The sequence below is a fragment of the Burkholderia sp. LMU1-1-1.1 genome (genome assembly GCF_040675865.1).
In the GTDB taxonomy this organism is placed as follows: domain Bacteria; phylum Pseudomonadota; class Gammaproteobacteria; order Burkholderiales; family Burkholderiaceae_D; genus Rugamonas.
Genome location: NZ_JBEGHG010000016.1, coordinates 57,231 through 103,672 on the forward strand (window position 1 = coordinate 57,231; position 46,442 = coordinate 103,672).

The 46,442-nt window shown below is 64.7% G+C and carries 40 protein-coding genes and 1 tRNA gene (1 of these 41 only partly in view); 23 read left to right on the forward strand and 18 right to left on the reverse strand.

Annotated elements, in window-relative coordinates; translation table 11 throughout:
- A protein-coding gene (locus MRBLMU1_RS15980) for a DUF4136 domain-containing protein (RefSeq protein WP_363503054.1) crosses the window boundary here: on the reverse strand, nucleotides 1-256 show its start. The gene continues 431 nt to the left of window position 1, outside the view; only the first 256 of its 687 coding nucleotides appear in the window; the start codon lies at nucleotides 254-256; the stop codon falls past the left edge of the window.
- A gap of 230 nt (nucleotides 257-486) precedes the next feature.
- Here MRBLMU1_RS15980 and pepN point away from each other — a divergent pair, with 230 nt between their 5' ends.
- From pepN to MRBLMU1_RS16000, 4 genes are all read left to right on the forward strand, one after another.
- Nucleotides 487-3,153 (forward strand): aminopeptidase N, encoded by a 2,667-nt coding sequence (gene pepN, locus MRBLMU1_RS15985; RefSeq protein WP_363503057.1) that lies wholly within the window; start codon nucleotides 487-489, stop codon nucleotides 3,151-3,153.
- Nucleotides 3,154-3,194: 41 nt separating this feature from the next.
- A complete protein-coding gene (locus MRBLMU1_RS15990) occupies nucleotides 3,195-4,196 on the forward strand; it encodes a class 1 fructose-bisphosphatase (RefSeq protein WP_363503059.1) in 1,002 nt (333 codons plus the stop codon).
- A 117-nt stretch (nucleotides 4,197-4,313) separates the two neighbouring features.
- Nucleotides 4,314-4,389 (forward strand) — tRNA-Thr (locus MRBLMU1_RS15995).
- A 269-nt stretch (nucleotides 4,390-4,658) separates the two neighbouring features.
- Nucleotides 4,659-5,453 carry a nucleotidyltransferase domain-containing protein gene (locus tag MRBLMU1_RS16000; RefSeq protein WP_363503061.1) on the forward strand — a complete coding sequence of 265 codons (795 nt, stop codon included), beginning with the start codon at nucleotides 4,659-4,661 and terminating at the stop codon, nucleotides 5,451-5,453.
- Nucleotides 5,454-5,501: 48 nt separating this feature from the next.
- Here the strand turns inward: MRBLMU1_RS16000 and MRBLMU1_RS16005 are convergent, their stop codons facing one another.
- The 4 genes from MRBLMU1_RS16005 to MRBLMU1_RS16020 are packed head-to-tail and all read right to left on the reverse strand — an operon-like array spanning nucleotide 5,502 to nucleotide 8,802.
- On the reverse strand, nucleotides 5,502-6,062 hold the full coding sequence (locus MRBLMU1_RS16005; protein WP_363503063.1) for a hypothetical protein: 561 nt from the start codon (nucleotides 6,060-6,062) through the stop codon (nucleotides 5,502-5,504).
- A gap of 15 nt (nucleotides 6,063-6,077) precedes the next feature.
- Nucleotides 6,078-6,842, reverse strand: a complete 765-nt coding sequence (locus MRBLMU1_RS16010; RefSeq protein WP_363503065.1) for a DUF899 domain-containing protein — start codon at nucleotides 6,840-6,842, stop codon at nucleotides 6,078-6,080.
- A 21-nt stretch (nucleotides 6,843-6,863) separates the two neighbouring features.
- A complete protein-coding gene (locus MRBLMU1_RS16015; protein ID WP_363503067.1) occupies nucleotides 6,864-7,535 on the reverse strand; it encodes a DUF5074 domain-containing protein in 672 nt (223 codons plus the stop codon).
- 46 nt (nucleotides 7,536-7,581) lie between these two features.
- Entirely contained in the window at nucleotides 7,582-8,802 is a 1,221-nt protein-coding gene (locus tag MRBLMU1_RS16020) for a helix-turn-helix domain-containing protein (RefSeq protein ID WP_363503069.1), read from the reverse strand.
- 101 nt (nucleotides 8,803-8,903) lie between these two features.
- Between MRBLMU1_RS16020 and MRBLMU1_RS16025 the strand changes: the two genes are divergently transcribed.
- Together MRBLMU1_RS16025 and MRBLMU1_RS16030 are read left to right on the forward strand one after the other, a co-directional pair.
- Complete coding sequence (locus tag MRBLMU1_RS16025; protein ID WP_363503071.1) at nucleotides 8,904-9,296, forward strand: VOC family protein; 393 nt, start codon at nucleotides 8,904-8,906, stop codon at nucleotides 9,294-9,296.
- A gap of 275 nt (nucleotides 9,297-9,571) precedes the next feature.
- Nucleotides 9,572-10,261: a hypothetical protein gene (locus MRBLMU1_RS16030; RefSeq protein ID WP_363503073.1), complete on the forward strand. Its 690-nt coding sequence runs from the start codon at nucleotides 9,572-9,574 to the stop codon at nucleotides 10,259-10,261.
- A 131-nt stretch (nucleotides 10,262-10,392) separates the two neighbouring features.
- Here MRBLMU1_RS16030 and MRBLMU1_RS16035 read toward each other — a convergent pair whose 3' ends face one another.
- A complete protein-coding gene (locus tag MRBLMU1_RS16035) occupies nucleotides 10,393-10,581 on the reverse strand; it encodes a hypothetical protein (protein WP_315214140.1) in 189 nt (62 codons plus the stop codon).
- An 88-nt stretch (nucleotides 10,582-10,669) separates the two neighbouring features.
- A complete protein-coding gene (locus tag MRBLMU1_RS16040; RefSeq protein WP_363503075.1) occupies nucleotides 10,670-11,080 on the reverse strand; it encodes a response regulator in 411 nt (136 codons plus the stop codon).
- 250 nt (nucleotides 11,081-11,330) lie between these two features.
- On the opposite strand from MRBLMU1_RS16040, the gene msrA reads away from it, so the two are divergent.
- The 8 genes from msrA (at nucleotide 11,331) to MRBLMU1_RS16080 (ending at nucleotide 19,506) form a co-directional block, all read left to right on the forward strand.
- Nucleotides 11,331-11,834 (forward strand): peptide-methionine (S)-S-oxide reductase MsrA, encoded by a 504-nt coding sequence (msrA, locus tag MRBLMU1_RS16045; RefSeq protein WP_363503077.1) that lies wholly within the window; start codon nucleotides 11,331-11,333, stop codon nucleotides 11,832-11,834.
- Nucleotides 11,835-11,972: 138 nt separating this feature from the next.
- Entirely contained in the window at nucleotides 11,973-12,368 is a 396-nt protein-coding gene (locus MRBLMU1_RS16050; RefSeq protein WP_363503080.1) for a DUF1842 domain-containing protein, read from the forward strand.
- Nucleotides 12,369-12,678: 310 nt separating this feature from the next.
- On the forward strand, nucleotides 12,679-14,370 hold the full coding sequence (locus MRBLMU1_RS16055) for a glycosyl hydrolase family 18 protein (protein ID WP_363503082.1): 1,692 nt from the start codon (nucleotides 12,679-12,681) through the stop codon (nucleotides 14,368-14,370).
- Between the two features lie 3 nt (nucleotides 14,371-14,373).
- Nucleotides 14,374-15,390, forward strand: a complete 1,017-nt coding sequence (locus MRBLMU1_RS16060) for a cupin-like domain-containing protein (protein ID WP_363503084.1) — start codon at nucleotides 14,374-14,376, stop codon at nucleotides 15,388-15,390.
- Nucleotides 15,391-15,441: 51 nt separating this feature from the next.
- Nucleotides 15,442-16,191, forward strand: coding sequence for a YoaK family protein (locus MRBLMU1_RS16065; protein WP_363503087.1), 750 nt, complete (start codon nucleotides 15,442-15,444; stop codon nucleotides 16,189-16,191).
- A 7-nt stretch (nucleotides 16,192-16,198) separates the two neighbouring features.
- On the forward strand, nucleotides 16,199-16,684 hold the full coding sequence (locus tag MRBLMU1_RS16070) for an arsinothricin resistance N-acetyltransferase ArsN1 family B (protein WP_363503089.1): 486 nt from the start codon (nucleotides 16,199-16,201) through the stop codon (nucleotides 16,682-16,684).
- Between the two features lie 116 nt (nucleotides 16,685-16,800).
- On the forward strand, nucleotides 16,801-19,041 hold the full coding sequence (locus MRBLMU1_RS16075) for an ATP-binding protein (RefSeq protein ID WP_363503091.1): 2,241 nt from the start codon (nucleotides 16,801-16,803) through the stop codon (nucleotides 19,039-19,041).
- Between the two features lie 9 nt (nucleotides 19,042-19,050).
- Nucleotides 19,051-19,506: a response regulator gene (locus tag MRBLMU1_RS16080; RefSeq protein ID WP_363503093.1), complete on the forward strand. Its 456-nt coding sequence runs from the start codon at nucleotides 19,051-19,053 to the stop codon at nucleotides 19,504-19,506.
- Here MRBLMU1_RS16080 and MRBLMU1_RS16085 read toward each other — a convergent pair.
- A complete protein-coding gene (locus tag MRBLMU1_RS16085) occupies nucleotides 19,493-21,112 on the reverse strand; it encodes a response regulator (protein WP_363503095.1) in 1,620 nt (539 codons plus the stop codon). The two genes, MRBLMU1_RS16080 and MRBLMU1_RS16085, sit on opposite strands and share 14 nt — an antisense overlap.
- Nucleotides 21,113-21,240: 128 nt before the next feature.
- On the opposite strand from MRBLMU1_RS16085, the gene MRBLMU1_RS16090 reads away from it, so the two are divergent.
- A complete protein-coding gene (locus MRBLMU1_RS16090; RefSeq protein WP_363503097.1) occupies nucleotides 21,241-21,834 on the forward strand; it encodes a biliverdin-producing heme oxygenase in 594 nt (197 codons plus the stop codon).
- Nucleotides 21,835-21,841: 7 nt separating this feature from the next.
- On the opposite strand, the gene MRBLMU1_RS16095 is transcribed toward MRBLMU1_RS16090, so the two are convergent.
- Nucleotides 21,842-22,975, reverse strand: a complete 1,134-nt coding sequence (locus MRBLMU1_RS16095; protein WP_363503099.1) for a branched-chain amino acid ABC transporter substrate-binding protein — start codon at nucleotides 22,973-22,975, stop codon at nucleotides 21,842-21,844.
- A 223-nt stretch (nucleotides 22,976-23,198) separates the two neighbouring features.
- The gene (locus MRBLMU1_RS16100; protein ID WP_363503101.1) at nucleotides 23,199-25,013 is read right to left on the reverse strand and encodes a hypothetical protein; all 1,815 of its coding nucleotides are present in this window, start codon (nucleotides 25,011-25,013) and stop codon (nucleotides 23,199-23,201) included.
- A 214-nt stretch (nucleotides 25,014-25,227) separates the two neighbouring features.
- Here MRBLMU1_RS16100 and MRBLMU1_RS16105 point away from each other — a divergent pair, with 214 nt between their 5' ends.
- The 6 genes from MRBLMU1_RS16105 (at nucleotide 25,228) to MRBLMU1_RS16130 (ending at nucleotide 32,986) form a co-directional block, all read left to right on the forward strand.
- The gene (locus MRBLMU1_RS16105) at nucleotides 25,228-25,623 is read left to right on the forward strand and encodes a hypothetical protein (protein ID WP_363503103.1); all 396 of its coding nucleotides are present in this window, start codon (nucleotides 25,228-25,230) and stop codon (nucleotides 25,621-25,623) included.
- Between the two features lie 75 nt (nucleotides 25,624-25,698).
- Nucleotides 25,699-28,119: a catalase gene (locus tag MRBLMU1_RS16110; RefSeq protein WP_363503105.1), complete on the forward strand. Its 2,421-nt coding sequence runs from the start codon at nucleotides 25,699-25,701 to the stop codon at nucleotides 28,117-28,119.
- Nucleotides 28,120-28,396: 277 nt separating this feature from the next.
- On the forward strand, nucleotides 28,397-29,977 hold the full coding sequence (locus MRBLMU1_RS16115; protein WP_363503107.1) for an MFS transporter: 1,581 nt from the start codon (nucleotides 28,397-28,399) through the stop codon (nucleotides 29,975-29,977).
- Between the two features lie 5 nt (nucleotides 29,978-29,982).
- Complete coding sequence (locus MRBLMU1_RS16120) at nucleotides 29,983-31,155, forward strand: HlyD family secretion protein (protein ID WP_363503109.1); 1,173 nt, start codon at nucleotides 29,983-29,985, stop codon at nucleotides 31,153-31,155.
- 59 nt (nucleotides 31,156-31,214) lie between these two features.
- Nucleotides 31,215-32,570: an efflux transporter outer membrane subunit gene (locus MRBLMU1_RS16125; RefSeq protein ID WP_363503111.1), complete on the forward strand. Its 1,356-nt coding sequence runs from the start codon at nucleotides 31,215-31,217 to the stop codon at nucleotides 32,568-32,570.
- Between the two features lie 20 nt (nucleotides 32,571-32,590).
- Nucleotides 32,591-32,986 carry a lysozyme inhibitor LprI family protein gene (locus tag MRBLMU1_RS16130; RefSeq protein WP_363503113.1) on the forward strand — a complete coding sequence of 132 codons (396 nt, stop codon included), beginning with the start codon at nucleotides 32,591-32,593 and terminating at the stop codon, nucleotides 32,984-32,986.
- Nucleotides 32,987-33,046: 60 nt separating this feature from the next.
- Here the strand turns inward: MRBLMU1_RS16130 and MRBLMU1_RS16135 are convergent, their stop codons facing one another.
- The 8 genes from MRBLMU1_RS16135 to MRBLMU1_RS16170 all read right to left on the reverse strand — a co-directional run bounded on the left by MRBLMU1_RS16135 (nucleotide 33,047) and on the right by MRBLMU1_RS16170 (nucleotide 43,009).
- Nucleotides 33,047-33,505 (reverse strand): AraC family transcriptional regulator, encoded by a 459-nt coding sequence (locus MRBLMU1_RS16135; RefSeq protein WP_363503115.1) that lies wholly within the window; start codon nucleotides 33,503-33,505, stop codon nucleotides 33,047-33,049.
- 25 nt (nucleotides 33,506-33,530) lie between these two features.
- Entirely contained in the window at nucleotides 33,531-36,659 is a 3,129-nt protein-coding gene (locus MRBLMU1_RS16140; protein ID WP_363503117.1) for an efflux RND transporter permease subunit, read from the reverse strand.
- A gap of 9 nt (nucleotides 36,660-36,668) precedes the next feature.
- Nucleotides 36,669-37,850: an efflux RND transporter periplasmic adaptor subunit gene (locus tag MRBLMU1_RS16145; RefSeq protein WP_363503119.1), complete on the reverse strand. Its 1,182-nt coding sequence runs from the start codon at nucleotides 37,848-37,850 to the stop codon at nucleotides 36,669-36,671.
- Between the two features lie 20 nt (nucleotides 37,851-37,870).
- A complete protein-coding gene (locus MRBLMU1_RS16150; protein WP_363503121.1) occupies nucleotides 37,871-39,352 on the reverse strand; it encodes an efflux transporter outer membrane subunit in 1,482 nt (493 codons plus the stop codon).
- On the reverse strand, nucleotides 39,349-40,056 hold the full coding sequence (locus MRBLMU1_RS16155) for a CerR family C-terminal domain-containing protein (RefSeq protein ID WP_363503123.1): 708 nt from the start codon (nucleotides 40,054-40,056) through the stop codon (nucleotides 39,349-39,351). Before MRBLMU1_RS16155 ends, MRBLMU1_RS16150 begins: the two co-directional genes overlap by 4 nt.
- Before the next feature lie 310 nt (nucleotides 40,057-40,366).
- Nucleotides 40,367-41,719, reverse strand: a complete 1,353-nt coding sequence (locus MRBLMU1_RS16160) for a hybrid sensor histidine kinase/response regulator (protein ID WP_363503125.1) — start codon at nucleotides 41,717-41,719, stop codon at nucleotides 40,367-40,369.
- A gap of 47 nt (nucleotides 41,720-41,766) precedes the next feature.
- Nucleotides 41,767-42,531, reverse strand: a complete 765-nt coding sequence (locus MRBLMU1_RS16165; protein WP_363503127.1) for a 2OG-Fe dioxygenase family protein — start codon at nucleotides 42,529-42,531, stop codon at nucleotides 41,767-41,769.
- Between the two features lie 7 nt (nucleotides 42,532-42,538).
- Nucleotides 42,539-43,009, reverse strand: a complete 471-nt coding sequence (locus tag MRBLMU1_RS16170; protein WP_363503129.1) for a MarR family winged helix-turn-helix transcriptional regulator — start codon at nucleotides 43,007-43,009, stop codon at nucleotides 42,539-42,541.
- A gap of 172 nt (nucleotides 43,010-43,181) precedes the next feature.
- Between MRBLMU1_RS16170 and MRBLMU1_RS16175 the strand changes: the two genes are divergently transcribed.
- Entirely contained in the window at nucleotides 43,182-44,309 is a 1,128-nt protein-coding gene (locus MRBLMU1_RS16175) for an HD-GYP domain-containing protein (RefSeq protein ID WP_363503131.1), read from the forward strand.
- A 13-nt stretch (nucleotides 44,310-44,322) separates the two neighbouring features.
- The gene (locus tag MRBLMU1_RS16180) at nucleotides 44,323-46,242 is read left to right on the forward strand and encodes a CHASE domain-containing protein (RefSeq protein ID WP_363503133.1); all 1,920 of its coding nucleotides are present in this window, start codon (nucleotides 44,323-44,325) and stop codon (nucleotides 46,240-46,242) included.
- Nucleotides 46,243-46,442: the final 200 nt, after the last annotated feature.

Genomic DNA, 46,442 nt, shown 5'->3' on the forward strand with positions numbered 1-46,442 from the left:
TTCCTACCAGCAATTTCGGCTGTTGGCCCTCGGCGGCTTGGCGGAAGCCCAGCTTGCCCAACTCATTGCTCACCAGAACTTGGTAGCTGCGGTATTCCAGCGTGTCGTCGGCCCCTTGCGGCGCTTCGAAGGCATAGGTTTTGTCGGGCAGGTCGGCCGGCCAGTCGTTGAAGGCGGTGACGTCGCTGCGGATGGTGGTGGCGCAGCCGGTTAACAGCATGACGGCGGCAGTCGCCAGAATGGCGAGATATTTCATGGTGTAGCCCTCTCAGGTAAGACGGTATGTTCCAGTGCTAAGTTTATGACGCGCGCCCGGACGTTGCACGATTATTACAGATTGTTACGGCAACGTGGAAACAAGCAACTTATTTAGTGCAACTTATTTGGCGAACCCGGCTCCGACCATGTCCGTCGCGGGCGATTCACACGTCCGCCGGCGCTGGTATTGGTAAAATAGGCTTTTGCCTACGTCCACCCAGAGCCCCCATGCGCACAGATAGCAGCCCCACGACGATATATCGCAAAGATTACACCCCTCCGGCTTTCCTGGTCGATACGGTTGAACTGGGATTCGATCTCGATCCCGACCGCACCGTGGTGGCCAACCGCATCACCATGCGGCACAACCCGGCCAGCCAGAGCGAGGACATCGTTTTGCACGGCGAGGAGATCGAACTGGTGCAGCTGCGCATGAACGGCAAACCGCTGGCGCCGACCGAATACAAGCTCGACGGTTCGACCCTGACGATCAAGAAGGCCCCGGCCAAGGTGGTGCTGGAGATCGAAACGCTGTGCGCGCCGGTGCAAAACACCACGCTGTCGGGCTTGTACGTTTCGAACGGCAACTTCTTCACTCAGTGCGAGGCCGAGGGCTTCCGCCGCATCACCTATTTCCCGGACCGTCCGGACGTGATGGCCAAGTACACCGTCATGCTGCGCGCCGACAAGGCCGCCTACCCGGTGCTGCTGTCGAACGGTAACCTCATCGAAGAGGGCGACCTGGGCGACGGCCGCCATTACGCCAAATGGGAAGATCCTTTCAAGAAGCCGTCCTACCTGTTCGCGCTGGTCGCCGCGCGCCTGGTGTGCCAGGAGGAGAAGTACACGCTCAACTCCGGCCGCGAAGTGCTGCTGCAGGTGTGGGTGGAGGAGGGCAACCTCGACAAAACCGACTACGCGATGCAGTCGCTGAAAAACTCGATCCGCTGGGACGAGGAACGTTTCGGCCTGGAGCTGGACCTGGACCGCTTCATGATCGTCGCCGTCGGCGACTTCAACATGGGCGCGATGGAGAACAAGGGCCTCAACATCTTCAACACCAAGTTCGTGCTGGCCAATCCGCGCGTGGCGACCGACGTCGATTACGCCGGCATCGAGGCGGTGGTGGGCCACGAGTACTTCCACAACTGGACCGGCAACCGGGTCACGTGCCGCGACTGGTTCCAGCTGTCGCTGAAGGAAGGCCTGACCGTGTTCCGCGACCAGGAGTTCAGCGCCGACATGATCGGCACCGACAGCGGCCGCGCCGTCACCCGCATCGACCAGGTGCGCACGCTGCGCCAGGCGCAGTTCCCCGAGGACGCCGGCCCGATGGCGCACCCGGTGCGTCCGGACTCCTTCGTCGAGATCAACAACTTCTACACGGTGACCGTGTACGAAAAGGGCGCCGAAGTGGTGCGCATGTATCAAACCCTGGTGGGCCGCGAAGGCTTCCGCAAGGGCATGGACCTGTACTTCAAGCGGCACGACGGCCAGGCCGTCGAATGCGACGACTTCCGCGCCGCCATGGCCGACGCCAACGGCCGCGACCTGCGCCAGTTCGAGCGCTGGTACAGCCAGGCCGGCACGCCGGTGGTCACCGCGCGCACGCGCTACGACGCCGTCAAGCGCAACTTCGACATCATCCTCAGCCAGCGCTGCGCGCCGTCGGCCGGGCAGCCGGACAAGCTGCCGTTCCACATTCCGGTCGCGGTCGGCCTGCTGTCGGCGAACGGCAAGGACCTGCCTTTGACCTTGGAAGGCGGCAAGCACGCCAAGGGCGCCACCACGGTGGTGCTGGAGTTGACCGAGCAGGAGCAGATTTTCCGCTTCCGCAATGTTGACGAACGTCCGACGCCGTCGATCCTGCGCGACTTCTCGGCGCCGGTGGTGCTGGAATACGACTACACCGATGCCGAGCTGCTGCACCTGTTCAGCCATGACAGCGACCCTGTCAACCGCTGGGAAGCGGGCCAGCGCCTGGCGATGGCGCGCCTGCTCAAGCTGACCGCGCAAGTGGCGGCGGCCGGCGGCAGCGACGCCAACCTGAAACTGGACGCCACCTTCATCACCGCCCAGCGCACCTTGCTGACCGACGACACGCTCGATCCGGCCTTCCGGGAGCTGGCCTTGATCCTGCCGTCGGAAACCATCATCGCCGAGCAGATGGACGTGGTCGACCCGCAGGCGATCCACACCGCGCGCCAGTTCATGCGCCGCACCATCGGCGCCGCGCTCAAGACCGAGCTGCTGGCGCAGTACCACGCCAACCAGACGCCGGGCGACTACAGCCCGGACGCGCTGTCGGCCGGCAAGCGGGCCTTGAAGAACCTGTGCCTGTCGTACCTGATGGTGGCGCCGGACATGGCGGAGCTCAAGCTCGCGCAGCAGCAGTTCGAAAAGGCCGGCAACATGACCGACCGCTCCGCCGCTCTGGTGGCGATGATCCACAGCGGCGCCGAAGCCGGCCCGTATCTGAAGAACTTCTACGAGGACTTCGAAAGCGAAGCGCTGGTCGTCGACAAATGGTTCGCCATGCAGGCGTCCGCGCCGACCACCAACGTCGCCGGCGTGCGCAAATTGATGCAGCACCCGGCCTTCACGCTGAAGAACCCGAACCGCGCGCGCAGCCTGATCTTCAATTTCACCAGCGGCAATCCATCGCAGTTCCACGCCGCCGACGGCAGCGCCTACGAATTCTGGGCCGAGCACGTGATCAAGCTCGACGCCATCAACCCGCAGGTCGCCGCGCGGCTGGCGCGCGGCATGGACCGCTGGCGCCGATACGCCCCGGCGCTGCAGGCCAAGATGAAGCGCGCGCTGGAGAAGGTCGCGGCCCGCGCCAAGCTCTCGAACGACGTGCTTGAAGTGGTGACCAAGGCGCTCGCGAACTAACAAACGATTTAAACGATTTATATTTCACCACAAGGGAAACCATGAAACGCATCAGCCTCACTCAATATCTGGTCGAAGAACAGCGCCAGAACAACACGATCCCGGCCGAACTGCGTCTGCTGATCGAAGTGGTCGCGCGCGCGTGCAAGACCATCAGCCACGCCGTGGGCAAGGGCGCGCTGGGCGAAGTGCTCGGCACCGCCGACACCGAAAACGTCCAGGGCGAAGTGCAGAAAAAGCTCGACATCATCTCCAACGAGATCCTGCTCGAAGCGAATGAATGGGGCGGCCACCTGGCGGCGATGGCGTCGGAAGAGATGGAAACCATCCACCCGATCCCGAACCGCTATCCGAAGGGCGAATACATGCTGACGTTCGACCCGCTGGACGGCTCGTCGAACATCGACGTCAACGTCTCGATCGGCACCATCTTCTCGGTGCTGAAGGCGCCGGAAGGCATGGGCGAGCCGACCGAGGAAGCGTTCATGCAGCCGGGCACCAAGCAGGTCGCCGCCGGCTACGCCGTGTACGGCCCGCAGACCATGCTGGTGCTCACCACCGGCAACGGCGTCAACTGCTTCACGCTGGACCGCGAAATGGGTTCGTGGGTGCTGACGCAGCGCGACATGAAGATCCCGGCCAAGACCAAGGAATTCGCCATCAACATGTCGAACGCGCGCCACTGGCACGCGCCGGTCAAGCGTTACGTCGACGAGCTGCTGGAAGGCGAGACCGGCCCACGCGGCACCAACTTCAACATGCGCTGGGTGGCCTCGATGGTCGCCGACGTGCACCGCATCCTGAACCGTGGCGGCATCTTCATGTACCCGGCCGATACGCGCGACACGTCGATGCCGGGCAAGCTGCGCTTGATGTACGAGGCGAATCCGATGGCGTTCATCGTCGAGCAGGCGGGCGGCTCGGCCACCGATGGCACCCAGCGCATCATGGAGATCCAGCCGCACAAGCTGCACCAGCGCGTGCCGGTGTTCCTGGGATCGCGCGATGAGGTGGCGGTGGTGACGGGCTACCATCAGGGCTGATTAGGCCGTTTCTAGCCTGTTTCGCGCACAAAGCAATGTCATTTTTGCAGCATGGCTAAAATTTATTGGTTTAGGGCTAGCGTGCAGTAAGAAATATTTGTTAGAATGTGCGACTTCGCCGCTTTAGCTCAGTTGGTAGAGCAGTTCATTCGTAATGAAAAGGTCGCCAGTTCGATTCCGGCAAGCGGCACCAGAACACAGCAGTAAAAAGTATCAAGAAGTCGAAAAACCCGCTTCCTCGCTAGGAGAAGCGGGTTTTTTGTTGTTGCACCCGGCGTGGGCGTGCATTTGTTCTTTGGGCAGCATGGTGGGCAAGCATTTGGACACGGCCATATCCGATCGCTATGGCGAAGGTTGTACGTTCCATTTTTTGCTGTATGGTGGGCCGGTGTCATGTTGGCAGACTTCAGCCGCCACTCCTCAAGGTAAAAGTCGAACGATGCTAAATTTATAGGTTATTTCATGATTCCTACTGAAGTTAGGGCCGACATTCTGCGACGGATACGCGATGCCGAAGCCGAGCATGGTGTGCGTGTTTTGTTGGCCGTCGAGTCGGGTAGTCGCGCGTGGGGCTTTGAGTCGCCCAACAGCGATTACGATGCCCGGTTTATTTATGTCCATCCCAAAGATTGGTATGTGTCGGTGGGCCTGGAAGAGCAGCGCGATGTCATTGAGTATCCGATAGTGGATGATATCGACATCAACGGCTGGGATCTGCGTAAGGCGTTGCGCTTATTTTGGAAATCGAATCCCGCGTTTGTGGAATGGATACAATCGCCAATCATTTACACCGAGCAAGGAAATTTCGCCGAAGATGCGCGCAAGTTGCTGCCGGAAGTGTATTCCTGCGAGAGCGGTATATATCACTATCGCAGCATGGCCAAAACCAATTATCGCGGGTACCTGAGGGCGGATATGGTGCCGCTCAAGAAATATTTCTACGTGCTGCGCCCATTGTTGTCGGTGCGCTGGCTGGAACGCTACGGGTGTGCCGCGCCTATCGAGTTCGGTAAGTTGCTACACCTAATCGAAGGCGAACACACTTTGCTCGCTGACATCGATGCTTTGCTGGCAAAAAAGCGTGCGGCTCCGGAAATGGGGCTCGATAGGCCGGTCCCAAGTATAGATGCCTTCATCGAGGCGGAATTGGCCCGGCTGGAGATTGTCAGCCCCGAACGCGTCCAGCGGACTGAGGTATTGCCGCAGCTTAACGGAGTGTTCCATCGGACCCTTGCGCAAGCCTGGCGTGAGGATTGAAACTTAAGTTGACAGCAACGAGCGTTCTGCGTCGGGGCCGGTGATTTGTTATTGCGTCCATCGAACCCGCCACATGGGATTGACGCCGCGACAGGCTATCACGGCGATCGCGCCAGTGACCGCGAGCATGGCGGCGGTGTGGACGCCGACGGCGGCCAGCGCCATGACCATGGAGCCGCTGGCGGTGATCTCCCGCGCCGGCGTGTCGGACAGGCACAGCGGGATCAGCGCCGGCACCAGCATCAGCCCCGAACCATGCGCCGTCGATATCATCAGCGACCATAGCGCAAGTGTGACCGGGCTGCCCGGCGTGCGTCGATGCCGCCGCACGAGGCGCCACAGTTGATGCACAATGATGCCGGCGAACAGCCCGGCCGCCAGCCACCACAGCATGGCGCGATCCATCACCAGCCCCGACGCCACCGCCGCCGCCGCCAGCGTCACCGACGCCGCATGTCCGACCGCGATCGGGACCAGCGCGCGCAGCGCCTGTCCGCTGTCGCGCGCCCGCACGCCGCGCGCGACGGCGAACACCCAGCCAGTCGCAGGGTTTAGTCCGTGCAGGGCCCCGACCCCGGCGATCGCCAGCCATGGAAGCCAGTTGGACATGATCTCGTCTCCGGCTCAGGCGCCCGCCGAGCAGCACGAAGCCGCCGGTGCCGGTGCGGCCTCCGGCGCCGTCTCGTAACGGTCGTGGTGGCGCACCCATTCCATCGGATACGGCAGCCCGTTTTCGTTGCGCCCGAGCGGTGTCAAGTCGAGGAAGTTATAGGTATGCATCATCACCTCCACGCCGCGTCCGTAGGTCGAGTAGGTCAGGTAGACCTGTCCCGTGTCGTCCTTGTAGAACACGCTCACGCCCGGCGCGTCCGGATGCTGGAACGGCTGCTCGACATAGTTGTAGTAGACCGCGCCGCCGGCCATCTTCTCCGGCGTGAAGCTGACATGGAAGTCGTAGTTGAACTCGCTCTCGCCCGACGACACCCACTGGAATTGCCAGCCCATCCGCTTGCGCATGCGCTCCAGATCGGCCAGCGGCGCGCGCGAGACCGCCACCACCGTGGTGTCGCGCTGCGCCAGATGCGCCAGCGCGCCGTCCGTGTGGTCGGCCATGTACGAGCAGCTCTTGCAGCCTTGTTCGGCGCCCGGCGTGAACATGAAGTGTTGCACCACCAGTTGGCGGCGGCCGTCGAAGAGTTCCGCCAAGGTGCGCGGGCCGGATGGCGTGTCGAACACGTAGTGCTTGTCGATGCGCACCCACGGCAGCGCGCGGCGTTCGCGGGCGACCTGGTCCTTCAAGTGCGTCAATTCCTTTTCGCGCGCCAGCAGCGCCTTGCGTTGTGCCAGCCATTGTTCCGCCGATGCGACGGGATGATGTTGGGTGTTCATGATCTGCTCCCTGGAAGTTGCTTAGCGTGGCGATAGCGGACGGCGCACGGCGCGCACCTTGCCGCTGGCGCCGCCGCCAGCGTAAAACAGGTCGCCGCCATCGGATTCGAGCCCGCTGACGCCGGTGCCGGGCGGCATGCCCAGCCGCTCGAGCACGGCGCCGCTGGCCGGATCGATGTGTACCAGTTCGCTCTCGTCGCCTTCCCAGGTACCGTGCCACAGCTGGCCGTCGACCCAGGTCACGCCGGTGACGAAGCGCTTCGATTCGATCGTGCGCAGGATCTTGCCGGTGGCCGGGTCGATCCGGTGAATCTTGCGGTCGCGGTATTGGCCGACCCACAGGCTGCCCTCGGCCCACGCCATGCCGGAGTCCTTGCCGTCTCCGGGCGCGGGGATCGATGCCACCACCTTGCCGCTGGCGGGATCGATCTTGTCGATGCGCCGCTCGGCGATCTGGTACAGGTGGGTGCCGTCGAAGGCGGTGCCGGCGTCACAGGGGCAAGGCAGCGAGTCGGTCGGGGCGCCGCTGGCCGGGTCGAAGGCGATCAGGCGCTTGCCGGTGGCGGCCCAGACGCGCTTGCCGTCGTGGGTGACGCCGGCCACGTTGTCGGTGTCGGGGAAGGGGCCGTATTCGCGCACGATCTCGGCCGGGCGCAGCGCCGGCTCGGCGGGCTTGCTGGTTTTGCTGGTCATTGTCGTCTCCTGTCGATGCGCCGTGGATCGGCGCCGCAAGAGCACTTTATGCCATCGGCGGCGAGGCGGGGAGTAACAAGATTGTCGTGTATCCGGCCAGCGGCGGCGCCAGCCAGCGTTGGGTGCGGGCGCGGCCGACGGAGCGCGCCCGGCCTGCGGCCGCCAGATCGGCCAGCGCGCGCTGCACGGTGCGCTGGCTGGCATTCAGGGCCAACGCCAGGGCCGAGGTGGACCAGGCGGCGCCGTCGGACAGCAGCGCGAGCAGCGCGCCTTGCTCGCCGTCGATGGGGGGCGCCAGCAGTGCCACTTCGCGCCCGTCCAGCGGACGCAGCACGAATCCCCTCGCCGTCGCTTCGATCCGCGCCAGCGGCGCGATCAACGCGCGCAGGCGGCCGATCTCGACCCGCAGGCGGGCGCGGTGGGTCTCGTCCGGTTGGCGGGTGTTGAAGGCGCTGTCGATCAGCGCCTCGCGGTCGACGGCGCCGGGCCAGGCCTCGGCCAGCGCGCGTGCCAGCGCGAACAGCACCGGACGGCGGGCCAGCGACTGCCATTGCGTGCCGGTGCCGATGCCATGGCGGCACGCGTCGACCACCAGCGCCCCGGAGTCGAGCAGGTCGGCTACTTCGTCCAGCCGCAGCGCGCGCGTATGGCCGGCGGACAGGCGCCGCGCCGCCGGATGCACCAGCGCGCCGTGCGCTTCCTCCACTTCGGCCACCAGTGCGGGCAGGCGGGCGCGTTCTGCCGCCGCGTGCGCACGGGCCAAAGCGGCGCGCGCGGGCGCGACGTTCAGCGAACGCAAACCCAGTTCCGCCGACGCCAGTTCGGCGACGGCCGCCAGTGCCGGCGGCAGCGCGCGGCCGTCCAGATGGGACAGTTGCGCTTGCGCCTCGTTGAGCCGGCCCAGCAGCAACAGCTTGCGCACGGCGATGAGCCGCGCCTGCATGGCGTTGGCGTGATCGACGTGGGCTTCCAGCGTGGACAGCGCGGCCGTCAGCGCGCGCGGCGTGCCGCTGAAATCGCGCACGGCCAGCGCCACTTCGGCCTCGGCGACCACACAGCGGGCCCGCTCCAGTTGCTCGTGCGGGCCAAAGCCACGCGCCGCGCGCTTGAGCAGTTCGCGCGCGCGCGGGTGTTCTCCGAGTTGGGCCATGGCGATGCCGCGCAACGCCAGCGCCGGCGGGTCGTCGCGCAAGGCGACATGCTTGAGGGCGCCGAGGGCATCACCGGCGGCGAGGGCCCGCGCGGAGGCGGCGATCAGGGAGTCCATGGCCAGAGCATACACCTGGGGCGATTGATTTCTCGGAATCGGTCGCGTTACACTGACCGGGCGCGGCGCCACATTATTCCAATAAGCTAAAGGAACAGCAAATGTTCAGTCATGTGATGATCGGTTCGAATGATATCGAACGCTCGAAGCGGTTTTACGACGCCGTGCTCGGCGTGCTGGGCGCGGGGGAGCCGTTCCGCAACACGGCCGCTTCCGGCCACGAGCGACTTTTTTACCGGCATGAAGGAAACAGCTTCTGCGTGACGCAGCCGATCAATGGCGAGGCGGCGAGTTGCGCGAACGGCGGCACGATCGGCTTCAAATGCAACTCTCCCGAGCAGGTGCGGGAATTTCACGACGTGGCGGTCGCGCATGGCGGCAAGTCGTGCGAGGGGCCGCCGGGCCTGCGTGATGGAAGCTTGGGGGCGATGCACTTGGCCTATGTTCGCGATCCGGATGGAAACAAGCTGTGTGCGCTGTATCGCGTCAAATAGGTACTGGCACTTAGGGTTTCTACAGTATGTTTGAGTCGGCTGAGCGTGTAGACGAATGGAGGCTACCTAAAAAATCGCAATCCAGCGGCAAGACCAAAGATGCGTTGAACGGCGGGATCATGGCCGTATCCCAAGACGCGATTTTTTCAGTATGGCATAAACATGGCTATCGCCGATAGCTGCGATGCTGCAAGCAGCTAGTGTTAAGTGCGCTCCCAACCTCCCAAATAATGTAAGATCATTTTGATAACTTAACTCACTAGGGAGAATACCGGATGAAACGCAATGCCATCATAGGCGCGGTGATCGTGGCCGCAGTGCTCGCGGCCTGCAAAAAGCATGAGAAGGTCGAGGAGGCGCCGGTCGTCGCCGCGCCCGTTCCCGTCACCGCCCCCGATCCCGCCGCCGCCGGCAAGATACCGGCCGCCGAGCAGACCGATGAACAGCGCGAGATGGCCAAGAAACAGGCGTTGCTGGCCTACGGCGTGATGGAGGATAAATATATCAACGATCCGCGCGCGCAGTGGGCGACGGAGGCCAAGGCCAGTTCCGTCTTCGGCGATCAGGAAGGCAAGACGGCGGCCGATTCGAATCTGGCCAAGAATGCGGTCGGTCCTAGCGATGGCAACACGTGGACCAACAACCATATCGATCAGGGTTTCGATTGGCTGGAGGCCACCTTCGCGACACCGGTCAACGCGACCGAGGTGCGCTTCGTGTTGCCGAGCGGGCAGGGCGTGGAGGCGATCAACAAGGTGGAGCTGCAGGATACCGACGGCAAGTGGAACACCGTGTGGGAAGGTGTCAGCGATGTGAAGAAAGACGAGCGCGGCAACCGCACTTGGTTCGTGAAGACTTTTACCAAGACCGCTTACAAGGCGAAGGGCGTGAAGGTGACTTACGCTAACAATCTGCAGCATGACTACAAGGTCATCGATGCGGTGCAGTTGGTGGGGGATAAGTGATCGTTGATCGTGTGATCGGGCGTGGGGCGTTGGCGGCGCGTGCATGGCGGATTACGCTGCGCTAATCCGCCTTACGTGGTTTGGATTTATTCGTCGGCCAGCAGGCTGATTCGTCGGTCGACGGTCCTGGCTTATAGGTTGTCGGCGGCGCGGCGCTTGTCGGGCTCGTTGAGCACGCGGGCGATGACCGGGAGCGGGACGCCGGCGTCTTCGAGGAAAAGGGCGGCGGCTTCGCGGCCGTCGGTCTCGAGCATGGCAATGCCGGCGTGGACGGCGATGGCCTTGGCGCGGTCGGGTCGGGAACGTCGTTCTATCATCATATGGCCTCCTGTCGTTAAGAAGACAGTATCACAAAAGCAATGGCCTTGCGCGCACCGGCGGGCATGCCGGAACCGCGCCTTGCGGCGGTTACGCCATCTTGCGCGCGAAGCTGGCGCGCAGGTCGCACGCGCTGCCGATGGCGCGCAGGATTTCTTCCATGCCGGCCGGTTTGGTGATGTGCTGGTCGAAGCCGGCACCGTGCGTGCGCTGCCGCGTGCCCTTGTCGCCCCAGGCCGTGAAGGCGACCAGCGCGAGGTTGCAAAATTCCGGCTGGGCGCGCAAGGCGGCGGCGACCTGGAAGCCGTCCATGCCCGGCATGCCCAGGTCCAGCAGGATGACGTCGGGCGCGAAGTCCTTCGCGCTCTGTAATCCCTGGGGGCCGCTATAGGCGACGGCGGTTTGGTAGCCGTACAGGGCGAGCAACTCGGCCGCGACATCGGCGGCCTGGGTGTTGTCGTCTATGATGAGTATACGTTTGGTGGAAGTGGACTGGTCCATGATATCGATCGAAAAAGTGGGCAACTGAAGCGTTGCGTCTTTCGGCTGGGGCCAGGCCGGGTTTGGTTGCGCGTGCGGTCAATCTGGGCACGGCGGTCAGGAAAAGAATTGCCTTCCTGAACTAAATTATAAAGGCAAACCAGTATGCAAAGGCAAGGTATTTAACATTTCTGTGCGAATAATTCCCTCTATTTCTTGAATAATTGCATAGGCGTCACCAACTCGGGTTCAGATCCAATATCGAAAAGGAATGATGATGACGATTGAGAAAGCTATTCTGGCCGGTGGTTGTTTTTGGGGCATGCAGGATTTGATACGCAAAATGCCGGGCGTCGAAAGCACGCGCGTGGGTTATAGCGGCGGCGATGTGCCCAACGCGACTTATCGCAATCACGGCACGCATGCCGAGGCGATCGAGATTAATTTTGATCCGTCGGTCATCAGCTATCGCAAAATCCTGGAGTTCTTTTTCCAGATTCACGATCCCAGCACCGCCAACCGCCAGGGCAACGATGTGGGTATGAGTTATCGCTCGGCTATTTTCTATGTCGACGATCAACAAAAAGCGACGGCAGAGGACACCATCGCGGACGTCAACGCGTCCGGCTTGTGGCCCGGCAAGGTGGTGACGGAGCTGGCGCCGGCCGGCCCGTTCTGGGAGGCGGAACCGGAGCATCAGGATTACCTGGAGCGTATCCCGAACGGCTACACTTGCCATTATGTTCGTCCGGACTGGCGATTGCCGCAGCGCTGACAGCGTCTGAGCTTCGGTTAGGCTTTATAAAAGTACTTTAAAAACAGCGGCTTGGAAATCGGAAGGTATACGGAAGGTGGTGTTCCCGGTTGGTCGATACAGTGCAGCCATGCACTTGCGTCCACCTGGAGAAACATCATGAGTCAATTATTTACCGCCGTTTATGAAGTCAACAGCGCCGTCGATGGCGGGCCGACCCTGCGGCTGAATCTGGTCGTCGATGGGCGCAACGACAGCGTGGTCGGCCACGTTCAGCTGGATGATTTTTCCGGCGCGAGCAAGGCCATCTCGGTGCGCGGCCATCACGTGGAAATCGACGGCGAGCAGCCGATGCAGGCCATCGTGCTTGCCGGCACGCCGACGATCTTTCCATGCAGGGATGAAGATCCAAGCGCTTTCCAATTGCTGATGGTATTGCCGACCGCCTGGAAGGATGGGCAGGTTTGCTACAAAATGAGTTTCGGTAAAAACGCGCCACGCGTTCTGGAAATTCATGACGGTATTGCGCGCGCGGTTATGCAACTCGCGAATTAGCGCGGTTTATATTTATACCCGCTTCAGTACCACTTTTTTATCATGCCCAATTGGTACTCGCTGATTAACAAAATGTTTATTTGCGGGTACCGAATTGCCAGGTTCATTCCCGAATAGAGGAGCACGGCGCCATCGTTAGTGTGTGCTCACTATCCGTGGCCTGATTGCTATGGTTCATTTCTCCTAAGACTGTTCTCTATGCGTAACTGGTATTAGAGTGGATGCAATTAATGAAACCACTTGACTACCAATTCTTTCAGTTCCATCCTGAAAAAACAAGAAAAGCATAGATCACCCACCCGAAGGAGAGATGATGGAACATGCAGTGAAGGGGAATGCGGCCGTGATGGGCCTGATCGCCGGCATGCTGGCGGCTTGCGGCGGGGGCGGCGACACCCCCGCTTCCGATACATCGAACAAGTTGCTGGCGGCGGTGCAAACGGCCGCGGCGGCGGCCGATAGTTGTCCGGCCTGGTCGTCCACGGCGATCTACACGGTCGACATGTGCGTGACTTACAACGGCGCCGTCTACAAGGCCAAGTGGTGGACGCAAAATAACGTCCCCGGCACGGAGGAGTGGGGACCCTGGGCCTTGCAGACCGCCACTCCCACGCCGACACCCACTCCCACGCCGACGCCCACTCCGACACCTACTCCAACGCCCACCCCGACGCCCACCCCGACGCCCACACCCACGCCCATCCCGGGCGGCCGCGAAATCGGTTCCTATTTCGCGCAGTGGGGCGTCTACGGCCGCAATTACGAAGTGGCCGACATCCACACCACCAAAACGCCGGTCAACGGCGTGCAGACCAGCGTGGCCGACCAGCTCACCTTCATCAACTACGCCTTCGCCAACACCTACGCCAAGAACGGCGGTTACGAATGCGACATGGTGACCAAGGCCGAAACCGGCGGATCGAATCCCGGCTCGCCGGACGCCGGGACCGGCGGCGACGCCTATGCCGACTATCAGCGCTCGCCGGCGCGCACCGTCAACGGCCAGGCCGTGCCATGGGATGCGCCGTTGAGTGGCAATTTCCTGCAACTGAAGCTGCTCAAGGCCGCGCATCCGAACCTGAAGGTCTTCATCTCGCTGGGCGGCTGGAGCTGGTCGAAGAACTTCTCGGCGGCCGCCAAGACCGACGCGCTGCGCAAGCAGCTGGCCAAGTCCTGCGTGAAGATGTTCATCGCCGGCGACCTGCCGATCCAGGATGGACGCGGCGGCGCGGGCGCGGCCAAGGGGGTGTTCGACGGTATCGACATCGACTGGGAATACCCGGGCGGCGGCGGCCAGACCTACAACACCGTCGACACGGTCAACGACAAGCGCAACTTCACCTTGCTGATGGCGGAATTCCGCGCGCAGCTCGACGCCCAGGGCGCCGTCGACGGCAAGCGCTATGCGCTGACGGCGGCCATCGGCGCGGGCGGCGAGAAGATCGCGCAGACCGAACCGGCGCTGTACGGCCAGTACATGGACTGGGTCAATCTGATGACCTATGACTTCCATGGCGGATGGGAATCGACCACCAACTTCCACGCGCCGCTGTACCACGATCCGGCCGATCCATCGACCGGCAATCTGGCCAAGTACAACAGCCACGATGCGATCACCGCGCTGGTGGCCGCCGGTATGCCGCGCAATAAGATCCTGCTCGGCGTGCCGTTCTACGGACGCGGTTGGAAAGGCGTGGCAGCCGGACCGAACGGTAATGGTCTGTATCAAAGCGCAAGCGGCGCCGCGACCGGCGCCTACGAGGCCGGCATCGACGACTACAAGGTGTTGATTAACAAAACCGGGTCGCGCTGGTATCATCCCGTGACGAAACAGCTGTACCTCTACACCGGCGGCGGTGAGTGGTGGAGCTACGACGACCCCACCGTGATCGCGACCAAGATGCAGTACGTGCGCGATCAAAACCTGCGCGGCGCCTTCTCCTGGGAATTGGACGGCGACGCCAACGGCGCCCTGACCAACGCCGTCTGGATAGGACGTTAAACGATGATGCGCCATGCCACCGTTACCCCCGTAGCCGTCAACGACGCATGGCGCACCTGGATCGCCGAGAACCTGATGCTGGGCGGCCGGCCGGAAGGCCTGGTCGGTGTTCTGATCCAGTCCGGCATCAGCGAGCAGGATGCGCTGGCGGAGGTCGATGCCGCGCTGCGCAGCCCCTACCTCAAGGGGGCGTCGCGTTTGCACAACCGACTGGCCAAGCGCGACTGGGTGCTCGGAATCCAGTCGCGCTTGAACCGGCTGGCGCCGGCGCAGGTGCCGCGCCGCGAGCGCCTGTCCGGCGATGTCTTCCTCGAAGAGCACTACCGCCGCAACCAGCCTGTGATCATCACCGGCATGCTGGACGACTGCGTCGCGCGCACCAAGTGGACGCTTGATTATTTGAGCGGGCATCTGGGCGAGCGCGAAGTCGAAGTGCAGTTCGGCCGCGACGCCGATCCGAATTACGAATTGAACAGCCGGGCGCACAGGCGCCGCATGCCCTTTGGCGAGTACGTGGAACTGGTGCGCACCAGCGGCCGCACCAACGATTTCTACATGACCGCCAATAACGATGAGAGCAATCGCGAGGCGCTGCGGGAGCTGATGGACGATCTGCCGCCGTTGGCCGAGTATCTGAACGACGAGCGGCGCGGCTTTTTCTGGTTCGGGCCGGCCGGCACGCTCACGCCGTTTCATCACGACCTGACCAACAACTTCATGCTGCAGATCGCGGGCCGCAAGCGCGTTCGGCTGATCGCGCCTTGGGATATTCCCCATCTGTACAACCAGCGGCACTGCTTCACACCGGTCGACGGGCGGGCCATCGATATCCAGCGCTTCCCCATGATGGCGAACGTGCCGGTGATCGACTGCGTGCTGGAGCCGGGAGAGATCCTGTTCCTGCCGGTCGGCTGGTGGCATTTTGTCGAGGCGCTGGATATCACCATCACCGTCTCCACCACCCATTTCAAATGGGATAACGACTTCTATTCGGATTACCCCGGCAATCACGACTTCTGATCGGAGCATCAGATCGATTACAATCGACGGTAGACCGCAAGCGAGGCCGCCATGCCCATGCACTACCTGCGGGCCTTGACCAGCCCGCACCGCACCGATATCAGCAACCGCCGCCTTGGCCGCGCGCTGGCCTTCGTGGCCGGCGGGGTCAACGCCGGCGGTTTTTTCGCTGTGGGACAATACACTTCCCACATGTCGGGCATCGTCTCGGCGCTGGCCGACAACGCCGTGCTGGGCGACGTGGCGCTGCTGGCGGCGGGGACGATATCGCTGTTCTCCTTCTTCCTGGGCGCGGCCACCTCCGCGATCCTGATCAACTGGGGCCGCCGCCGTGGCGCGCATAGCCGCTACGCGCTGCCGCTGATGCTGGAGGCGGCGCTGCTGCTGGTGTTTGGCCTGATGGGCAGCAGACTGGCGGAGCACGGCCATCTCACCGCCATCGTGGCCCTGCTGTGTTTTGTGATGGGACTTCAGAACGCCATCATCACCAAGGTGTCGCGCGCCGAAATCCGCACCACCCACGTCACCGGGCTGGTGACCGATATCGGCATCGAACTGGGCAAGCTGTTTTACTGGAACGTGGGGCAGGGTGGCGCGGATGGCGCGGCGCCGGACAAGGTCGTGGCGGACCGCGACCGTTTATCCTTGCTATGTTCCCTGCTGGGCGCCTTCCTGCTTGGCGGCCTGCTTGGCGCGTTCGGCTTCAAATTATTGGGCTTCATCGCCATCGTCCCGCTGGCCCTGGCGGTGCTGTCGCTCGCCATCATTCCTCTTTTCGACGATTTTTACAACCCGTATTGACCGACCGATGATCAGACCCGCGACACCGGACGATGCTTCCGCCATCGTCGATATCTACAACCATTATGTCGCCACCACGGTGATCAGTTTTGAAGAGCGCCCGGTCACGCCGGACGAAATGGCCGGCCGCATCCGCGACGTGACCGTGGCCTTGCCCTGGCTGGTGTACGAATCCGGGGGCCGCGTGGTCGGTTATGCGTATGCGACCAAATGGCGCGTGCGCAGCGCCTACCGCTATTCGGCGGAGACCAGCGTGTACGTGGCGCCGGGGCAGGGCGGCAAGGGCATCGGCTCGGCGCTGTACAAAACCCTGCTGGAGGAACTGCGCGCGCGCGAAATCCACATGGCCATCGGCGGCATCGCGCAGCCCAATCCCGCCAGCGTGGCCTTGCACGAGCGTCTCGGCTTTGAGAAAGTCGCCCATTTCAAGCAGGTGGGCCGCAAGTTCGACCGCTGGATCGACATGGGGTACTGGGAGCTGCAACTGGGTTAGCAGGAACTCGCCGTTGACCATGGGTTGACCCGTTATCGGCGGCGCATCGTGCGTCGGGGCCGCCGAAAAATTGATATGATGTGGCTTTGTTAACACCGGGTTCGCCCGCAGCCATCATGCCACAGGCCAGCACCGACACCGACTTAACGACATGTGACAGCGAGCCGATACGCACCCCAGGCAGCATTCAGCCGCATGGCTTTTTGCTGGCGCTGTCGCCACAACTCGAGGTGTTGCAGGTCAGCGACAATCTCGCCGATTTCACCGGCATCCCCCCCGAGAAGGCGCTCGGCCGCCCGCTGGCGGACGTCATCGGCGCCCGCAGCGCGCAGGCGCTCGAGCATAACCTGCGCGGCGGCCAGTTGCGCGAGCGGCCGGCCTATATCGCCACGGTCGGCCTGGAAGGCGAACCGTTCGACGTGCTGGCCCACGCTTACGACCATTTGCTGATGCTCGAATTCGAGCGCGCGCGCGGCACCATCGAAGCCGGCATCCAGCAGCTGTATCCACTGGTCGGGGATTTCCTCAACAAGATCAGCGACGCCGACACCATCGTCGAACTGTGCCAGCTGGCCGCCAGCGAGATCCGCGCGCTGACCGGTTTCGGCCGGGTGCTGGTCTACTGCTTCGACGAGGAAGGCCACGGCAACGTGCTGGCCGAATGTCTCGGCGAAGGATACGACGGCTATCTTGGACAGCGTTTCCCCGCCAGCGACATTCCGCGCCAGGCGCGCGAGCTGTATCTGGCCAACCGCATCCGCCTGATCCAGGACGCCGACTACCTGCCCGCGCGGCTGGTGCCGCCCGAGAACCCGCTGACCGGCAAACCCAACGACCTGTCGTTCGCCTCGCTGCGCAGCGTCTCGCCGATCCACCTGCAATACATGCGCAACATGGGCACGATGGCGTCGATGTCGGTGTCGCTGATCGTCAAGGACAAGCTGTGGGGCCTGATCTCCTGCCACCACACGGAGGCGCGCCATCTCAGCTTCCACCAGCGCAGCGTGTGCGAGCAGCTGGGGCAAATCCTGGCGCTGCGCATCCGCAACCGCGCGGACGCGGACCAGATGCAGTTCCGGCTGGAGGTGCGGCGCGTGATGGTCAACCTGCTGGGCGGGTTGACGCAGGGCGCGGACTTTATCGAAAACCTGCGCAGCGTGCTGCCCGAGCTGCTGCGCTTCGCGCGCGCCGGTGGCGTCGCCATCGTGGTCGACGACCGGTTGATCAGCTACGGCCACACGCCGGACGACGACCAGATACGCGGCCTGGTGGACTGGCTCAGCGCCAACGTGCACGAGGACTTGTTCCACAGCGACCGCCTGGGCACCGTCTATCCGGAGGCCGCGGCCTACACCGCCTCCGCCAGCGGCCTGATGGCGATGCAGATCTCGCGCATCCACCAGCACTATCTGCTGTGGTTCCGTCCCGAGGTGGTGTACTCGATCGACTGGGCCGGCCGTCCGGAAAAGATGGAAAAGTCACCCGGCATGCTGTCGCCGCGCACCAGCTTCACCAGCTGGCGCGAGGCGATCCACGGCACCTCCGCGCCCTGGCACGAGGGCGAGCTCGAACTGGCGCTCGAATTCCGCACCGCGCTGCTGGGTATCGCGCTCGAACGCGCCGAGCAGATGGCCGATCTGGCCGAGGAACTGGGCCGGGCCAACAAGGAACTGGAGGCGTTCTCATATTCGGTGTCGCACGATCTGCGCGCGCCGCTGCGCCACATCGTCGGCTTCTCCGACCTGTTGATGGAGACGGCCGGCAGCGACAATCCGGAACGGCGCCAGCGCTTCCTGGTCAACATCAAGGAATCCGCGCGGCTGGCGGGCAAGCTGGTGGACGATCTGCTCAGTTTTTCGCAGATGGGCAGGGCCGCCTTGCGGCCGGTGCGCGTGCGCATGGACGATCTGGTACGCGGTTGCATCGAGAAGCTGGCCCCGGATACGCTGGCGCGCCGCATCGATTGGCAGGTCTCGCCGCTGCCGGTGATCGTCGCCGATCCGTCGTTCCTGCAGCTGGCGTTGTACAATCTGCTTTCCAACGCCGTCAAGTTCACCGCGCAGAGCGATCCGGCCGTCATACGCGTCACCAGCGAGCAGCTGCCCGGGGAAATCGTGTTCCATGTCGCCGACAATGGCGTCGGCTTCAATATGGATTACGCGCACAAGCTGTTTGGCGTTTTCCAGCGGCTGCACCGCATGGAGGACTTCCAGGGCACGGGCATCGGCCTGGCGAATGTGCGGCGGATCGTCGAGCGCCACGGGGGGCGCGTTTGGGCGCGATCGGCGCCTGGCGAGGGAGCGACGTTCTCCTTTGCCTTACCGACCAATATCAATACAAATACCGATAAAGTTTGAGGCACGCCTATGTTAAAGCCTATCCTGCTGGTTGAAGACAACCCTCATGATCTGGAGCTGACGCTGATTGCGCTGGAACGCAGCCAATTGGCCAATGAAGTGATCGTCGTGCGCGATGGCGCCGACGCACTCGATTATCTGCACGCGCGCGGCAGCTTCGCCAACCGGGAACAAGGCAACCCCGCCGTGGTGCTGCTGGACCTGAAACTGCCCAAGGTCGACGGCTTGGAAGTGCTGGCCGAAATCCGCGGCAGCGCCACCCTTAAAAGCATACCCGTGGTGATGTTGACGTCCTCCCGCGAGGAGCAGGACCTGATCCGCAGCTATGAGCTGGGCGTGAACGCCTATGTGGTCAAGCCGGTCGATTTCCAGGAGTTCGTGCGGGCGATCGCCGACCTGGGGATTTTCTGGGCGGTGCTCAACGAGCCGCCGCCGGGCTCGCATCGCTACGTCAAGCCGCAGTGATGGTGCCGCGGTTGCGCAGCAGATGGCGGATGCGCGAGCTGAGGGTTTCGACGGTATAGGGCTTTTGCAGCAGATTGACCCCCGGCGGCAGTTTGCCGTCGTGCGACAACACCCCTTCCGCATAGCCCGAGGTGAACAGGATCTGCGCCAGTGGCAGCTTTTCGCGTACCAGTTCGCTCAATTCCAGGCTGCTCACGCGGCCCGGCATCATCACGTCCGTGAACAGCAGGTCGATATGGACGCCGCCGTCGATCAAGTGCGTCGCCTGTTCGGCATTGGCGCTGCTTAGTACCTTGTAGCCCAGCGTCGACAGCATGTCGACGGTCGCGGCGCGCACCGCTTCCTCGTCCTCCACCACCAATATCGTTTCCACGCCGCCGGTCAACGTCGGCAGTGCCGCGCTGTGTTCGGGCTCCGCCTGCGCCTCGCTGCGGCGCAGGTAGATCTGCACGCAGGTGCCGGCGCCCAGGGTGCTTTGCAGGGCGATCTCGCCGCCCGACTGCTTGACGAAACCGTAGGCCATGCTCAGGCCCAGCCCCGTGCCCTGGCCGGTCGGCTTGGTGGTGAAGAACGGCTCGAACGCCCGTTGCATCACCTCCTGCGACATGCCCGAACCGGTGTCGGCGATCTCGATCAACACGTAGTCGCCCTGGCCGTCGCCGATCTTGGACAACTGTTCCGAGCCGGCGGGCAGGTTGCGGGCGCGGATGGTCAGCGTGCCCTCGCCGCCCATGGCGTCGCGTGCGTTGATGGCCAGGTTCAGGATCACGTTATTGAGCTGGCTGACATCGACGTCGGTGTTCCACAAGCGCGTCGCGATGTCGGCGATGACCACCGCGCGCGGGCCGAGCACACGGCGCAGCATATCGTCCATATCGGCCAGCACCGGCGTCAGGTCGACCACCGCGCTTTGCAGCGGCTGGCGGCGCGCGAACGCGAGCAGGTGCGCGGCCAGCCGCGCGCCGCGTTCGACGCCATTGAGCGCGTTCTCGATGCGCGCCATGCCTTGCGGGTTGACGTCGCCGACCATCTGCAGCAGATGCAGGTTGCCGCTGATGATTTGCAGGACGTTGTTGAAATCGTGGGCGACACCGCCGGTCAGCTGGCCGATCGCTTCCATTTTTTGTGCCTGGTGCAGGGCGGCCTGGCTGACCCGCAGCTCCTCCTCGCGCTGGCGCAACTCCAGGAAGGCGGCGTCGCGCTGCTGGCGCGCCTGGTAGGCGGCGCAGTGGTAGCGGATGCGCGCTTCCAGTTCGCGCGCCTCCGGCCACTTGACCAGGTAGTCGTTGGCGCCGAGCGCGAACGCCTGCGCCTTGATATCGGCATCGTCCTCGGACGACAGCAGTATCACCGGCAGATGCTCGGTGTACGGATCGGCGCGCAGCATGCGGATCACGTCGAAGCCGTCGGCGCCGGGCATGCGCAGGTCGACCAGCAGGACGGTCGCCTCGGTTTCCTTGCACAGCTGGACGGCAAGTTCGGCGCGATTGTCATAGCGCAGCGTGATGCCCTGCTGGCGTGCCATGTGATAGCCGATCAAGTCTTCGGCCATCGCTTCGTCGTCGATCAGCAGTACTGAGCAGTTCTGGGATTGGTTTTGGTTCATAGGCAGTATGCTGGTAGTAATTAAATTTTACCTTAGCTCCATTTTTCCAGAAGTCGCCGGCGTCTACTGTGCGCGCGCTAGCATTGCACTGTGTAAAATCTTGGCATCAATAGGAATCAGGAAATATCTTGGAAGAAATTTCCATCGTGGAACATGACGTGCTGGCCGCCTTGCGGCTGGCCACCGCGCAGCGACACGCCGAGCTCGATTCGAACACACCGTTGGCCGTGGGCGAAGTGGATTTGCGCGCATATCACGATCATTTGCGGCTGCTGGAGCAGTGGCTGGCGCCGATCCAGGATTGGATGGGGCGATTCGACGACGGACCGAGGCTGCCCGCCTATCTGCATGCGGTCAGGGAGGATCTGGCGCATGCGGCACTGGCTGGAATGCCGGCGGCGCACCACGGGACGGCCATGGCCTGGCCCTTACAGCGCGGGGCTGCATGGCGCTGGGGCGTGTGCTATGTGGTCGAAGGGTCGCAGCTGGGCGGGGCGGTGCTGTATAAAAGGCTGGCGGACCGCTTGGCGCCGCATCCGCTCAATTACCTGCGCGGTTCGGGTTCGCCGGGGCCGCGCTGGCAGCAATTCATCGCGGCGCTGCGTGAACATGTCGTGGACGCGCGGCAGATAGCTGAAGCCTGCGAAGGCGCCCGGCAGGCCTTCGACAGCCTGATCGCGTTGAACCGCGCGCGATCGGCCACCGGGTCGCCTTCGAAATAAAGGCGGGTCAGTAGCTGGTCAACGGCACCGGTTGACCGCCTTTGAAGGTGAAGATCGTCACCGGCGACTGCTTCATGTCGCCCCGCTCGTCGAACGCGTAGGTGCCGGCGATGCCCTTGTACGAACCGGAGCCGATGACCGCCGCCACTTTCTGCGGATCGATCGAATTCGCCTTCTGCATCGCTTGCGCGTACATCATGGTCGCATCGTAGTACGACGCCGCGTAGACGTCCGCGTCCTGCTTGTAGCGCGCCTTGTACTTGGCCTTGAAGGCCGGCCCGCTGGAGGCCTTGTCCAGGATCGCGCCGCCCTGCGAGCACAGGACGTTGTCGGCCACCGCGTCGCCTCCCAGCTTGCCCATCTCGCCGGTGCAGATGGTGTCGCCGCCGAGCAGTTTGGCGGTGATGCCCAGCTGCTTCATCTGGCGCACCATCGGCGCCGCCTGCGGCGCGTAGCCGCCGAAGAAGATCGCCTCGACCTTCTTGTTTTTCAGCTTGGTGAGGATGGCGTTGAAGTCGAACGCCTTGTCGGTGGTGAACTCGTGGCCGGCCACGGTCATGCCGGAGGCTTTCGCTTGCTTCTTGAACTCCTCCGCCACGCCTTGGCCGAAGGCGGTGCGGTCGTCGATCACGGCGACGTTTTTGAACTTGAGTTCATTGGCCGCGTACAGCGCCATCTTGGAACCGAGCTGGGAGTCGCTGGCGTTGACGCGGAACAGGCCTTTATAGCCTTGCAGCGTGATCTTCGGATTGGTGGCAATGGTGGCGACCAGCACCCCGGCATCGTTGTAGGCGCGCGAGGCGGGAATCGCCACGCCGGAGTTGTAGGGGCCGACGACGTATTTGACGCCATTGTCGATCAGCTTTTGCGCGGCGGCGACGCCGGCTTTCGGGTCGCCCTGGTCGTCCTCCGACAGCAGTTCGAACTTGAGCTTCTTGCCGGCCACGGTGATCGGCTTGGCGTTGAGTTCCTCCACCGCCAGGCGGGCGCCGTTCTCGTTGTCCTTGCCCGAAAACGCCTGCGCGCCGGAGAGCGGACCGCTATGGCCGATCTTGACCACGGTATCCTGGGCGTAGGCGCCGGCGGCGGCCAGTAACGCCGTGGCGGCGGCGATGTGCTTCACGCTGTGCTTCAAAGTCATGCGAACTCCCGATGTCGATGGTTATGAAATGCAATCCGTGATTATCGCTAAAAACGAATCGTATTATCGTGTGACTTTGGCGCGGGATCGGGAATTATTTGGGGTGATCGGCCTTTAAAGGCCAGGTGATCGAAATTTAATTCGGTAGGAAGGAAGCGGCCATGCGTGGCGATGGCGGAATGGCGCGCCTTCGACGCGCCATTCTTGTGCCGATTTCCGCATGCTACTGGCCCGGCCCGACGCCGCGCGTCCTGGCTGGCGCCGTGACGGCCGACACGCGCGGCGTGGCGCTGACGGCCGCTTGCGTGGCGCGCGCGTTTGCGCCCAGCAGCGCCGGGTCGGTGATGTTGTAGGCGGCGATGGCCGCCGCCAGCGCGGGATTGCCCTGCAGCGGATTGGTTTGCACCGTGGACGCCTGCACGGCGGCCACTTGGGCGGCGCGCGCCTGCTGCTGCGCGTCCGCCGCCGCCGCGTTGGCGGCGGCCAGATTGGTGGCGGTGGTTTGTGCGGCGGCGGCCTGTTGGGCGGCGATGGCGCCGGCGGCATTGGCCGCCTCCGGCGTCGTCGCCGCAGCCAGCGCGGCGCGCGCCTGTGCGGCGGCGGCGCTGGCTGCTGCGCTTTGCGCCGCCAGTGCGTCCGCCGCGCTTTGCGCGGCCTGTGCCTGCGCCAGCGCCGATGCCGCAGCGGCGTTGGCCGCCGCCAGATTGGTCGCCGCGTTTTGCGCCGCGACGGCTTGCTGCTCGGCGGTGGCGTTGGCGGAATTGGCCGCGGCTGCGGCGGACGCCGCGTTCCGCGCGATGTTCGCCTGCGCCGCCGCCTGCGTGCTGGCGGCGGTGGCCGCGCTCAATCCCGACGCGGCCTGCTGCCGTGTCGCCTGTGCGGCCGCCGTGGCCTGCGCGGCGTCGGATGCCGCCTGCGCCGCGCTGCGCTCCGTATTGGCATCGGACGCCGCCTGGTTCTCTTCCGCCGCATCCGCCTCCTGGCTTTGCTCCGCCTGATTGGCCGCTTGCAGCGATTGCGCAGTCTGGGTTTGCTGGGATGGCAGCGCGTTGATATTGGCCTCCCGCGCGTTCGCTTCCCGCGCTTCGGCGTTCTGCGCGGCGATGACTTCGGCGGTGGACGCCTGCAGCGGATTGACGATGGGCGAATCGGGCGCCGTCGCCCGTGGTGTGAGCGGCTGCTCCAGCTCCGCGCGCTGCGCCGCCAGCCTGTCGGCGGCGGTGTCGGGCAACGGAGTCTGCCTGAGAAGATCGAGTTCGGCGCGCGCCATGTCCAGTCGCGCGTTGGCCACCAGGTCTTGCGGCGTCAACGCATCCTGCTGCGCGCTCGTCAGCGCGGGCAGGGCGGCGCTGCCGGCGGCGCTCAACTGCTCCGCAAAGCGTGTCGCCAGCTCGCTAAAGGTATCGAGCGTGTTTTGCAGCGTGTTGGTGGTCGACTGGTTGTCGGTGTTGAAGGAGGCGCGCAAGATTTCGTTGTCGAGCGACAGGCCGGCGCCGGCGTCCAATAGCAGCGGTGGCTGCAAGGTGACCCCGATCCGCGAGAGACTCTGGGCCAGGCTCTGGGCGGCGCTCTGCGGTTGATCGGGCTGGGTCGCCTGGTTCAGCTGCCGCGCTGCCTCCGTACCGAAGGTCTGCCGGTTCAAGCTGTCCACTAGGCTGTTGAGCAGCGACGGGCCTTGCGGCTGGGCCTGGTTGAAGTCCACGCTCGGCAATAAGTTGAACGCATTCACTACATTTTGCGTGGCGTCATTTAATGTGCTAGCACGGGCGGCGGCCTCTTGCGGATCGGCGCCGTTGGCGACAGCCGTTTGCAGCTGGGCGATCTGCTCGCGGGACTGCGACACCGTCAGCAAGAAGTTTGCCACCGGCGACAAATCCACCTGGACCGAGGCTTGCGCGGGAGCATCAATTGCGGAGCCGAGCGGGGCGATCGTCGACGAGTTGACGGCGTCGACCGCCGAGGTTTCCGCAGTGGGCGACACCAGCGGAAAGTTCGCCGGGTTGGGCCCGCTCAGCGTTGTGGATGAGATGGGAAACATGCCGCTCTCCTGGACTGAATTTAACGGTATTTTATCTGAGCATCCTCCTTGTTGGCGACCGCGTCCGTGTGGCAACCCACTTAGTGGCGCATCGGCGGCTAACTTTGCCGGAGGTCGCCTTTTTGTTAGATTGCGCACGGTAGCGTTTGACCAACAAGCCTATCTTGGTTCCTGCAGTGTTGAAACATACGACAAACAACCGAGAGGAACCATCATGGAAAACAGCATCGATACTAAAATCAACGGTACCACTGGTAACAGCACCGGCAACAACGCCCGCGACGGCGTCACCCAGATCGGCAAGGACCTGCGTGCCGACGCGCACGCCGCCATCGACCGCGTTGCCGACAAGGTTCCACCGACCACCGACCGCCTGGCCGCCCGCGCCCATGACGGCGTCGATAAAGTCGCCAACGGCGTCGAAAGCGTTTCCGGCACCGTGGACAGCGTCTCCGAGCGTCTGGCCGTCCGCAGCAAACAAGTCACCGAAAGCTACAAGAAGCTGGCCGAATCCGGCCGCAGCCACGTGCGCTCCAGCCCCGCGATTTCGGTGCTGATCGCCGCCGCCGCCGGCTATGGCATCTCCAAGCTGCTTAACTCGCGCAAGTAATCCAGGTTGCCCGACCGGTATCGCTGCCGGTGCGTCCGGCGGCCCGTGCGGGCGCCGTTCACCAAGGGACACCCAATGGCAACTAGTAAAAAGACACCAGCCCCCGTTATCGGGGCTGGTTCAGTATTGAGCACCGTATCCGGACCATCATCGGCGACGCCTCCGGCCAGTTTGGGCGGCGTGCCACAAGAAGCCGCATTGCTGGCCAAGGTGAGCGGCACCCAGGCAGTGGCCCAAGGCATGCCCTTCAACGCCAATAAACCCGGCGAGCATGGCGACGCCGCGCGCGCGCCGCAACCCGGCCAGACGGTCGCTCCGCCGCATCCGATCGCCACCGCCAGCACCACCGGCGAAACCACGGCTTCGCCCAAAACCGGTAGCGGCGTGCCGCCGCACAGCGTCAACGCCACCATCGAGCCGCTCGACCGCGTGCGTGTGGACTCCGCCGACCAGCGCCTGACCACCAACCAGGGCGTGCCGGTCGCCGACAACCAGAATTCGCTGAAGGTCGGCCTGCGCGGCCCGACCGCGATGGAAGACTTCATCCTGCGCGAAAAGATCACCCACTTCGACCATGAACGCATTCCGGAGCGCGTGGTCCATGCGCGCGGTTCGGCCGCCCACGGCTACTTCGAAAGCTACGACGATTTCAGTGCCGTCACGCGCGCCGCGCCGTTCGCCGCCGCCGGCAAACGCACGCCGGTGTTCGTGCGCTTCTCCACCGTCGCCGGCGAGCGCGGTTCGGCCGACACCGTGCGCGATGTGCGCGGTTTCGCCGTCAAGTTCTACACCGACGAAGGCAATTGGGATTTGGTCGGCAATAACATGCCGGTCTTCTTCATCCAGGACGCGATGAAGTTCCCGGACCTGGTCCACGCCGTCAAGCCCGAGCCGCACCACGCGATGCCGCAGGCCTCCAGCGCGCACGACACCTTCTGGGATTTCGTCACCTTGATGCCGGAATCGACCCATATGCTGATGTGGCAGATGTCGGACCGCGCCATCCCGCGCAGCTACCGCACGATGCAGGGCTTCGGCGTGCACACCTTCCGCCTGGTGAATGCGCAGGGCGTGTCGGTGTTCTGTAAATTCCACTGGAATCCGGTGCCGGGCACGCACTCGCTGGTGTGGGACGAAGCGGCCAAGATCATCGGCGCCGATCCCGATTACCATCGCCGCGACCTGTGGGAAGCGATCGAGGCGGGCGCCTATCCGGAATGGGAACTGGGCCTGCAGATCTTCACCGAGGAACAGGCGGAGCAATTCCCGTTCGACGTGCTCGATTCGACCAAGATCGTGCCGGAGGAACTTGTGCCGGTGCAGATCGTCGGCAAGATGACCCTGAACCGCAATCCGGACAACTTCTTCGCCGAGACCGAGCAGGTGGCCTTCTGCACCGCGCACGTGGTGCCGGGTATCGACTTCACCAACGACCCGCTGCTGCAAGGCCGTATCCACTCGTATCTGGACACGCAGATCAGCCGTCTCGGCGGCCCGAACTTCCACGAGATCCCGATCAATACGCCTGTGGCGCAGGTGCACAACAACCAGCGCGACGGCATGCATCGCCAGGCGATCGCGCGCGGCCGCGTGGCCTACGAACCGAACTCGCTGGCCGGCGGTAACCCGTTCCAGGCCGGGATGGCCGGCTTCCAGACCGCGTTCAGCAGCGTGAAGCAGGCGCCGGAGGACAAGGTGCGTGGAAAGCCGGAACTGTTCGCCGACCACTATTCGCAGGCGCGCCTGTTCTGGATCAGCCAAACGCCGTCGGAGCAGTCGCACATCGTCAACGCGTTCCGCTTCGAGTTGAGCCGCGTGCAGACGCCGGCGATCCGCGTCCGCCTGCTGTCGATGCTGGCCAATGTCGATCCGATCCTGGTCGAAGGCGTGGCGCAGGGCCTGGGCCTGGAAGTGCCGCCGCCGATGCCGCTGGCGACGACCGCGCCGCAGCCTCACTACGCACCGTCGCCGGCGCTGTCGCTGCTGGCGCGTCCGGGCGCGGTGGGCGTCCAGGCGCGCAAGGTCGCGATCCTGGCCGCGCATGGTGTCGACGGCGAGGGTGTCAAGGCGATTTATGCCGACCTGCTGGCCGCCGGTGCGGTGCCGCGTTTGGTCGGCCCGCAACTGGGCCAACTGGTCGCCGCCGACGGCAGCGCGCTGGATGTCGAGATCTCGATCGAGGCCGGTCCGCCGGTGCTGTACGACGCGGTGATCGTGGCGGACGGGGAAGCCAGCGTCAAGATGCTGATGGGCGACGCCGACGCGCTCGATTTCGTGCGCCAGCAGTTCCGTCACTGTAAGCCGATCCTGGCGGTGGGGGCTGGCGCCGATTTGCTGCGCAAGGCCGGCGTGCCGGAGAAACTGGAAGACGGTTCGGCCGATCCATCGCTGTGGTGTGTGGCGGCCGGCGGCGTGGTGCCGGCGCTGACGGAGTTCAAGGCCGCCCTGGCCGCGCACCGCAACTTCCAGCGCGAGGTAGAGGCGGTGGCGCTGTAACATAACCCGCAACCCGGCGTGCCCGGGGTCTGACCCATCGGGGTCGGACCCCTTTGTTGCGGCGTTCCGCCCAATCCGCCCTAGGTGTTCCCCTTCCTTTTGGAACTTCAACAATCACGTGCATAGTGATATGCTCGTGCCCAGCAACCTCTACCCCATAAAAGACCCATAAGAACTGGCATCGATGGACGTGTACGCCCCTCAAGTCTGGCTTCCGCACGAGCGACCGGTACTCCCCGGATCGCCATCGAGTCCTATCCATACGACCGAACGCCGATTGGCGTTCTTCGTCATCGGCTTCATCGTCGCCATCACCGGCGGCTTGGGCAACGCGCTGGTGCTGGTCAACCTGCCTTACCTTCAAGGTTCGCTCGGCGTCTACTCGGCCGAAATCCAGTGGCTGCCGGCCGCTTACGTGATGGCCAACGTCTCGATGAACCTCCTGCTGGTCAAATTCCGCCAGCAGTACGGCCTGCGGCTGTTCACCGAACTATTCCTGGTGCTGTACGCGGTCGCCACCGTCGCGCACTTGTTCGTGCACGGCCTGGCGTCGGCCATCGCGGTGCGCGCCGCCCACGGCATGAGCGGCGCCGCGCTGTCCACCCTGGGCCTCTACTACGTTCTGCAAGCATTCCCCGCCCAGCACCGCGTCAAGGCGGTGGTGCTGGGCATCGGCTTCTCGCAACTGGCGCTGCCGATGGCGCGCCTGTTCTCGTCGGACCTGATGGAGTTCGGCGAATGGCGCGGCCTGTACTTCTTCGAGCTGGGACTGGCCCTGGTGTCGCTGGCCGGCGTGTTGTTCCTCAAGCTGCCGCCGGGGGACCGCATCAAAGCCTTTGAAAAGATGGACTTCGTCACCTTCGCGTTGTTCGCTCCCGGCGTGGCACTGCTGTCGGCGGTGCTGGCGCTGGGGCGCACCGTGTGGTGGCTGGAGTCGCGCTGGCTGGGTCTTTGCCTGGCCGGCGCCATCGTGCTGATCGCCGGCGCGCTGCTGATCGAGCATAACCGCGCGCGCCCGCTGATCAACACGCGCTGGCTCAGCACCGCCAATATCGCGCGGCTGGCCTTGTCCGTGCTGTTGATACGCATCGTGCAATCGGAGGCCAGCGGCACGGTGGGCTTCCTGCAGGCGCTGGGCTTGAACAACGACCAGATGCAAACGCTTTGGATCATCGTCATGATAGGCACCCTGGCGGGCCTGCTGGCGAGCGCGTTGACGATCACGCCGGCGCGCATTCCCGCGCAGTTGATGGTGTCGCTGGTTGTGATGGCGATCGGCGCTTATATGGATTCGAACGCCACCAATCTGACACGTCCGGTCGATATGTATGTCAGCCAGTTCCTGCTCGGCTTCGGCGGCGCCTTGTTCATCGGCCCCACGTTCGTATCCGGCTTTGGCGCCGTGATCGCGGCGCCGAGTAATCTGGTTAGCTTTTCCGTCATGTTCTCGATCACGCAAACGCTGGGCAGTTTGCTCGGCTCCGCGATCGTCGGCACCTTCCAGGTGGTGCGCGAGAAGTACCACTCCAGCATCCTGGTCGAACATTTGACCCTGCTCGATCCACAGGTGGCGGCGCGGATTCAAAGCGGCGGCGCTTCGCTCGGCGCGACCCTGGCCGATCCTTCTATGCGCAACGCGCAGGGCGTCGCGTCGCTTGGCGCCGCCGCCACGCGCGAGGCCAATATCCTCGCCTATAACGATGTCTTCCTGATGATTACGCTGCTGGCGGTGCTCACGTTCGCATGGATGCTGGCGCGCTACCTTTGGTCGATCTGTGTGGTGTGCCAGCCCATTCCCGCGCAGAACGCGCAGACCGGCATGGCCAACGTCTCTCTTAACAATTCCGGATCACGCTGAACGACATGGCTACCAATACACCCGATACTTCCTCTGCTCCTCCCGCCGCCGCTCCCGCCTCCGCGCCGCCACCCACAGCCGCGGCGCCAAGCCGTCGCGGGCAGATCGTTTCCACCATCGCGTTCTCGCTGGTCGCCTTGATCGGCGTGCTGATCGTGCTGTACGCGTGGCGGCTGCCGCCTTTCACCAGCGCCATCGTCTCGACGGAGAACGCGCTGGTGCGCGGACAGGTCACGCTGATCGGAACGCAGTTGTCGGGCTATGTCGTCGATGTCAAGGTGCAGGACTTCCAGCAGGTGAAGCAGGGCGATTTGCTGGTGCAGATCGACGACCGCATCTACCAGCAGCGCTATGAACAGGCGCAGGCGCAACTTGCGGCGCAAAAGGCGGCGCTGGCCAACTGGGACCAGGCGCGCAAGACGGCGGCGGCGGGCGTGTTGCTGAACCAGGCCACCCTGGCCAACGCGCAGGCGCAGGCGGCCAAATCGAAGGCGGATTTAAGCCGTGTCAATTCGCTTGCGGCCGATGGCTCGTTGTCGTTGCGCGAGCAGGACGCGTCGAAGGCTGCGCAGGCACAGACGGCGGCCGCCGTCGCGCAGGCGCGCGCCAATCTGGATATCGCCAAACAACAGGTGCAGTCGGTGACCGTCAACAAGCTGTCGCTGGAGGCGGCGGTGGCCAACGCGGAGGCCGCGCTGAAGGCGGCCAGGGTGGATCTGGAGAATACCCGCATCATCGCGCCGGAAGACGGCCAACTCGGGCAGGTCACCGTGCGCAAGGGCGCCTACGTCAACACAGGCGCCAATCTGATGGGATTGGTGCCGCGCCAGTTGTGGGTGATCGCCAATCTGAAAGAGACGCAGATGAACAATGTGCAGGTGGGGCAGAGCGCCACCTTCAAGGTCGATGCGCTCGACGGCGCGGTGCTGACCGGGCAGGTGGAACGGATCTCGCCGGCCACCGGTTCGGAGTTCAGCGTGCTGCCTGCCGATAACGCGACCGGTAATTACGTCAAGATCGCCCAGCGCATACCGGTGCGGATACGCATCGATCCGGGACAGGCCAAGGCCGCGCGGCTGGCGCCCGGGATGTCGGTGATCGTCAGCATCGACACCTCCGCCGTTTTGAACGATTCGGGTGGCACGCCCGCCACGGCGCACACCGGAGCCGGCCGATGAAGTGCCGGCGAGCGTTACAAAATCGGCGCGTATCGCTGCGCGCCGTATCGGTCGCGGCCATGCTGACGCTGGCCGGCTGCGCGGCCAAGGTTGGCCCGCCACCGGCATCGACGCTGGAGACGCCCGCCGCCTGGCGTACCGCGCCCGGTCCAGGCCAAAGCGCCGCGCCGGTCGAGCGGCAATGGTGGCAGGCCTTCGGCGATCCGGTGCTGAGCGCATTGGTGGTCAAGGCGCTCGAACACAATGGCGACTTGCGCATCGCCCGCGCACGCGTGGCGCAGTACCGCGCGCTGGTGGGCGTCGCGGCGGCGGGGCAGAAGCCGAACGTCGTCGTCGATACCGCGCCGACCCGCACGCGGCAGCTGGCGTCCAACGGCCAGCCATATGTCACCAACGTCTACCAGGCCGAGATCCAGGCCAGCTATGAGGTGGACCTGTGGGGCCGCCTGGCCGCCGCGACCGACGCGGCCACCGCCACCTATCAATCGGAGCAGGCCAACGCGGATGCCGTGGCCTTGTCGATCGCCGCCACCGTCGCCTCGGGCTATCTGAACCTGCGCGGGCTGGACGCCCAGCTGGCGCTGACCGAGCAGACGCTCAAGCTGCGCGGTGAGTCGCGCGACCTCGCCAAGCGCCAGTTCGATGTCGGCTACAGCTCGCGGCTGGAGTGGCTGCAGGCGCAGGCCGAGTACCAGACCACCGCTGAGCAGGTGCCGCAGCTGAAGCGTTCGATCTTCGAGCAGGAGAACGCGCTGGCGATACTCACCGGCGGCAATCCGGGGCCGATTCCGCGCGGCGCGGAGCTGGCAGAACTTGCGCCTCCTCCCGTGCCCGAGGGGCTGCCGTCCGAACTGCTGCGCCGCCGGCCCGATATCGCACGGGCGGAATACAACCTGGTCGCGGTCAACGCCAATCTGCGGGCCACGCGCGACCAGTTGCTGCCATCCTTTAAGCTGACGGCCGTTGGCGGCATACAAAGCCTGAAGATGCACGATTTCCTGAATTCGCCGACGGCCCTATGGCGGCTGACCGGTGCCATCGCCGCGCCGGTGTTCGAGGGCGACCGCGTGCAGTCGCAGACCGATTCGGTGGCGGCGCAGCGCGACCAGCTCACCTTCGCCTACGAGAACGCCGTGCGCACCGCGTTCGCGGAAACCGATAACAGTCTCGGGGCGATCTATCAATTGAAGGAGCAGGCGGTGCAGAACGATGCGCGCCGCGCCACGGCGGCCGAGACCTTGCGCATCGCGCACAATCGCTATCGCAACGGCTACGCGTCGTATCTCGAGGAGCTCGACGCACAGCGCACCTTGTACAGCGCCGATGTCGGGCGCCTGCAGTTGCGCACGCGGATACTGGTGGCGTCGGTCGATCTGTATCGCGCCATGGGCGGTGGCTGGGTGGCGCAACCGTAGTTTTATTCGAGGGGATTTTTATGATTTTATCTAAATTGGTTTTGCCCGGGTTGGCGCTGTCGCTGTTGTCCGCGAGCGCGTGGGCCGATTGCAGCGCCCCCGCGACGCAGTCGGAGATGACGCAGTGCGCCGGGCAGGCCTATTCGGCGGCCGACAAGAAGTTGAACCTCGCTTATAACGAGTACCGCAACCGCTTGAACGCCGAGCAAAAGAAAAAGCTGACGCAGGCGCAGCTTGCGTGGGTCAAGTTCAGGGACTTGTCGTGCGCATTCGAGAGTTCGGGCGCGGAAGGTGGCAGCGCCTATCCGATGGTGCGCAGCGGCTGTCTCGCCGCGAAAACCGAGAGCCGGTTGAAGGAAATCAAGGCGCTGCAGGATTGCCAGGAAGGGGAGATGAGTTGTCCCGCGCATAAGTGAGCGCGGGATATGCGTACCACGGAGATACGGGTCTCCGTGGTGGAGCTGTCGTTGTGGCTTCTATTTGACCGGGATGCAAAGCTCGGCCGAAAACACGCCGGTCTCCGGGTCCATCGCGTAATCGGCGGGGTAGCGTTCCATGCAGGGACCCGGGGCGAAGATGCCCTCGGACTGTATCTGCCCGAAGAACTCACCCCACGCGGCCGGCATCTGGTCGGCCGTGCCATTGAATCCGGCCACCGCGTAGCGGCCGGCCGGTAGCGTCGCTTCCTTGGCCGGTTCGGCGACCGGATAGTCCGCCGCCACTTCGACGCAGGCGTCGTAACGGCATTCGCTGGGCGGCGTGGTGCTCGGGTCGTCCTGTGCCACGCCATACGTTACGCGGTTGTTCAAGCCGAAGGCCTTCTGCCACGGCGTGAACACCTCCTTCCAGAACTCGCCGATGGCGGCGCCGAACGGCCCCTTATAGCGCAGGTACGCTACGCGCACCGCCGGTAATTCCTTGATCTCGTATTCCATGTTGGTCTCCGTGATGGATGCTTTATTAATGTCCGCCGGCGACTTTGCGCAGCGGCTGGTCCCGGTCCGCAGCCGGCGCCGGATGGCGGCGCAGTTTGCGCATCAGACGCCCGAGCAGATGTTCGAAGTCGTCGATGTAGGTGAACACGGCCGGCACCACCAGCAGGCTCAACAGCGTCGACGTGATCAGGCCGCCGATCACCGTGATCGCCATCGGCGAGCGGAAGCTCGGGTCGGCGCCCCAGCCCAGCGCCAGCGGCATCATGCCGGCGCCCATGGCGATGGTGGTCATCAGAATCGGCCTGCTACGCTTGTGGCACGCGTCGACCAATGCGTCGAACCGGTTCATCCCTTCCTGGCGCGCCAGAATAGCATAATCTACCAACAAGATTGAGTTTTTCGTAACGATCCCCATCAGCATGATCAAACCGATCATCGACGGCATCGACAAGGCGCTGCGGGTGATCAGCAGCGCGACAAAGGCGCCGCCGATCGACAGCGGCAGCGCCGCCAGGATCGTCACCGGCTGCATGAAGTCCTTGAACAGCAGGACCAGCACGCAGTAGATGCACAACACGCCGATCAGCATGGCCAGGCCGAAGCTGGCGAACAGCGCGGCCATCTCCTGGGTGTCGCCCAGCTCCGCGATCTTGACCGACGGCGGCAGGTTTTTCAGCGATGGCAGCGCGCGCGCTTCCGCGTCGACCTCGCCCAGCGCGCGCCGGCCCAGTTCCACTTCGAACGTGACGTTGCGGCTGCGGTTGAGGCGATTGATCTGCGCCGGGCCGCTTTCCATGGTGATGGTGGCGACGGTGGCCAGCAGCACCGGACCGTTTTTGCCCGGCACCGTCAGGCGGCCGATGGCATCGAGGTCGGCGCGCACCGAATCCGGCAGCTTGACGCGGATCGGCACCTGGCGCTCCGGCAGGTTCATCTTGGTCAGGTCGGTGTCGTAGTCGCCGGCGGTGGCCACGCGCACGGTCTGGCCGATGGCGTTGGCGGTCACGCCCAGATCGGCGGCCTTGGCGAAGTCCGGCGTGACGATGATCTCCGGGCGCACCAGCGAGGCGCTCGACCGCACGTTGCCCACGCCTTGCAGCGTGCGCATTTCGCGTTCGACCTTTTGCGCTGTCGCTTGCAGCGCGACCGGGTCGTCGCTGCGCAGCACCAGCTGCAGCTTGACGCCGTTGTCCGGCGGGCCGACCTTGAAGCGCGCGCCCGGGATGGCGTCGAGACGGGTGCGAATCCGGTCGTCGATATCGGCCATCGATTCCTTGCGGTCGGTGCGGTGCACGGTGGTGATGGTGAGCACGGCGCTGCGCGCCTCGGCCGCCGCGCCGGGCGCGAAGGCGTCGCCGCTGGAGCCGCCGCCGATGGAGCTGAACACCGATGTGACGCCCGGTACTTCCATCGCGGCCAGGCGCGCCCGTTCGGCGATGACGCCGGTCTCCGCCAAGGTGGAACCGGGCGGCAGCTCCAGGTTGATCTGGGTTTGCGCGCGGTCGGCGGCCGGCACGAAGCCGGTCGGCAGCATGCCGACCAGCGAGATCGAACCGACGAAGAACGCCGCGGCGGCCAGCGCCGTGATGCCGCGATGCGTGAGGCACCAACGCATCACGCGCAGGTAGCGGACCATCAACCAGCTGTCTTTTTCCTCCGCGTGCGCGATCGGCTTGAGCAGGTAGGCCGCCATCATCGGCGTCAGCAGACGCGCCACCACCAGCGACGCCAGCACCGCGATCACCGCCGTCCAGCCGAACTGCTTGAAGAACAGGCCGGCGACGCCGCTCATGAAGGCGGTCGGCAGGAACACGGCCACCAGCGCGAACGTGGTGGCGATCACCGCCATGCCGATTTCGTCGGCCGCCTCCATCGCCGCCTCCATCGGGGTTTTACCCATGCGCAGGTGGCGCGCGATGTTTTCGATTTCGACGATGGCGTCGTCGACCAGCACGCCGACCACCAACGCCAGCGACAGCAAGGTCACGGTGTTGAGCGTGTAGCCGAACAGGTAGATGCCAAGGAAGGCCGGCATCACCGACAGCGGCAGCGCGGCGGCGGCCACCAGGGTGGCGCGCCAGTCGCGCAGGAACCACCAGACCACCAGCACCGCCAGCAGCGCGCCTTCGTACAGCAGCTCCATCGAGCCGTCGAAGTTCTCCTCGACCGGATGGGCGTTGTCGATGACCTGTTTCAGCACCACTTTCGGGTTGTTCGCCTCCAGCTCCTTGACCGCCTCGCGCGCGCCCTTGGCCACGGCCAGTTCGCTGGCGCCCTTGTTGCGGAAGATTTCGAAGCCGATCACCTGCTTGCCGTCCTGCAGCGCGATGGCGCGCGGCTCGGAGACGGTGTCGGTGATGGTGGCCACCTGGTCGAGCCGCACGCGGCGCCCGTCCGTCAACGGCAGATCCATGGCCGCCAGTTCGGCCGCGCTCTTGACGGTGCCGATGGTGCGCACCGATTGCTCGGCGCCGCTGACGTCACCGCGTCCGCCCGGCGCTTCCTTCTGCACCAGCCGCAGCTGGCGCGACACGTCCAGCGCCGACACACGCAACGCCGCCATGCGCGCCTCGTCCAGTTCCACGCGGATTTCGCGGTACACGCCGCCCACGCGCTTGACCGAGCCGATGCCCGGCACCGCCAACAGGCGCTTGGCGACGACATTGTCGACGAACCAGCTCAATTCCTGCTGGTCCATTTTCTCGCCGGGCACCTGCGCGGCGGCGGCGGTGAAGGTCAGCACCACGCGGCCGGCGGTGGAGGCCTTGGTCACGGTCGGGTCGCGCAGCTCGGCCGGCATGTCGGCCTTGATGCGGGCGACGGCGTCGCGCACGTCGTTGACGGCGTCGGATATCTGCTTCTCCAGCACGAATTCGATGGTGGTGGTCGAAACGCCGTCCAGCACCGTGGTGTGGATGTTCTTCACGCCCTGCAGGGTGGCGACCGAGTCCTCGATCTTGCGCGCGACCTCGGTTTCCAGCTGCGCCGGGGCGCTGCCGTCCAATGTGGCCGTGACGGTGACGATCGGCAGTTCGATGTCGGGGAAGTCCTGCACCGGATTGGCCTTGTACGCCATCAGCCCCGCCAGGGTGAGCAGGACGAACAGCATGATCGCCGGGATCGGGTTCTTGATCGATAAGGAGGAAAAATTCATGGCGTATCCTTATTTGGCCGCAGGTGCGGTGGCCGGGCCGGCGGCGCGCGCGGGCACCGCCTCGGCGACGACGTGTACCAGGTCGCCGTCGTTGAGGAAGCCGGCGCCGCGCAGCACCACCTGGGTGTCGGCGGTCAGGCCGCCCTTGACCTCGATGCGGTCGCCCAGGCGGCGGCCCGGCTGCACCTTGATCTGACTGACCTTGCTGTCCGTGTTCAGGCGGAACACGAAGCTGAAGCCGTCGCGCACGACGATCGATTGCTGCGGCACGGTCAGCGCGTCCGATTTACCCAGTTCGAACTGGCCGCTGGCGAACATGCCGGCCTTGAACGGCGCCTCGCCGGTGCCGGCGTTCAGCGGCAGATCGACATACACCAGCGCGGAACGGGTTTGCAGGTCGACGGTCGGCGCGATCATGCGCACCTTGCCCGTCACTTCGCTGCCGTTGGCCGCCTTGACGACGGCGGCGGTGCCGGGTTTGAGGTTGCGCAGGTCGGCGGCCACCACCTCGGCGCGCCATTCCAGGCGGCTCTGGCGGATCATGCGGAACAACTCCGTGCCGGGCGCTGAGACCGAGCCGACGGTGGCGTTGGCGGTCCTGGCGGAGATGATGCCGCTGTCCGGCGCCACCACCTTGGTGTATTTCAGGCGCAGCTGCTGGTTCGCCAGCGCCGCCTTGGCCGAGGCGATGCGGGCGTTGGCGGTTTGCTCGGTGGTGTTGTATTGGCTGATTTGCTGCGCGCTCAGGGCGCCGGAGTTTTGCAAGGTGCGCGCGCGGGCGGCGTTGGCCACGGCGTCGGCGGCGTTGGCCTCGGCCTCCTGCAGGGCGGCTTTCGATTGGGCGATGTCGGCGTTGATGGTCTCGGCCGAGAACACCGCCAGCACGTCGCCGGCCTTGACGACGTCGCCGACGTTGACCCGCACCTCGGTCAGGCGCAGGCCGTTCGATTCGCTGCTGACGCTCGCCTCCTGCCAGGCGGCGACATTGCCGTTGGCGGCCAGCTTGATCGGCAGGCTGGCGGTCGACGGCTTGGTGGTGGTCACGGTCAGCGCGGCCTTGGGCGCGCCGGCCTTCTTTTCATCGGCGGCCTGCGTGGCCGGCGAGTACACGGCCATGCCGATGCCGCCGGCGACGAAGACTGCCAGCAGGGCGATGGCGAGCGATTTCAGATTGGTTTTCAGAGTTTTCATGATGAACGGTCAGGTTGTTTTTATTGGACGTTGGTGCCGCTGGCGTTGGTGGTGACCGCGGCGGTGGCGACGGCGGGGGCGCCGTCGGCCGGCGCGCTCCAGCCGCCACCGGCGGCGCGGTACAGCGATACCCAGGCGGCGCTGCGTTCGCGCTGCAGGTTGATGACGGTTTGTTCGGCGGCCAGGCGGGTGCGGCGGGCGTCCTCCAGTTCGAACAGGCTCGCCATGCCGTTCTTGTAGCGGTCTTCGACGGCGGCGAAGTTCACGCGGTAGCCGTCCAGCGCGGTCTGGGCGTCGGTGGCGCGGGCGGCGGTGCCGTCCAGGTTGACCAGCGCCTGTTCCAGTTCGCTGACGGCCTGGCGCACCGTGGAGCGGTAGTTGGCGACGGCGTAGTCGTAGCGCGCACCAGCCGCGTCGACGTTGGCGCGGCGGCGGCCGGCGTCGAAGATCGGCACCGACACCGACAGCGGGCCGATGGTCCAGGTGTCGGTCTTGGTGTTGTCGCCGCCGGAGCGGAAGTTGGCGATGCCGACCGAGCCGGACAAGGTCAGGCGCGGGTAGCGCTGCGCCTGGGCGTTGCCCACTTCGGCGCTGGCGGCGGTCACTTCACGTTCGGCGGTGAACACGTCCGGGCGCTGGTTCAGCGTGTTGGCCGGCAGTGCGGCGATGGCCATGGACGGCGCCACCGCGTCGGCGGCGGCCACGCCGGAAGCGACGCCTTTTGCCAATTCCTGGCGCAGTTCCGCTTCCGGCAGCGCCGTCAGCGCCACCAGCACCTTGACGTTGACGTCGCAGGTGGCGCGCTGGGCGAGGTAGCGGTTGTTGCCTTCGGCGGCGCTGGCGCGCGCCAGCGCCAGATTGGCGGGCGATTCGAAACCGGCGGTCGCGCTCAGCTCCGTCAGGCGCGCGGTGTCGGCGCGCGATGCGGCATCCTGTTTGGCGACGGCCAGCAATTGTTCGCAGGCGCGCAGCGCATAGTATTGGTTGGCCACTTCGGCGGCGACGGAGACGCGGGCGTCGTGCCAGCCGGCGTGCGCGCTGTCGAGGCGCGCCTGGGCGGCATCGCGGGTCGCGCGGTTGGCGCCGAAAACGTCGATCTCCCACGACGTTTGCAAGGCCGCCTGCGAGGTGGTCCCCATCGGCAACGTCGATTGCTGGTTGGCGCGGCTGATGCTGCCCGTGCCGTCGAGCGTCGGCATCAGAGCGGCGCCGGCCGCCACGCGGTCGGCGCGCGACTGGGCGATGCGCGAGGCGGCCGACGCCACCGTCGGGCTGACCGCCTGCGCCGATTCGATCAGCTGCGCCAGTAGCGCGTCGGCTTGGTGGCGCCACCAGCTGGCCAGGTCGGCCTGGTTGCCGTTGTGCGGCAACTGCGAGGGCAGGGGCGCCTGCCACTGTTGCGGCGCGCGGGCGTCGACGTGCGGCGCCGGTGGCGTCAGGGCGCAGGCGCTGAGCGCCGTGGCGACGGCCAATGCCGTCGTCGCGCGTACGATAATCTTCATGCTTTCCTTTGGAGTTTAAGTTTTTCGGCATTGAACAGCGCTTCGGCATAGTCGACCAGCCGCTCGCCCCACTCGGATATCGCCTCCGGCGTGGACAACATATGCGGCGTGATCGCATTGATGACGTCTTGGGAGATCAATAATTGTATGCAGAGCGCGGGAATCGAATAAGCCAGCCGGTGGACGTCGTCGGTCGCCTCGGCCAGGCCCAGATGGCGGCACAGCACCCGGACCAGCGCCAGGTGCTCGGGCTTGATGTTGTTTTCCACCTCCGTCGCCCATAGCCCGGTGGGCTCGAGCATCTCGCGGAAAAACAGGCGCAGCATCGTGTCCGCCTCCTGGTTCTCCTTCAACAGGGGGGCGATCATCTGGCCGTAGTAGCCTTCCAGCGATTCGCGCAGCGTGAAGTGGGGCTGGTCGAACGCGGCGACGTTCCCGCCCGCCTCGGCGCACATGAAACTGAAGCAGGCCTGGTACAGGCCCGCCTTGTCGCCGAAGTAGTAGCTGATGGCGGCGACGTTGGTGCCGGCCGCCTGGGCGATCTCGCGCGTCGAGGTTTTGGAAAATCCCTGCTGGCCGAACAGGCGCATCGCCGACACGAGCAGGCGCTCGCGCGACTGCTCGCCGTCGGAGCGCGGCTTGCGGACGTCGTCCGCTGGCTGGCTGGAGGCCGTGGTGGGGGTGGGGGGGGCTTTAGCGTTCATGGCGGGATTACATCACATAAATCAAACAAATGATATAACTAAATCGTTTGTTTAATTTAGTGATGAAGTATCGCAGTGCAGCAGAGCTAACTCAGCGACAACTCTGCGCGGGTGGGCGGAAATCCGCCAAAAAAGCGCAAAAAAAAGCCCGCGACCGTGAGGTGGCGGGCTCAATTCCAATGTTCAGCGAACGGTTGGAGGAGACGGTTCCAATATATCCCGATTTATGTTGCGGTGCAATACGGTAAAACTACTGTATTTTTGTTGCAACGTGGCATGAATCGGCCGTTGGGCCATGCCCCACCCGGCGCTAACCCCGGCGCGGCAACGCCAGGGTGAACGTGCTGCCGTGGCCGAAATCGCTCTTGAAGAACAGCGAGCCGCCGATCAGGTTGGCCAGGTTCTGGCACAGGTACAACCCCAGTCCGGCGCCTTCGGCGTGCCGGGTCGACGTCGAATCGAGCTGCGAGAACGCCTGGAACAATTTGCTCTGGTCTTCCTCGCGGATGCCGGCGCCGCTGTCGGCCACCGAGAACTCGATGATGTTCTGGCCGTCGCCCGGGCGCAGCGCCAGTGTCACGCGGACGGTGCCCGTTTCGGTGAACTTGATGGCGTTGTTGCCAAGGTTGAGCAGGATCTGCGTCAGCGCGCGGCGGTCGGTCTCCAGCACGATGGCCGCCGGCGCCAGGTCGATTTCCAGCGCCAGCCCTTTTTGCAGCGCCAGCGGGCGCAGGGTGTCGACGACGTCGGTGACCAGCTCCTGGCACCGCACCGTCTCCAGTTCCAGGGTCACCTTGCCGGCCTCGATCTTGGCCACGTCGAGGATGTCGTTGATCAGCGAGAGCAGGTGGCGCGCGCTGGTGCGGATGGTGTTGAGCTGCTTGTCCTGTTCCACCGTCAGCGGGCCGGGGAGCTTCATCAGCAGCGCGCCGGTGAAGCCGATGATGGCATTGAGCGGCGTGCGCAGCTCGTGCGACATGTTGGCGATGAAGGCCGACTTCATGCGGCTGGCCTCGGCCAACTCCAGGTTCTTCAGCGCGATCTCGCGGTTGATGGTTTCCAGCTCGCCGGCGTGGTGGGCCAGGCGCATATTGAGCTCGATCACCTGGCGCTCGCGCGCCTGCAATTCGCTGTTGACCTGCACCGCCTGTTCGTAGGTGGAGATCAGCAGGTCGAGGATTTGCTGGCGCTCGGCGTTGATGAAGTGCTTTTGATCGCCCAGGTAGAGGGCGATACCGACCTCCATGTTCTGGTTCTTGCGCAGCTTCTGGTTCATCAGCATGTGGCCGATGCGGTTGAGCAGATAGTCTTCCGCGTACGGTTTGCGGATGAAGTTGTCGGAGCCGCATTCGATGCCGCGGATGATGTCCTTCGGGTCCATCAGCGATGTCACCAGGATCACCGGGATGTCGCGCAGGTCCGGATCGGTCTTGATGGCGCGGCACAGCGTGTAGCCGTCCATTTCCGGCATCACGATGTCGGACAGCACCAGGTGCGGCTTGCGTTCGCGGATCGCTTCCAGCGCCAGCCGGCCGTTGCCGGCCACGCGCGCCTTGTAGCGCATCGATTGGATCAGGCGGCGCAGTCGTTCGGCCTGGGTAGGGCTGTCTTCGACGATCAGAATTTCGATTTCGTCGGGCTGTATCTCGTAGCTGGCGTCCACAGACGACCCTCCTGATGCGGTATTTAGCTGGTGTGACTATATCGGATTTAGCTCTGAAGCAGGGGATTTTCCTGTCCCTGGAAACCTCCCGCGCGCCAGGTCAGCACCAGCGTATCGCGGTGGCCATGCCCGGACAGCGGCTGGATCGGCGTCGATTCGTGGATCACGGCGGCGTCGTCGAGCAGCAGCATGGTCCACGGCGCGGTCATCGTGAAGCGCTTGCCGTTCGGTCCATCGGCTTCAAAGATGCGAGTCTCCCCGCCTTTGATGTCGGCGCGCGCGATCAGGATCACGGCGACGAAGTCGACGCCGTCGCGGTGCGCGCCCTCCGGCGTCGGGCGGCCGATGCCGTCGGTGGTGTCGATGCGGAACTGGTGCGCCTCGACGTACCACGGCTGGCCGGCGTGGGCGTCGCCGCGTGCGGCGGCGCAGACGCGCCCGATGGCGGTCACCAGCGCGTCCCAGGCCGGCTGCGCCACGGTTTCCGGCAGCATCGGCTCGAACAGGCGGTTCATGCCGCCGTGCAGTGCGTTGTACTCGAGCGGCTGCCAGTGCGCGCGGTGCGCCGTCCGCGTCAGCCGCGCGCCGTCCTGCACGAAGCACGAATGGCGGCGGCGCCGATAGCGCCCGCCGTCCTTCAGATAGTTATCCAGCTCCAGCGCGTCCCAGCTGGGGATGAGCGCATCAAGTTCGGCCAGCGGCACGCCGGCCAGCGCGGCCACGTCGTGCGGCGCCAGCAGGGCGTAGCCGGCGTCGCGCAGCGCCGCCACCGTGTCGCCCGGCGGCGTGAAAATCGGGGCGGAGGTCGTCATCGCGTGCTCAGTTGGCCGAGGCCATCAGGCCGGCGCGCAGCGCGTCGAGTTGCTGCTTCATGCCGACCACCTCGTCCAAGGTGCACTTGGTCGCTTGCAGGATGGCAGGCGGCAGCTTGGCCGCCTCGTGGCGCAGCGCGTCGCCCTGCGGCGTGAGCGTGATGATGACCTGGCGCTCGTCGCTGGCGGCGCGGGTGCGGGTCAGCAAGTCGGCCTGCTCCATGCGCTTGAGCAGCGGCGTCAAGGTGGCCGAATCGAGGAACAGGCGCTCGCCCACTTCCGAGACGGTCAGCTCGTTTTTCTCCCACAGCACCATCATGACGAGGTACTGCGAATACGTCAGGCCTAGGCCGCGCAACAGCTTGCGATAGATTTTACTCATCGCCAGCGACGTCGAATACAGCGCAAAGCACAGCTGCCCGTCCAGCTGCGGTACGGCGGCTGCCGTGGTGTCGTCGGGGTGTTTTTTCGTGTTCATGCTTCCATTATGGGTAGTGCGCTATACAATTGCAAGCGATGACGTGTAAAAATATTCGGCGTCAGATTAGGCTGGTCATCCGGCCCCACTCAGTTATGATTGAGCCAAGATGCTGCGCGGACCAGCAAGCGACAGCTGTTGTATAGGACCAAACCCGGGGGAGTAGCGGTACATGAACGTCAAAAAAGCCATCGTACTCATCGTCGACGAGGCTTCGGACAATCTGATCGAGATGAATCGACTGTTGCAGAAACAGTACGAAATCCGGCTGGCCAACAGCGGCCGGGCGGCGCTGTCGGTGATGCAGCAGGTGCCGCGCCCGCATCTTGTTGTCCTGGACACGGCGCTGCCCGACATCGACGGCTATACCGTCTGCCAGCAGCTCAAATCGAATCCCGACACCGCCGACATTCCGGTGATCTTCCTGCAAACGCAGGCCGAGGACGACCAGGAGCGCGCCTTGATGGAGGGCGGCGCCGACGTCGTCGCCAAGCCGGTGGTCGGCGACGTGCTGCGCGCGCGGGTCGACACCCACCTGCAGCTGCGCCATTCGCGCGAACTGCTCAAGCAGCAGCGCAACCTGCTCGAACACGTGGTCGAGGAGGTCACGCTGGAGCTGAGCCAGATGCTCGACGCGATGATCTGGGCGCTGGCGTCGCTGGCCGAGACGCGCGAATACGAGACCCCCAACCACCTGCGCCGCGTGCAGCACTACGTGGTCGCGCTGGCGCGCCAGCTGCAAGGCCACAAGCGCTTTTCCGAAGAACTCAGCGACGCCAACATCAAATCGCTGTACAAGGCCGCGCCGCTGCACGACATCGGCAAGGTGTCGATCCCCGACGCCATCCTGCTCAAGCCGGACCGCCTGACCGAGGCCGAATTCGCCGTCATGAAAATGCACACGGTGTACGGGCGCGACGCCATCGTCAACGTCGAAAACCACCTCGGCTACACCAACACCTTCCTGCGCTACGCGCGCGAGATCACCTACTCGCATCAGGAAAAGTACGACGGCTCCGGCTATCCGGAGGGCCTGGCCGGCGAGGCGATACCGATGTCGGCGCGGCTGATGGCGGTGGCGGACGTCTACGACGCGCTCATCTCCAAGCGGGTCTACAAGCCCGCCTTCACCCACGAGACGGCGATGGAGATGATACGCCAGGCCAGCGGCGAGCATTTCGACCCCGACGTGGTGGACGCGATGCTGACGGCCGAGGAGGAATTCATGGCCATCGCCGAGCGCTATAGCGACAGCCCCGGCGACGAAGGCGGCGACCCGCCGCCGTTCGTCGCCACCTGACCCCCGGGGCGACATGCAATCGCGCGGCTTACCGGCCTTCGCCATCGGCATCTGCGTGACAATCGGCACTTGCTATGTGGTGGCCACCGAGCAGCGCGCGCAGGTGCGCGCCAACTTCCAGCGCGACGCCGACAAGGTCACGCGCGACACCGAGGTGCGGCTGCATACCTACTTCGACATGCTGCTCAGTATCAAGGGCATGTACGCGCTGGACGACCGCATCGACCGCGCCAGTTTCAACCGCTTCATCCGCGAGCTCAAGCTGGACCGGCGCTATCCCGGGTTCCAGGCGATCCAGTTCGTGCGGGTGGTGCCGGAGCAGCGGCTGGCCGCGTTCACCGAGGCGGTGCGGCGCGACACCAGCATCGATCCGCGCGGCTATCCCGAGTTCCACATCCATCCGGCCAGCCGCCGGCCGCTGCACTACATCATCGAATATACCGAGCCGCTCAAGGGCAACGAGAACGCCTTCGGCCTCGACCTGGCGATGCTGGCGCCGCATTTGAAGTCGCTGGAGCTGGCGCGCGACAGCGGCGACATCGTCGCCACCGAGCGGATCACGCTGGTGCAGGACGCCAGCGGCGAGCCGGGTTTCGTGGCGCGCGCGCCGGTCTACCGCAACGGTGCGCCGACCGCGACGGCCGAACAGCGCGCCGAGGCGCTGGTGGGATTCGTCGCCATCGTCTTCCGCGTCAACACCTTGATGCGCGAAGTGATCGACGCCCCCTTGCTCGAGCATCTGCACGTGCGGATCGAGGACAGCGGCTACGGCGGCGTGGCCATGCCGGCTGCGAGCGACAAGCTGTTGTACGACAGCGACGGCAAGGTCGAGGCCATCGAGCCGGCCAGGCTGCTGCCGCTGGATCTGACCTCGCTCAAGGTACTGCCGGTCGGGCACCGGCGCTGGCTGCTGCGCTTCCATGGCCACGAGGGCTCGCGCTACGGCAGTTCGTCGCTGCCGGTGGTGCTGATCGGCGTGGCGGGATTCATCATCAGCGCCCTGATCGCCGCGCTGCTGGTGTCGGCGCGGCGCCTGACCGACACCACGCACGGACTGGAACACAGCCTGGCGGAGCTGGAGCGGCAAAAGAGCAACGTCGAACAGGCGCGCAGCGATCTGGCGTCGGTGGTGCAGACGCTCAAGCAGGCGCAGACCAATCTGGTGACGTCGGAAAAGATGGCGGCGCTGGGCGCGCTGGTGGCGGGTGTCGCCCACGAGCTGAATACGCCGATCGGCAACAGCCTGTTGACGGCCAGCGCGCTGAGCGACATGGTGCGCGACTTCGAATGCCGCCTGGCGTCCGACGGCGGCCTGAAACGCTCGGCGCTGGAGGCGCACCTGGCCGAGGCGCGCAAGGCGTGCGACATCATGAACACCTCGCTGACGCGCGCGGCGGATCTGATCACGTCGTTCAAGCAGGTGGCGGTGGACCAGGCCAGCGGCCAGCGGCGCAAGTTCCGTCTGGACGACGTGGTGCGCGACACGCTGGCGACGTACGCGACGCAGCTGCGGCGGCGCGTGTGCGAGGTCAGCGTCGACGTGCCGTCCGATCTGGAGTTCGACTCCTATCCCGGCAGTTTGAGCCAGGTGCTGAGCAACTTGATCGGCAACGCGCTGCTGCACGGTTTTGACGGACGCGATTGCGGCGCCATCAACATCAGGGCGCGGCGCAGCGGCGAGGGCTCGGTGACGCTGGAATTCCGCGACGATGGCGTCGGCATGACGTCCGGCACGCTGCACAAGATCTTCGACCCGTTTTTCACCACCAAGCTGGGGCAGGGCGGCTCGGGGCTGGGGATGAACATCGTCTACAACATCGTCACCGGGGTGCTGCGGGGGACGATCAGGGTGGAGGCGGAGCCGGGGAAGGGTACTTGCGTGACGTTGGAGCTGCCGGTGAGTGCGCCGGAGGATGCTCCGCCGCAACCTTAACTCCGGGGTCAGGCCCACCAATTCTACACGTGCTCATCCGTTCAACGACGCGGAAGGGGCATACCGTCGGGGTCGTGTAGAAATGGTGGACCTGACCCTAATGCCGCTAAGTTAAGTTTTCTTAGTTAATCGTTTCTCTGGATATCGCTGCGCCACCGCTTTAACGACCCGGTCGAATTTTCGTCCGGGTCGTTGCGCTT

Bases quoted from the DNA above. Each gene is read 5' to 3' on its own strand.
- pepN (WP_363503057.1), top strand. From the start codon at position 487: ATGCGCACAGATAGCAGCCCCACGACGATATATCGCAAAGATTACACC.
- MRBLMU1_RS15990 (WP_363503059.1), top strand. From the start codon at position 3,195: ATGAAACGCATCAGCCTCACTCAATATCTGGTCGAAGAACAGCGCCAG.
- MRBLMU1_RS16000 (WP_363503061.1), top strand. From the start codon at position 4,659: ATGATTCCTACTGAAGTTAGGGCCGACATTCTGCGACGGATACGCGAT.
- MRBLMU1_RS16005 (WP_363503063.1), bottom strand. From the start codon at position 6,062: ATGTCCAACTGGCTTCCATGGCTGGCGATCGCCGGGGTCGGGGCCCTG.
- MRBLMU1_RS16010 (WP_363503065.1), bottom strand. From the start codon at position 6,842: ATGAACACCCAACATCATCCCGTCGCATCGGCGGAACAATGGCTGGCA.
- MRBLMU1_RS16015 (WP_363503067.1), bottom strand. From the start codon at position 7,535: ATGACCAGCAAAACCAGCAAGCCCGCCGAGCCGGCGCTGCGCCCGGCC.
- MRBLMU1_RS16020 (WP_363503069.1), bottom strand. From the start codon at position 8,802: ATGGACTCCCTGATCGCCGCCTCCGCGCGGGCCCTCGCCGCCGGTGAT.
- MRBLMU1_RS16025 (WP_363503071.1), top strand. From the start codon at position 8,904: ATGTTCAGTCATGTGATGATCGGTTCGAATGATATCGAACGCTCGAAG.
- MRBLMU1_RS16030 (WP_363503073.1), top strand. From the start codon at position 9,572: ATGAAACGCAATGCCATCATAGGCGCGGTGATCGTGGCCGCAGTGCTC.
- MRBLMU1_RS16035 (WP_315214140.1), bottom strand. From the start codon at position 10,581: ATGATGATAGAACGACGTTCCCGACCCGACCGCGCCAAGGCCATCGCC.
- MRBLMU1_RS16040 (WP_363503075.1), bottom strand. From the start codon at position 11,080: ATGGACCAGTCCACTTCCACCAAACGTATACTCATCATAGACGACAAC.
- msrA (WP_363503077.1), top strand. From the start codon at position 11,331: ATGATGATGACGATTGAGAAAGCTATTCTGGCCGGTGGTTGTTTTTGG.
- MRBLMU1_RS16050 (WP_363503080.1), top strand. From the start codon at position 11,973: ATGAGTCAATTATTTACCGCCGTTTATGAAGTCAACAGCGCCGTCGAT.
- MRBLMU1_RS16055 (WP_363503082.1), top strand. From the start codon at position 12,679: ATGATGGAACATGCAGTGAAGGGGAATGCGGCCGTGATGGGCCTGATC.
- MRBLMU1_RS16060 (WP_363503084.1), top strand. From the start codon at position 14,374: ATGATGCGCCATGCCACCGTTACCCCCGTAGCCGTCAACGACGCATGG.
- MRBLMU1_RS16065 (WP_363503087.1), top strand. From the start codon at position 15,442: ATGCCCATGCACTACCTGCGGGCCTTGACCAGCCCGCACCGCACCGAT.
- MRBLMU1_RS16070 (WP_363503089.1), top strand. From the start codon at position 16,199: ATGATCAGACCCGCGACACCGGACGATGCTTCCGCCATCGTCGATATC.
- MRBLMU1_RS16075 (WP_363503091.1), top strand. From the start codon at position 16,801: ATGCCACAGGCCAGCACCGACACCGACTTAACGACATGTGACAGCGAG.
- MRBLMU1_RS16080 (WP_363503093.1), top strand. From the start codon at position 19,051: ATGTTAAAGCCTATCCTGCTGGTTGAAGACAACCCTCATGATCTGGAG.
- MRBLMU1_RS16085 (WP_363503095.1), bottom strand. From the start codon at position 21,112: ATGAACCAAAACCAATCCCAGAACTGCTCAGTACTGCTGATCGACGAC.
- MRBLMU1_RS16095 (WP_363503099.1), bottom strand. From the start codon at position 22,975: ATGACTTTGAAGCACAGCGTGAAGCACATCGCCGCCGCCACGGCGTTA.
- MRBLMU1_RS16100 (WP_363503101.1), bottom strand. From the start codon at position 25,013: ATGTTTCCCATCTCATCCACAACGCTGAGCGGGCCCAACCCGGCGAAC.
- MRBLMU1_RS16105 (WP_363503103.1), top strand. From the start codon at position 25,228: ATGGAAAACAGCATCGATACTAAAATCAACGGTACCACTGGTAACAGC.
- MRBLMU1_RS16110 (WP_363503105.1), top strand. From the start codon at position 25,699: ATGGCAACTAGTAAAAAGACACCAGCCCCCGTTATCGGGGCTGGTTCA.
- MRBLMU1_RS16120 (WP_363503109.1), top strand. From the start codon at position 29,983: ATGGCTACCAATACACCCGATACTTCCTCTGCTCCTCCCGCCGCCGCT.
- MRBLMU1_RS16125 (WP_363503111.1), top strand. From the start codon at position 31,215: ATGCTGACGCTGGCCGGCTGCGCGGCCAAGGTTGGCCCGCCACCGGCA.
- MRBLMU1_RS16130 (WP_363503113.1), top strand. From the start codon at position 32,591: ATGATTTTATCTAAATTGGTTTTGCCCGGGTTGGCGCTGTCGCTGTTG.
- MRBLMU1_RS16135 (WP_363503115.1), bottom strand. From the start codon at position 33,505: ATGGAATACGAGATCAAGGAATTACCGGCGGTGCGCGTAGCGTACCTG.
- MRBLMU1_RS16140 (WP_363503117.1), bottom strand. From the start codon at position 36,659: ATGAATTTTTCCTCCTTATCGATCAAGAACCCGATCCCGGCGATCATG.
- MRBLMU1_RS16145 (WP_363503119.1), bottom strand. From the start codon at position 37,850: ATGAAAACTCTGAAAACCAATCTGAAATCGCTCGCCATCGCCCTGCTG.
- MRBLMU1_RS16150 (WP_363503121.1), bottom strand. From the start codon at position 39,352: ATGAAGATTATCGTACGCGCGACGACGGCATTGGCCGTCGCCACGGCG.
- MRBLMU1_RS16155 (WP_363503123.1), bottom strand. From the start codon at position 40,056: ATGAACGCTAAAGCCCCCCCCACCCCCACCACGGCCTCCAGCCAGCCA.
- MRBLMU1_RS16165 (WP_363503127.1), bottom strand. From the start codon at position 42,531: ATGACGACCTCCGCCCCGATTTTCACGCCGCCGGGCGACACGGTGGCG.
- MRBLMU1_RS16170 (WP_363503129.1), bottom strand. From the start codon at position 43,009: ATGAACACGAAAAAACACCCCGACGACACCACGGCAGCCGCCGTACCG.
- MRBLMU1_RS16175 (WP_363503131.1), top strand. From the start codon at position 43,182: ATGAACGTCAAAAAAGCCATCGTACTCATCGTCGACGAGGCTTCGGAC.
- MRBLMU1_RS16180 (WP_363503133.1), top strand. From the start codon at position 44,323: ATGCAATCGCGCGGCTTACCGGCCTTCGCCATCGGCATCTGCGTGACA.